Genomic DNA, 57,671 nt, shown 5'->3' on the forward strand with positions numbered 1-57,671 from the left:
AGGAGTCTATTCGAAACCAATTACAATAGGGGATCGGGTATGGCTGGGGGGAGACGTTAAAGTTACTCAAGGTGTGACTATAGGCGAAAACAGCATTGTTGGTGCTGGAAGCGTAGTGACCAAAGATATTCCTCCTAATGTCATTGCTGCAGGAAATCCGTGCAAGGTTATTAGACCGATTAAATTTTCTGATCGTCCTTGGAGAAGATAAGTATATTGAATGGTTTTTCCAGACGATCTTGAAGACAAGGTTATTGATCAACTCATGTAAATGGGTTGATTTTTTTTGTCCGAAATAGAGGGGATCGGCTAAAAAAACCTGTTCTTGTCCTATTGCCACGAAGCCTGACGTTATCCATTCATCCTTCATTCCAGAAAAATCAATCCTCAAAATAAATGCAACAATTGAGATGCTGGAAACGAACAGTTATTCATCTTTAACGATCGAGGCCATTGCTTCACAAGCAGGTAGAATCAGAGTTTGATTTTGACAGCAATAGGTCCATTCAGGATAACTTCAAACAACAGCTTGAAGCTTTAGTTCGTATTCTCAGCAGCAAAATTGGGATAACGAAAACCTGTCCTTTACCTACACAGAATTTCAAACAGATGTACTTGCCATAATTCAGTTGTCAGATGAGTAGCTCTGCGTAGCAAATAAATCTGGATAAATAGTTAATTTCACCCTTATAGTCACTAAAATCGATTATAATTAAATTTATGTTCAAGTCGATTACCTATCCTAAGTTAATAGGATAATCATACGCAAAAAGGCATAGTGATGAATCGCCTATGCTATAAGGGTTATAGAGTTTTCGAATACACACTTATGTATAAGAGGAGGCGAATGATATGACGATAATGCCTGTTATAGTAATGATCTTTGTATTTGTACCTACCATTGTACTCATGGTAAGCATGCCTTATTTAACAAGAGAGACGATTAGTTTTGGGGTCACCGTCAGCGCTGTACAATTCCACAGTGAGCCTCTGCGCCAGATGCGGAAGTCATATGCTAGGATTAGTGCTACCTTGCATACCATCCTATTCATTGTTTGTATCATCTGCCTAATATACGGTGATGAACATTCCAAGCAACAAAGTTGGATCATTGTCACTTATTCACTCGCCATGGTCGTAATCTCCCTAGTCATAAACATTAGCTATCATTTCAAAATGAAAAGTTTACTACCTATGCTGCCTATTGCTCCGGAACCATCGATCATGGCAGTGGACACTGGATTTCGGAAAAGAAACATTGGCTTGTCTAGTAATTGGTTCCTCATTCATGTTTTAATTATTGTTGTTAGTATTGTAACTGTGCTACGCAACTACGATCTGATTCCTGATCAGATTCCGATCCATTTCAACAGTAGTTGGAACGTAGACCGCTATGCAGCTAAATCTTATAGTCTTGTGCTTATTCCTACGATAATACAAGTGTTCATAACACTTTTGTTCATATTTGAGAATTGGAGTATTCGCAGAGTGAAGCAGCAGGTTCAACCCACTGATCCGAACCGTTCCATTAGACAAGACGTAACTTTCCGCCGTACTTGGTCATGTTTTATGATTACAGCAAGCTTCTTATTAGTTATCCTGTTTTCCGTCGTGCAACTAAACATGATATCTCTGCTTAACATCAATTTCGCTATCCCCATTATCCTAATCATAATAGCCTTTATCATGCTATACGGCTTCGCCTTATCGTTCTGGGCTGGTCAGGGCGGAAGCCGCTTGGAGCGATCTGCCGATTACTCCAATGTCAGACCTGTTCATGATGATGATAAATGGCTGTTAGGTATGATTTATTTCAATCGTAAGGATCCAAACCTAATCGTCGAGAAAAGATTCGGAGTCGGCTGGGGATTAAATTTCGGTCACCCAGTAAGCTGGCTGATTTGGCTCGGAATTATTGTACTGTTAGTTGTGGTGTGGTAACAAGGCTTGGAGGTTAATACTCACCGGAGTATTCTATAATAGTAGGAGCGTATAACATGAATTTAAAAGAAAAGTTGATATTAATAAAAGAAAATGGCTACCAAGCACCTCCCGATATATTCCAGTTGATACAAGAAATGATGAATAACATCGGTTCTTTGGATGCTGAGCTACGTGATGAGCTAATTTATACAATCTTATCACATTGGATTCCCGGTAATTTTCTAACTGCAAACGAACTAGAACAACTTGTGCCAGTTGTTTTGGATAACAACCATTTACTTTTTAAGCTTGGTGAAACAAATACAGACTCTGTCTTCACTCGATCTTTCTCAATGCTAGTCATACCGCTCCTCTTGATGAGGCATAGAGAATCATCATTTCTCTCAAGAGAGCAAATTCATCAGATCAAAGAGAAAGTATTTTTACATGTACAAGAAGAGCGTGATTACCGTGGGTATGACGAAGAAAAAGGCTGGGCTCATGCTATAGCCCATGCAGCAGATGCTTTAGACGACTTGGCTCAATGTTCCGAACTAGATAAAAATGACCTCTTAACCATCCTCGATTTGGTTTACAAAAAGTTGACCATAACAGATCGGATTTACTCCGATGGGGAAGATGAGAGAATGGTAAATTCCATAATTAGTGTTTTAAATAGAAAAATACTTAGTCAGACTTATGTAGAGCAATGGATTCAAAGTTTTGGTGATGTGGAAAAAAATTCAGAATTTCTACCTGCCTTTAAGCAAAAAAATAATATAAAGAACTTTTTGAAAAGTTTATACTTTCGAGTTAAATTTTACAAAGTGGATGCCGAACTCTGCTCAATTATCGAGCATACTTTATATAAAGTAGAAAAAGTGTACTATCCCTAACTAAGAAAAAAGTAACAGATACGAACACCAAACTTCGATGTTCAGCGAATTCTTGCTGAATATATTGACAGGTAGTTCTAATCGCTATTCCAATTATCCGCCCTTCCATTAGGCGGCTTTCTTTTTGCCGAAAATCAACACTGGTGGCAGCCATTCTTAATTTAGGCCATAAAATCATTCTTTACCGATCGTTCTAAATATGTTATATTGTTGGCATGGGAGGAATACACAGATAAAAAGCCACGTTTCATTGAAAATGAATATGGCCGTCTAGACATACTTTTTTTTTACCTAAATAAGAACGATCGTTCTAAATTGTACTTAAAACTCATTTACACTAATCTGCATGTTATGGAGGAGAGAATATTATGAAGTATACAGTTATTACAGGAGCAAGTTCAGGGATTGGATATGAGACGGCATTGGCGTTTGCTGCACGTGGCAAAAACTTAATTTTGGTAGCTAGAAGATTGGACAAATTAGAAGAACTCAAATCAGCAATTCAGGATATTGATCCTACTGTAAATGTTATTGTTCGTACTAGTGACCTGTCTGTTACGGATCAGGCCTACACACTGTATAGCAATCTAAAGGAATACCAAATTGAGACCTGGATTAACAATGCGGGGCTCGGTGAAGCTTCTTTTGTAGTAGAGCAGAATTTAGATAAAGTTGAAACTATGCTACGTGTTAACATCGAATCCTTGACGATCCTTTCTACACTATATGTGCGAGATTATGCTGATGTAGAAGGAACTCAGTTAATTAACGTCTCATCCGCACTCGGATATGCCATTGCTGTTGGGAGTGTTGCTTATTCTGCATCTAAATATTACGTTAGTGCCTTCACAGAAGGGCTTGCAAAGGAACTAGAAATGAAAGGCGCAAAACTAAAAGCAAAAGTTTTAGCACCAGCAATAACGGAAACAGAATTCGTGAAGAAATCATTAGATGCTGAAGAATTTGATTACAAATCAAACATGCCTAAGTACCACACTGCCAAACAAATGGCGGGCTTCATGTTGGATCTTTATGATAACAACGAAGGGGTAGGGATTGTAGATCAGAACTATGATTTCAATCTGAGGGGCCGAATCTATCCAATAATTTCAGAATTTTAAAGTTCAGTGAACCGAATAAAGGTGAAACATGGCGTACAACTGAAGATTGTGCGCCATGTTTTTAGTCTAAAGCTGTTCGATGCTATCCCCAAATTAGCAAAGGAAGATGATGAATATGAGAGCAGCACAAATACAGAAATATTCAAAAATAATACAAGTGGAAATAAATGATGTTAATATGCCACAGATCAATAGCCATGAGGTACTTGTCAAAGTAAAAGCTGCAGGTGTAAATCCACTGGACATCCTTAATCTAAATGGAAGTGTTCGGATGATTGCCGACTATAAGTTACCATTAACTTTAGGGAATGAACTATCTGGAATTATTGAAGCCGTTGGTGATGATGTTTTGAATTTTAAGGTTGGTGACCCTGTTTATACGAGGTTGCCGCTTAATAAAATCGGTGCTTTTGCTGAATATGCAGCCGTGAATGAAGATGCATTATCCATCATGCCTGAAAATCTATCTTTTATTGAAGCTGCTGCGGTACCCCTTACTGCCTTGACTGCTTATCAAGCATTGCATGATGTACTCCTTGCCCAGCCGAATAAAAAGCTTTTCATTCCTGGAGGAACCGGAGGATTTGGAGCTATGGCAATCCCCATTGCCAAATCAATGGGATTATATGTTATTACAAGTGGCAGTGAAAGAGGCAAATTACGTACACTGTCGATCGGGGCTGATCAATTTATAAATTACAAGACAGAGAATTATGCTAACATACTATCAGATATCGATTATGTGATCGACACCTTAGGTACCAAAGAGATCAAAGCTGAACTGGGCATTTTAAAACCACAAGGGAAACTGGTATCATTGAAAGCAGGACCTAATTATCGCTTTGCAGTTGACAATCATTTTCCAATGTGGAAAAAAGCATTGTTTGGTCTAGTGGGTGCTCGTTTAGATTCTTTAGCGCGTAAGAAACAAAATGAATATCGTTTTTTATTTGTGCAAGACAACGGAAGCCAATTACAAGAAATCACCAAACTTGTTGAAAAAGAAAATATCAAGCCCTCTATAGATTCAACTTATACGTTTGATGACATTAACAAGGCGTTACTTAAAGTGTCGACGGGCCATTCCCAGGGCAAAGTGATTGTGACCTTCTAAACAACAAGCAACTTAAACGACGTTGCTCGCGTATACTGAGTTAAAAACAAATTATATCCAACGCCCAGAAGCAAAGAAAAGGGGAAATAAATATGAGAATAGAGTTACATAAGCAAAGTGATATTGATACTTTAACTGATATTTGGTATAGAGGCTCAATTCAAGCACATGATTTTATCGATCAAGAATATTGGCTTTCTCAAAAAACGGAGATGAGAGATAAATACATTCCAATGTCGGACACCTATGTAATTTACAATCAATCAGAAATTGTTGGGTTCGTTTCTATGGTTGAGGACTATTTAGCGGCACTTTTTATTGATACGTCTTATCAAAAAAATGGTTATGGAAAAGAACTAATTAATTTCATGAAAATTCAAAAATCAAAAATTACATTAAAAGTATATAAAGAAAATACTTCAGCAACACGCTTCTATGAGAAGAACGGCTTTACTATTAAAGAAACTCTTTTAGATGAAAACACCAATCAGGAGGAATACCTAATGGAATGGAAGGAGTCATAAAGGATACAAGTTCTTGTCCTTTGCGCAGGACAAGAACTAGGTCCCATTGGCGGATAGATCAATGTCTAGTACCATGGATTGCATTCATCCAGAATTTGGACTCATTCTTGGCGTATCAAGTCAAACAAGCAGCTTCTCCATAATCATCACATCAGTCGGCTTTCCATCTAAAATCCCTTGGTTCTCAAATACACCGACTTCACGATAGTTCATTTTTCGATACAGCCCTTGCCCATTTTTATTAAAAGGGAAGGTAAACAAGACGATTTTGTAAAACTCATTTTTTCGGGCTTCTTCTTCTAAAGCTTCCAAAAGTATGGATCCGATGCCTTGACCTCGATATTCCCTATGAATATAGATGGACAAATCGGCCACGCCACGATACGCACAGCGAAGGGAATAATGATTTAAAGATGACCAGCCAATCATGCCCTGTCCATTTTCAGCGACCAGAATCGCAAATCTTCCTTGATGTTCATCAAACCAGTTGTTTATGAAGAGACGATCTTTCGTTTCTTCTTCAAGAGTAGCAATTCGATCTTCAATGCCTTGATTATAAATGTGAAGAATATCCACTATATCTGCATACGTTGCTCTCCGAACAGTAATGCTCCTCATATCCCATAACCTCCAAATCGATTTAAGATTTTGCTGCCTTAATAACGGCTGAAACAATGTATTGATCAACATTGGCACCGGGAACCCAGTCTTTAATGAATGTTCTGGACTCGTCTTTAGGCTCAATCCGGATATCAGCAAAGCCGCTTTCGCGAAGCATTGCTTCAACATCTGAAATGGAAGAAGCACCGGAGATGCAACCGGAGTAGAGTTCATCAAGATCATTTTTAATTTCAGGTGGAAGCTCCGCCGTAGTTACGATGTCCGCGATGGCCAGACGACCACCCGGCTGAAGGACCCGGTAGGCTTCACGGAACACCTGTTGTTTATCTGGCGAAAGATTAATAACGCAATTGGAGATAATCACATTTACCGAATTGTCGGCGACGGGAAGATGCTCAATCTCGCCCAAACGAAACTCAGTGTTCATAAATCTCCCTTTTATAGAATTCTCCCTTGCGCGGCTGATCATCTCAGGTATCATATCCACACCGATTACATGGCCTTGGTCACCTACCTGCCGGGAGGCCAGGAAACAATCGAATCCGCCACCGCTCCCGAGGTCCAGAACATGTTCACCAGCCTGCAGTTCAGCAATAGCTTGAGGATTGCCGCATCCAAGGCCTAAATTGGCACCTTCGGGAGCTGCAGCCAGTTCTTCACTGGAGTAGCCCATTTTAGCGGATATGGCATCAAAATCAGAAGGGGAGTCACAACAGCTTTCGGCTGGGGTACAGCAGGAAGAGGCAGCTTCGACCTTTTTTACGGCGATTTTTTGGTAGCGGCCCCGTACATTCTGGCGGATCTGGTCGTTTGTCATTTGGGTCATGATTGAACACTCCTTTAAAGGTATGGATTAGTTTTCACGTTATATGTTGAATTAACTTGCAAATTGCAAGTATAAGTCAAGAGATATCACCCTTTTACTGGTGCACAGCAATTGCTGGATTTCCCCATAGCTTCGTTGAACAGCTTAATCGAACGCAGTAAAGTTTCTACTTCAAACTCACTCATATTCGAAAAAGCTTCATCCAGGTAGGCGTTCATTTGATGATCAATCGTTGTTGCCACCATTTTCCCTTCGGGAGTAAGCGCCAGGGTATAGACTCTTCGATCTGCCTTGTCAGCCATTTTTGTAACCAGTTTCATTTTCACCAAAGATTGGACTTGTCTGCTAAAGGTTGTAATATCGGTCCCGAGTGTTTCAGCAACCTGTTGCATGGAAGGACTATGGCTCCGATCAATTTCATACAGCAGATGGCTTTGGGCTGCGGAGAGATTACATCCGCCTACGCTGCAGCAATCTTTATTCAGTAATCCTAAACGCCGGGTCATGATTTGGAATAATTCTCGTGGGGTTTCCATTGTTTTCACCTCTTGACTTAAGTTATATCGTGATTACTTGTAAAATGCAAGTGTGTGAATTCGTGGGTATACTATTTACTCCTAATTCCAAACAGTCCTATCTAATATGAAAAAGGTGCCAACTGCTGTTTGCTGCGAGTGACATTTAGGTTATTGATTATATAAGCTCATAATTATATAATGATGTTCGAGATCCGATCTAATTTGCTTAATTTAAATTTGTCCATTGGTTGGTCTGCCTGGTGGAGCGATACTCGCTTAGCTGCAGGGGGATTCGGCTTTAACTATGTTCTTGATGCTGTACCGACCATGGAAGTGGTAAAGGGTGCACTTTGGGCGATCGTATTCTTTTCCATCGGGGTGTATGTCGTTGTGTATGGGCTGCTAAATGCGGGCCTTCCGTTATTTTAAAACTAAAGGAGATTATTAATCATGAATAAGAAAACCATTTATTTTTTGTGTACAGGAAATTCCTGCCGGAGCCAGATGGCCGAAGGTTGGGCAAAAAAATACCTGAGTGACGACTGGAATGTATACAGTGCTGGTATTGAAGCTCATGGTTTAAATCCGAAGGCTGTACAAGCCATGAACGAAGTGGGTATTGATATTTCAAGTCAAACCTCGGATATTATTGATCCGCAACTGCTGAACAACTCCGATCTCGTGATTACTTTGTGTGGAGATGCCGCAGATAAATGTCCAATTACCCCTCCTAAAGTGAAACGTGAGCACTGGGGATTTGATGATCCAGCGAAAGCGCAAGGAACAGATGAAGAAAAATGGGCTGTCTTCCAGCGGGTGCGTGACCAAGTGGGCGAGCGCATCAAACAATTTGCTGAAACTGGTAAATAACGATCCGGCGATGTGCTCATGATGAACAAGGCGTAAGACTAACTATAAGTGGCGGAAGCAGTTGCTGCTAAACACATAGGGAGAGAAATGTAATGACAAATTATCACGAACTGATCGAAGGAAAAGTATATATCGGCGGAGAGAATGCACTGCTTGAAGCTCTTCAGGAGCAAGAGATTACCGATGTGTTTGATTTAAGAGATACCGGTACTAAAGCAGAAGGCTTTCCTGCCAAGGTAACCCGTCATCATTTTCCGATTGTGGAAGATGAGAGCGGCCAGGAAGGTTCAATTCAAGCTGCGATCCAGGCGGTAACAGCAGCAGTGAATAGCGGGAAGACCGTGTATTTCCATTGCGCCGGCGGACGAAATCGTACGGGAACGGTAGCCACAGGCGTACTGCTCGAACTTGGTCATGCTGCGACGGTTGACGAGGCTGAAGCCTTGGCCAAAGAAAAGCGTCCAGACATCAACATTAAGCAGGATATGCGTAATGTGCTGAAGAGCTTTTATCCATCCAAGAAATAAAAATTATAGGATCTATGCCGATAGTACATATTCCTTTAAAAACCCGCGCCAGGCGCGGGTGTACAGAAAAGGGGATAACTGGATACTAATTATGGGCAGAATAAGTATAATCTCTCTTGCAAACCTTGTAAGACTTCTTCCGGCATTTCCCTAACCTTTATATCCCCACCGAGGAAAAGTAGCCAATTTGTTATTTCGGTCAATTCTTCGGGCTTGTTAACATTGATAAAAGTCTTTAGAACGGCTGTGGTCTGGTAAGGATTCGTATAGGAGATTGAAACCTTTAAAGGATGGTATTTTTTGAACTGGGCAATCGCATTTGGACCAAGCTCAAGGACCAGGTTGATTACTTCTTCCTGCTTACTTAGCTTTTCTAAAATCTTTTTCTTACTTAATCTTTTTTTCGTCGGGTAGGGTATAACACTAGTGAGATGGTCGACAGGAAAAATCTGCTTCTTTTCTTCTTTCAAGTCAAAACCTTCGATCAGCCAAAGGCTTTTTTCACGATAAAGGTGCAAGAGATAAATTGGATAAGACTTTATTACCTTCTCTTCTTTGATGGTAATCAATAAATAACTATCTGAAAGAAGGATTTGGATCAGTTTTTCTAACATGGGATGGGGGAGGTCTGAAAGATCAAGCAGGTCGGGATTGTTGGGGTTGGTCCCTTCAAAAAGCAAGCTTTGATTTAGAAGAAAAAGCTCTTCTTGCTGGTTTTCTGAGATGAGGCCCAGTAATTTTTCAGATAAAGACTGACGACTCTTTAGATAGGGAAGTTGTTGATTTCTAGTGGCCATAAAGGCAATAAAAAGGGCTTTGACCTCATTATTGGTAAAGCGAACGACGGGAAGTACTGAGTTTCGCATGACAAAATAACCCCCATCCCGTCCAGCTTCAGCGACAAGCGGCATCCCTAAGGCCTCAATTTCTCTGATGTCTCTAATAGCTGTCGAACGGGAGATGTTAAATTCCTGCATGATTTCTGAAATTGTAAAGTGGGCACGATTGTTGATATACCGCATGATGATATTAATCCGTTCAACTTTTTTCATCGGACTCCTAAACAGTATCATTTTTTGACATGATTTAAGGCTATCATATACTTATCAAGTGAAGAAGACAAATCATTTGATTAATTTAACAAGAAGGAAGGTTCTGAATATGGCAGAATATACCTTAGAAGAAAAAGACAGCTTTACCGTTATAGGTTTAGGAACGGAGCTTACAAGTGATTACACAGACTATGCTGGCATAAACAAGGAAAAGTCTGATTTTTGGCAGGCCGTCAGCCAAGATGGAAGGCTTGATTATTTAAAAGGCATAGCCATAAATGACTACATTTTTGCTGTGAACGAAGCGGTGAATAGCAAGATGATGCATTATGCTGGCGTCATGACAGAGGCCGCTGCACCAGAAGAAGCCAGAGTTATTCAATTCCCTAAGGGGGAGTACCTGGTTGTTAAAGGGGAAGCGAAGACGGCTGCTGAACTGAATAATAACCTTGCCGGCCTTGCCTTTGGTCAAGCCTTGCCGGAAGCAAAGAATGTAGCCTATGTTGGCGGGCCAAATACAACGGTTGAGATGGGGCAGCGAAACGGATTAGTTTTTGGTGAAATGTGGATTCCTGTTATAAGGAAATAAAGAGTATAGAAGGAGGCATAGGCATGTCCTATATCGTTGATTTTAAAAATGTGTCTACGATTGGTTTAGAATCTTCACCTGTAGTAGAAACGCTTGCCGGTTTACGTGCGAATGAAGCCCGTTACTTTATGAATAAGTACAAGCATGAATTTACGGTTGTCCCAGCCAGCGAAAGCCAGGAAACCCTTGCTTATGTGAACCGGATTTTGAAAGAAGAACGTGATATTGAGTTTGCGGCCAAACCTTTAGAAACATCGCGTTTTCAAGTGGAAAACATCCAATTTGCCTACGTCTTTTATGAGGATGGTCTTGCGGTCAATGTCATGTATACGGTGGATGACCCTAAGAAACGGGCAGTTGGTTTTAAGCTTTCTGAGGGGATGGAGATCCCAAAGGAGTTAGAAGCAAAGTTTAAGTTTGCCAGGCAGAAGTCTAAACTAGCTGGAACAATTCGGGGTTCGTTTTTTGTAATTAAAGGAGAATATTAAAGTAATTAATAACCCGCGCCCCGCGCGGGTTTTGTATTTTAAAAAAAGTTGTTTTATCGGCCTACTACGGAAGAAGGATATTTCAATTATAATTGTTTTTCACCATCCTGTTATCGGCAGGAACTGGTAAACTGTACATATATTGAAGGAGTTTGGACAAAAGTTATTATAAATACGTTATAGCCAAAGGAGAGATATTATCACTTATAACGAGGTTGTTAAAAGCGTTGATGCATATTTACTACCATTAATATCAGAGTTATACGGGTTGGAAGGCTATGAAACCGGTCTGGTTAAGGCACATGACGGAGGGCGGAATGTCGTATACACCTGTGAGAAAGAGGGCGCCGACGCAAAAATACTCAGAATCGCTTTCTTACCGGACAGGAGCAAGGAAGATTTTCTGGGAGAACTTGAGTATATCAGGTATTTATTCGAGCATGGAGGAAGTGTCTCGGATGTAGTCAGCTCCAGGAAGGGTAATCTGCTGGAAGAGATCAGCCACAGTCATCATATCTTTTTTATCAGCCTGTTTAAAAAGGCCAAGGGGAAAATGCTTGTAGAAAATAATTACCAGTACCGGGAAGGCGCTCCAATTACCGAATATTATTATAATTGCGGTAAAGTCCTGGGGAAACTGCACCAAATATCGAAAGAGTATACTCCTATCCATCGCCGGTATAGTTTTTTTGACAAATACAATGCCGAATATATTGATAAACTGATACCGGATTCCTTATCTCCGCTTAAGGAGAAGTTGGTAGAGCTCCTTAATACCTTAGAAGGGGTAGACCGGAACAAAGAGACTTTTGGGTTGAACCATTTTGATTACAACGATGGGAATTATTCGATAGATTTTGATACCGGGCAAATAACCGTTTATGATTTCGATAATTCTTGTTACTGTTGGTATATGTTTGACTTGGCCAGTATCTGGGGAAACGGAATGGGCTGGATACAATCTGAACCAGACGCCGGTAAACGTAAAAAGTTTATGGAGGATTATTTTGAAACAGTCCTCGCAGGATACAGATCTGAGACCAAGATCGAAAATTCGATGTTGGATACATTGCCCCTGTTTATTCAAGCAAACTTCTTGGAGAATATTATAGATGCGTTCGAGGTAATGCGAAACAACGGCGAAGAGCCGGAGTGTGATGAGGAACTGTCGTATCGTATAAAATGCATGGAAGACGATATCCCGTATTTCGGATTTTTCCATGAGATTTATTCGTATGAAGAACCTTTTCAGTATGAGGAGCGAGATATTTAGTCATTTTGTGCATCAGAAGCCGCCATATTGACGGCTTTTTTTTGTTTTTATGTTATAAGTTCTTTTCCAAAATATCTATAGTTCAGAACCAAGATAAATGCAAAAAAGTCGAATGTAGGTCTAAAATGCGCTTTATTGCGAAGAACATCATTCCATTATTTGATACACTTTGTGCATATTTGGATGCGGGGTTTGATCCGCTCAATATGAAAGACATGACCGGAGATGCAGTGTCAGGATGAAGTCAAAGTTGCACAATTCAGATACGGTCAAGAAAGGGGGATCATCACAAGACTGAGCAAAGAGAACATTTTGAAGATATGAAGAAGATTGAAGATTCGCTGTTAAGGCGGTTTCATGTTCGGATTTTCCCCTGATTTCTAAAATGAATTTTAGATAAATAGGAGGAGTTAAGTACATGAGTATAAAAGCTATTTCCATCAAGAAACCGGTGCTTGCATTTTTCATGTCATTTCTAATGGTAATTTCGCTAGCGATTCCCCCTTCTCCAGGATATGCAGAGTCAGCGGGCAGTCAGACCGCCCGTCAGGCGGAGTATCTTGACCGCGGTCTGGTTGCGCTTCTGGCCGACAACGGCGTGTTCTTGAGCTGGCGGTATTTAAATACGGATCCAAATGCAATCGCTTTCAATGTGTATAAAAACGGATATAAAGTCAATACGGCGCCCATCAGCGATGCCACGAATTATGTGGACACAACAGGCGCAGACAGCTCACAGTATCAGATTTCCGCCGTCATTGCCGGCAAGGAAGAAATGCAGCCGGAGACGGTATCGGTGTGGCATAATGATTATTTACCCATTCCGCTGGATAAACCGGCCGACGGCCGAACCAAAGACGGGGGCACGTATTCCTATTATGCCGGTGATGCTTCCGTGGCGGATTTGGATGGCGACGGCGAATTTGAAATCGTTTTCCTGTGGAGTCCAAGCAACTCGAAGGACAATTCCCAGGCAGGCTATACCGGCAATGTCTATATTGATGCCGTTAAACTTGATGGCACCAAGCTCTGGCGGATCGACCTGGGTGTCAATATCCGTGCCGGAGCTCATTATACCCAACTGATGGTGTATGATCTGGACGGCAACGGCAAAGCCGAGGTCGTCGTCAAAACAGCGGATGGAACGAAGGACGGTCAAGGCACCGTGATCGGAGACGGAACGAAGGATTACCGTAACGACGGCGGGTATATCCTGACGGGCCCGGAATATCTTACGCTGTTCGACGGACAGACCGGAGCAGCCGTGTCCACCGTAGAATATGAGCCTCCAAGAGGCGATGTAAGCGCATGGGGCGACGGATACGGCAACCGTGTAGACCGGTTCCTGGCCGGTATTGCCTACTTGGACGGCGTGAAGCCAAGCGTAGTCATGGCCCGCGGCTACTATACGCGCACCGTGCTCGCGGCTTATGACTATGATGGCGGCAAATTGGTGCAGCGTTGGACCTTTGACACCAACGAGGCCGGGGCTCAATATCAGGGACAAGGCAACCACAATTTAAGTGTGCTGGATGCCGACGCTGACGGCAAAGATGAAATCATGTACGGCGCGCTTGCGATTGACGACGATGGAAGCTTGCTGTACAGCACCGGACTCGGCCATGGCGACGCGATGCATGCCGGCAAGCTCGATCCGAACCGGGACGGCTACCAGATCGTCAGCGTGCATGAACATACGAATGCCGAATACGGGCTGGAGATGCGCGATGCCGCTACAGGAGAAATTATCTGGGGCCAGTATACAGGGAAAGATACCGGCCGCGGAATGTCGGCGGATATTGATCCGAATTACCCTGGTTACGAATCCTGGGCATCCACGATTGTCAACGGACAGATGGACCCTTTATCCCGCGGATATGCGGCGAACGGAGAAGTCATTTATGAACAGAATGAAGTGCCGCGAAGTGCAAACTTTGCGATCTGGTGGGATGGCGATCTCCAGCGGGAGCTGTTCGACCACGAATGGAACAACAGTACAGCGAAAGGTATTCCGCTCATTTACAAGTGGGATTACGGGAATAAACAGCTGAAGGAAATCTTCCGGGCAGCAGGGAGCTTGACCAATAACCACACCAAAGGAAATCCGGCGCTTCAGGCGGATATATTGGGCGATTGGCGTGAGGAGCTTCTGTTGCGCAGTGAAGACAGCACGGAATATAGACTTTATACGACGACAATTCCGACGGGCTACCGGATTCCCGCGCTGATGCAAGATCCGGTATACCGGCTGGGTGTAGCCTGGCAGAATGTAAGTTACAACCAGCCGCCTCACACGGGATTTTATCTCGGGGCGGAAGCGACGGAATTTCCTAAAGCGAATTTGGCTCTTACCGGCGGAAAAGAAGTGCCGGAGCAGGTCTATCACTTTGATTTCGGTACAGCCCCGGCGGCTGGTACAACCGCCGTGCAGGATACACTCTATGCACAAGCAACGGGTTACGGATTCGAGAAGACAAGCGGAATTACGGTGGATGCAAACCATGTTTCTCTGCCGGAAAACGCCAAATTCGCCGTAGACCTGCCCAATGCCAATTACAAGGTAACGTTCAAACTGGGCGATGATGCACGCGACTCGAACGTAGGCGTCAAATCCGAATTTGTTCAGAAGCTGGCCGTGACCAGCGTGAATGCGGGTGAACCCCGGATCTATTCTTATGACGTTGCGCTGGTAGACGGCCAGCTGGAGTTCATCTTCTCCGGCACGGCCATTGACGTGCAGGAAATCATCATCGAGAAATACCCGGAGCAATCACCGGGAGCCGCGACGACGATCTATTTGGCCGGCGATTCGACGATGCAATCTTATAGTAGCATGCAGGCTCCGCAGGAGGGCTGGGGTCAGCAATTCGGACGCTATTTTGCAAATGGCGTAGTGGTCCAGAATGATGCGATCGGCGGCAGAAGCAGCAAATCGTTTATGGTTGACGGCCGTCTGGATACGATATTAGAGCGGATCAAGCCGGGAGATTTCTTCTTTATTTCCTTCGGCCATAACGACGCCAGTGCAGGCATTCCGGACCGGTATGCATCTCCGGCGGATTACAAAACATATTTGGCCCGTTATGTGAACGGCGCCAGACAGCGCGGTGCAACACCGGTGCTGCTTACTCCGGTAGGGCGCAGAGATTTTAATACAGTTACTCAAGAATTTAACGTAAGCTTCCCGGAATACGTGAAGGCTGCCAAAGAAGTAGCGGAAGAATTGGGCGCGCCGCTAATTGATTTGAGCCAGTTAAGCGTTACGTATTACGATAAGATCGGCCTGAATGCTACGGAGAAAATCTTCCTGTACGCCAATCCGGGCGAATATCCGAAGTATCCGAACGGCGTGGGTGATAATACGCATTTCAGCAGCTACGGTGCGCAGGTCATTGCCGCATTGGTTGCGGGAGCGGTGAAAGACATGGATTTAAGCATTTCGCCGTATGTCATTGACCCGGACATTTTGGAACCCGAGCCGGAACCGGAGATCCAGGTCTATAAGGAAAACTTTGAGGGCGATCCTGCCGCCTCCAAATATGCGCTGGTCAATGCCACAGGTATCGGAGGGCAGATGACGGGAACGGTCGCAGAGCAGAACGGGAACAAGCTGCTGTCCCTTAGCGGTTCCGGCTCCGGACACCGGGCGAAAGTGTTCCGCCTGTTCGATGCAGTGAATGGCGACATCGTCAATGTCAATTTTGACTGGCATTCCGGCAATGTGGGCGCTTCCCCGTCGGAAGGACATCTGTCACTCCAGGATGCGAACGATAATATTATTTTTACTCTGTTAACAAAGACCGGATCCACAAGTCCAGATACGAAAATCCATTATTTTGCAGGCCCATATACAGCAGACTATGGTACCGGCACCTCAGCTGTACCGGAAGGCGGCACAGCCACAAACATCCTGAAAAACCAGTGGGTCAATGTGGATGTCAATATAAATTTTGCCAAGAAGACGATAGATTTGACGTTGACTAGCCTGGCGGACCCCAGTGTCACACAGACGATCGAGGATATTCCGATTAATCCTGGCGTCTACGCCAATAACGCAAGGGCACTCCGCTTCCTGGGAACGAGAAAGGGCGGGGGAGGCACACTGAACTGGACCACTCAGATCGATAACGTGAAGATTGAAGGGACGAAGCTGCCGCCGGTTGCCGGCGATCAGAAGGCATTGATTGCGCTTCATGACAAGGTGAAAGCATTGGATCTGTCGGCTTATACAGAAGCATCCAAAGCGGTGCTGAATAAAGCTTTGGCGGCTGTGGAAGCGATCATCGGTACGGAAGCGACGCAGGCCCAGGTCGACCATGCAATGAACATGCTGACGGTCGCGAGTGATTCGTTGACAAGTGAACTGGCAGGCGAGATAAGCGAGTACAAGTTTGATTTTGGCTCTGGAATCGCTGCTGAAGGATACACGAAGGTAGACGCCAAAAGAGCTTACCTGGAAGGAAACGGTTATGGCTTTGCCAATACCGCGCTAGTCCAGGACGAGAACCGGGAAACCGGGGATGACCTGAAGGAGGATTTCACCCGCGTGAACGGCACCTCTTTCCTGGTAGAAATGGAACCGGCCAATTACCGGGTAACAATGACTATTGGCGATTCGCAAGAATCCACCAACGCAGGGGTTATTGTAGAACAAATGCCAAAATTGCCGGTTACAACTGTACCGAAGGGTGAATTCAAGGAAATTTCATATGACATCGCCCTGATTGACGGCGTCTTTAACTTTGAGTTCTCAGGCAGCACACCAAAGATCAACGCGCTGAAGATTGAACGTCTGCCGGGCAACGGTGCGGGCGATCAGCCGGTTATTTATCTGGCAAGTGATTCCACGGTGGCCAATTATGCGGAAAGCTATCGTCCGCAGGCCGGATGGGGCGAAACGCTTAAAGGGTACTTCGATCTGGATCAGATCAGTATCGATAACCGGGCTGTAAGCGGCCTAAGCAGTAAAACCTTCCTCGTAGGCGGATATCTCAACAACATTCTGCTGGGCATTCACGAAGGGGATTATCTGTTCATGCAGTGGTCCCATAATGATTCCACACCATCCCGCCCTGAGCGTTACCTTACACCTGAGCAGTTCAAGGTGTATCTGAAAGATTACATTAACGGCACTGTACAGAGAGGCGGAATTCCGGTTCTGGTTACGCCGGTCAACCGACGCGATTTTACCGGAGAAGTATTGAACAAGAGCTTCCCGGAATATGTGCAGGCAATGAAAGAGACGGCGCAAGAAACCGGTGCTTTACTGATCGATCTGAATCAGGCCAGCTGGAAATATTTCCAGGAGCTTGGTCCTGAGGGCACCAAATCTATTTTCATGTGGGTAGGTACAACTGAGGACAATACCCATCTTCAGATGAACGGTGCGGTCAAGGTATCCGAGATGGTGGCACGGCTTGTACAAGAGCTGGATATTCCACTGTCCGACCTTGTCACACTGGAAGAGGAACCATCGGATACGACAGCACCGCATACGACCGCGGCAGTAGAAGGAGAGTCGCAGAACGGGTGGTATACTTCAGCGGTAAAAGTAACTTTTACCGCGACGGATGAAGACCCGGGAGTTGACACGACCTATTACCAAGTCGATGGCGGCGAAATTGAGAGCGGCACGCATCTAATTCTGAGCGATGAGGGCAATCACACTGTGACTTACTGGAGCGTTGATCTGGACGGCAACAAGGAGACCAAACAGTCGCTTTCAGTGCCGATTGATCTCGCACCTCCGGCCATCGCTATTCAGGGTCAAACGGAATACACTATTGATCAACACATAGACATCACTTACACGGCCGCCGATACGGCCTCCGGCGTGGCCGAGCCGAATGGCGTAATGTTGAATGCCCCGGCTTATACGCTGGAGCCAGGCTTGAATTCAGTAACTGCAGCGGTCTATGACCGTGCGGGCCGGGAGAGCAGCGTTGACTTCAGCTTCGGAGTTACTGCTACCTTCGTAAGCCTGGCAGAGCTGACACGCACCTTTGCAGCCGAATCGGAAGACCCGGGTGCAGGAGCGGTTGCTGAACAGCTTGCCGGTAAGCTGCAGCAGGCTGAACAATCGGCGAATGCGCGTGATGGTGCGATGGCGCGCCAGCTGCTCGCGGCATACGCCAATGAGGTTGATGCCAGCAGAGATACGGTATTTACGGCTGAACAGGCAGACGCGCTGCGTAAGTGGGCCGCATGGCTCAGCCAGGTGACGCCGCTGGCGAGCAGCGCTCCAGGCACTCCAGTGTTGTCCGATAATAACGGGCACGATACGGGTCTGAGAGACGGAGATTACACTATTACGATGGGGGCAACAACGGGACTCTTTTCAAGCTGTACGAGGATGGCAAGCTCATCAAAGAAGTGCCTCTGGCTGACCATTCTCCATCCGCCCAGTCCGTGCAGATTGATATTACCGGCAAGCAGAACGCTACGTATGTCTATACCGGTGAACTGATCAATTCACTGGGTACGACGAAAGGTTCGCCGCTGACTGTGACCGTCACCGATGCTTCCCCGGGCCAAGCGGTATTATCGAACGACAACTGGGATGGAGACGGTAGTTTTAGCGTCAGTATGAATCTGTGGTGGGGGACAAATGCTACCGAATATGAGCTCTATGAGAATGGAGTTCTGGTAGACACGCAACCTCTGCAGGCTCATACGCCCGGCGCCCAATCGGCAGTAACAGCACTCTCCGGAAAGGTTCCGGGAACCTATGAATACGAGGCTGTGTTACGCAACCCGGCGGGTGAGACCAGAACGGCAAAGATGATCGTAACGGTCCAAAAGTAACTGGATCAGGCTCGACAAATGCACACAAAAAACGGCTGCTAAATGATCGGCAGCCGTTTTTTGTGTTGTTATAAGTGAAAAAGTGATCACTTAATGATGATACTAAGGGAAGAGGGAAATCAAAAAAGAACCTGAGTAATTTATCAGGTTCTTCTATATTGCATATAAACAGACACGATGATATAATCAGTCTGCGTCTTTTATAATATGTATAGACATAAATGTTTCATCTTACAATTTAAATTTACCATGCCGCTGAACTCTTGTCAAATGTTTTTTTCTCAATTTAATGGTTAGGAGAGATGTTAAATGAGTTCTTTGGTTCTCGGATTTCAGGAAGTGGACAATACGCAGCTTTTGCTCGTTGGCGGAAAAGGGCTCCATTTAGGGGAATTATCAAAAATAGAAGGAATAAAAGTACCCGAAGGATTTTGTGTTACAACAACGGGATATCAAAAAACCATCGCACAAAACGAAACGTATTCTGCTTTGCTCAATCGGTTAACTATGTTAAAAGTAGAAGATCGGGATCAAATTGGTGAAATCAGCCGGAAGATTCGACAACTCATTATGGAAGCAGAAATTCCTTCCGATGTTGTGAAAGCAGTAACTCAATATCTCTCCCAGCTTGGTGATGAGCTTGGCTATGCAGTGCGTTCTAGCGCGACTGCCGAAGATTTGCCGCATGCCTCTTTTGCGGGTCAACAAGACACCTATTTAAATATCATCGGCAAAAAAGCCATCCTGCAGCATATCAGCAAATGTTGGGCTTCGCTGTTTACTGAACGCGCGGTAATCTACCGTATGCAGAATGGATTTGATCACAGTCAAGTTTATTTATCCGTGATCGTTCAAAAGATGGTATTCCCGCAGGCTTCAGGGATATTGTTCACCGCTGATCCGATTGGCAATAACAGGAAGCTGCTATCTATCGATGCCAGTTTTGGACTCGGAGAAGCACTGGTTTCTGGTCTGGTCTCTCCCGATTGTTATAAAGTACAGGAAGAGGAAATCGTCGATAAGATCATATCAACCAAACAATTGGCTATCTATGGACTACCAGAAGGCGGCACTGAAACCCGGCAGCTCGATCCCGATCAGCAAAAGGCTCAAACACTTACTGAACAACAAATTTTACAGCTGGCACGGATCGGAAGACAGATCGAAGCTTATTTTGGCTGTCCACAAGATATCGAATGGTGTCTGGACCATGATACCTTTTATATCGTCCAGAGCCGGCCAATCACTACTTTATTCCCGATTCCTGAAGCAAGTGATCAAGAGAATCACGTTTACGTATCTGTCGGCCATCAACAAATGATGACTGATCCCATGAAACCATTGGGACTGTCTTTTCATCTGTTAATTACTCCTGCACCTATGCGAAAAGCTGGTGGAAGGTTGTTTGTTGATATCACACCTAATCTGGCTTCACCGGATAGCAGAGAAAATTTATTAAATGCCATGGGACAACACGATCCGCTCATAAAAGACGCAGTTATGACTATTGTAGAGCGAGGAGATTTTATAAAATCATTACCAAATGATAAAAAAGAACAGAGTATTGGTAAAAGCAATAAAGGGATGTCGTCTGCGGGGTTTCAAGCACCAATCGAAAACGACCCGACCATCGTTTCAGATTTGATTAAGCGTAATCAAACATCGATAGAAGAGTTGAAACAAAACATCCGAACGAAATCAGGATCGGATTTGTTTGATTTTATCCTGGAAGATATCCCGCAATTAAAGAAGATCTTATTTGATCCACAAAGTACGGCGGTGTTTATGACTGCTATGGATGCTTCAGCATGGATCAATGAAAAAATGTACGAGTGGTTAGGTGAAAAAAACGCAGCAGATACGCTTTCTCAATCTGTACCAAACAACATTACTTCAGAAATGGGTCTAGCGCTATTGGATGTCGCAGATGTGATTCGTCCTTATCCGGAAGTCATTGATTATTTACAAGATATAACAGATGATAATTTTTTGGATGAACTGGTTAAGTTTGATGGTGGACAGGAAACTCAAAACGCTATCTATACTTATCTGGGCAAATACGGAATGCGATGTGCCGGTGAAATCGATATTTCAAGAACTCGTTGGAGTGAAAAACCAATTACACTTGTCCCCATGATTCTTGGTAATATCAAAAACTTTGAGCCTAATGCCAGCCATCGAAAATTTGAGCAAGGGCGACAGGAAGCTATGGCTAAAGAACAAGAGTTATTAGAGCGATTGAAGCAATTACCGGATGGTGAACAAAAAGCCAACGAAACCAAACGAATGATCGACCTCATCCGTAATTTCATCGGATACCGGGAATATCCAAAATATGGCATGGTTAACCGCTACTTTGTTTATAAGCAGGCTTTACTGAAAGAAGCGGGACAACTCGTACAAGCGGGCGTCATTCATGAAAAGGAAGATATATTCTATCTCACTTTTGAAGAACTTCGCGAAGTCGTACGCACAAACAAACTGGAATACCAGATCATTAGCAAACGAAAAGACGAATACAAATTTTATGAAAAACTAACTCCACCACGTGTGATCACGTCGGACGGGGAAATCATTTCGGGTGAGTACAAACGAGAAAATCTGCCAGCCGAAGCTATTGTAGGTCTAGCTGTTTCTTCCGGAGTTATAGAGGGGCGGGCACGTGTCATCTTAAACATGGAAGAAGCTGATCTGGAAGATGGAGATATATTAGTCACCTCATTTACTGACCCTAGCTGGACACCATTATTTGTATCCATAAAAGGTCTAGTTACTGAAGTAGGTGGACTGATGACCCATGGAGCAGTTATTGCACGTGAATATGGCTTGCCGGCAGTTGTCGGAGTGGAGAAGGCTACCAAACTGATAAAAGATGGGCAACAAATTCGCGTGCATGGAACAGAAGGGTATATCGAAATATTGTAATGGCTTGGATGTATATGGCGACAGAGAGAGGATCAACCCAGAACCTCGAAATCGAAATCATCGTGCAATCTGCGCAGGCGGTAAGCGTTCATGGCGAATTCACGCAGCTCCTCAAGAATGGTGTAATTCGCCCATGCGCCTGCGACAGCACCGATTCCAGGCACCATCTGCAGCATTTTCCGGAAGTCAATGGCGTCACGATACTCGATCTGAAATGTCTCCCAGTCCATATTCCGGGAGTATTCGGCGTCGGAGACCCACTGTTCCTTTTCAATATGCCAATGCGTGATGGAATAGAGCAACCTGGCGCGGTTTTCCGGCCCCGAAAAGGTCATTTGAAATACCTTGAGAATGAATACCCGCTCGGAGAAGTGCTTGGTGTCATAACCATAAACATGCGCTAGCTCGAACAAAAATTTCATTTTGATCGCAATTAAAGCTGGAAAGTCTACCATACTAAGCATAATGCCGCCAGCTCCCGTTCCAGCACCTTCGGCAACCGCTATTTTTTGGTATAAGGCAAACAATTCTTTCGCTTCCTTATCGGCAGACTCCAGACCCAGAGTGCTCTGCACCGGACGGCGAGGCGTATATTCCGCACCGAACAATGCCGTACGCACGATTGATCGTATGGTGGTCGTAATGATGTTATGCACCTTCGGGGGAATTAAATGATTTATTCGATTGCCGATTGTTTTCGATGTTTTTTCCAGCCATCCCGGGGGTTTGAACATTTTTTGTTCCCAGTTGGCAACTTCCCTTTGTACTTTATGCTCGTAATTCATGATCAATCGCTCCTCCAAAAGACATAGCCATATTGTAACGAATATCTCCGTAATTCGGAACAGACCGCGGTAGGTAGCGGACCTCGACTAAAGTCCAGCATCACATACAGGATAGATAAGAAGGAACTGTTTCAACTCAAAAGCCATTAAAGGTTTCTTTGGCCATAGTATCGAACATTTTCATAATCACAAATACAGCAGGGTTGAAAAATCCGAACTTCAATGCTTACAAAGTTGTCAGGGGGATTACAATAAATGAAACCATCAATACAAAGAATTCGAGATTTAACTTTAGTGCGAAGAGCGGGAAGCCGCTTATTGGTCATAGGCTGTGACTCCAGCGCAAGTATCGGGAACAAGCCAATGGATGCTCTGCAGACTCCGCCGGATATAGTCGGCTATTATACAGCCAGAGTTGCGGTTATGGAAGTTCTGTCCGTGGGCGCGGATATTCTTACAGTAGTGGATACCCTAGCTGTGGAAAAGTATCCGACAGGGAGCGAAATTATCCGCGGGGTACAAAGGCTGCTGGACGAAGCTGGACTCACGGAGGCTCATTTGAACGGTAGCACAGAAGAAAATTTCAAATCGTGCCAGACCGGCGTAGGGATTACCGTAATCGGGGAAACCGATGAGGAACGGCTGAAGCTGATGAGGTCGGTTGCCGGAGACTGTGTGGTTATGCTGGGAGAACCGCTGATCGGGAGCGCAGTATTGGAACAAGAGGCAAGAGTATGCAGTATCCGGCAGCTGCAGTCACTTGTAGCCTCGCCTGAGGTGCATGAGATTCATCCGGTCGGCTCTAAGGGGGCCGGGTATGAAGCAGGACTTCTGGCAGAGCTGAACGGCTGCATTTTTCAGGCAGTTCCAGGGATCACAGAAAAGCTGAATGCCTCAGGAGGCCCGTCGACGGCGGTGATTTTTTCAGCGGCAGAGGAAAAGCTTGAACGCCTCCAATCCGAAATTGGCGGCGAGATGGATATTATCGGTTGTTTGCTCGATAAAGCAATGTAGATTTTTCTTTAGGACAAGCACATTATAAATAGCCCAATTGGAGGAGTCTGTATGCCATATTGTAAAGTCAAGAATGCCAATATATATTACGAGGAAATTGGTACTGGTAAACCGATTATAATGATCCATGGTTTTACACCAGACCATCGGTTAATGAGTGGGTGTATGGAACCGATATTTGAAGACATCCCCGGTTGGCGTCGTATCTATCTTGACCTGCCTGGAATGGGACAAACAAAGGATTACGATCAAATATGTAATTCAGATGATATGCTGGAAGCAGTTATAAATTTTATTGAAACTCTTGTCCCAAACCAAGATTATCTCATAGCAGGCGAATCATACGGTGGATATATTACAAGAGGAATAATTAATAGCCATAAAGATCGTATTGGTGGAGCTGCACTGATTTGTCCATTAATTATTCCTGAACACAAAAGAAGAATACTTCCCGAGCATTTTGTTGTTCATTCTGATCGCGAGTTTATGGACACCTTAAGTGAAGAGCAAATAAGTGATTTTAGCGCCAATCAAGTCGTTCTCAATGAATATAATTGGAAAAGGTATTCTGAAGAGATAGTGGCAGGTTGTAGAATCGCTGACTACGATTTTCTTAGCAAGATTCAAAGAAACTATGGATTTTCCACCAATATCGATGAATTAGTTTTCGATAAACCAACAGTATTTACTCTTGGGCGGCAAGATGCAGTCGTTGGTTACAAAGATGCTTTTAGTATTTTAGACAATTATCCTAGAGCAACCTTTGCCGTCCTAGACCGAGCAGGCCATAATCTTCAGATTGAACAGGCTCTATTATTTGAGTCGCTTATGCGTGAATGGCTTGAAAGAGTAACAGAGTTTGGATTTTAGTTGTGTATTAATCCGTTGAACTAACATTAGCTTGTCAATGGAAGAAACAAATATCCTTTCCCCTGCGGTTACTCCCCATCTAAATTAGAGCGACTTATTGAAAATAGAAAGCACCTTTGTTACTGTTACTGATATACAAGCTGGGAAGGAAGGTACATTATGTCATCAACAACTCAAGTGTTTAAAGCAACAGAGCCTCATGTGAAGATCATCGGGCGGACCCACTACTATAACGAAGTACTGTGGCTGGCTCTCTCAGGCGGCGGTGTGGAATTTTCATTCCATGGCAGAAAAGCGGAGATTACTTTAAAAGGTGATGCTGTCGCCTCAACCGGTAATAACTTGGCTCGAATTGGCATTAGCGTAAACGGGAAACGGGTAATTGACGATCAACTGGACACACCGATTAAAACGTATACTGTATTTGAAAGCGATACTGTGCAGGATATAACGGTAACGGTTATTAAACTATCAGAGGCTGCGATGTCAACAGTTGGGATTCAAGAGATCGCTGTCGATGCTGCGGATGGCATTAAGCCAACCCCGCCAAAATTACATACAATTGAATTCATCGGCGATTCCATTACCTGCGGCTATGGCGTTGATGATGAATACGAGCTGCATTCTTTTTCCACGGCTACGGAAGATGTCACAAAAACCTATGCCTACCTGACTGCTCAGCAGCTTAAGGCTGACTATAGCATGGTTTCATACAGCGGATACGGCATCATCACAGGCTATACGGAAAACGATCAAAAGCTTACCACTCATCTTATCCCGGATTACTATGAAAAAGTGGGCAAGTCTGAGGGGGAATTTGAGGGTACACTGTTGCCCCAAGAAGTATACTGGGATTTCAATAAGTTTGTGCCTGATCTGATTATCATTAACCTCGGAACGAACGATGATTCCTATACCAAAGAGGAAGCCAGTAAGCAAGCAGAATATGCCCGGAAGTATATTGAATTTCTAAAAATGGTCAGACGCAACAATCCTCATGCCTCAATTCTGTGTACGCTGGGGATTATGGGGGATAGACTGTACCCTTATGTCGAACAAGCTGTTAGCGGGTATAGCCGGGAAACAGCCGACAGCAATATTACCACAATGAAGTTTGACGAGCAGCTGGCAGCTGACGGCTACGCCGCCGACTTCCACCCGTCTCAAGCTACTCACAGTAAAGCGGCGAATAAACTGACTGCTCAAATCAAAGAACTTATGAAGTGGTGAAATATGTAAAACATTAGTCCCCTAAGAAAACGATACTTTTAGCGGGGTCGTATAATTCCTTTAATTGTTTAACGTCGGATCTCGGAGGTGAACCAAACATACGGGAATATTCACGGCTGAATTGGGAAGAACTCTCATAACCGACCCGGAAAGCAACTTCAGCAGCTTCTGCAGATTCAGAGAGCAATACTCGCCGCGCCTCCTGTAATCTTAATTGCTTCTGAAATTGAATGGGACTCATACCTGTCACTTCCTTAAAGTTACGATGGAAAGAAGAGAGGCTCATACTCGCCGTTTCGGCAAACTCTTCAACACGCATAGATTGATTGAAATTTGTAGTGATGTGATCAATTACTTCTCTGATTCGATAGGTATTGCTGCCTTCCATTGCTATTTGACCTAGTGTAACACCGTAAGGCCCCTTCAGAAGGGTATAAAGAATTTCCTTTGTAAATAGTGGAGCTAGGTACGGGATGTCCTCTGGCCGGTTCAGCAATTCAATGAGTCTTAGCGTCGCATCCATTAAGGAATGCTCCATCTGACCTACAAACAGGGCACGCTTTGCATTGTCATTCGGCACTGTGCGAACGTTAGCCTCGTTGATAACCTCTAAAATCTGGTCATGTGTAAATTCTAATTTAATGCTCAGATAAGGTGTTTCGGAGGAAGCTCTAATGATCTGGCCGACTACAGGCAAACTCATGGAAGCAATCAAATAATCTGCTGATCCGTATTCAAATCGTTCTTGAGCCAAGAGCACCTCTTTTAACCCTTGAGCAATAACGCAATAAGAAGGTTTATACACCCTGTATGCAGGTTCAGATACTCCGGAGTATCGGATTATAGACAGATTGGGTATAGCTGTCTCAAACACTCCATCTTTCGGTGAAAATTGCTCGATGAGCTTTGCCAGTTTTTTTTGTTGATTTAGGATTTCCTCCGACATGATGATTCCTCCAATTTTCTTTTCTCGATTATAAACCAAACGAAACAAGAGCAGATGCATTTATGCAATCTGCTCTTGTTTTTAGTATCTTAAGATTGTCAGATATCTAATTTACGGTTACCAATCCATTTGACCATTTCAGGATCGCGGTGGGAGAAGAACAAGCTCTCTTTCGTGTCTAACGCCATAATCGCATTCATATCTTCTTCGCTTAATTGGAAGTCAAAGATACTGAAATTTTCGACCATTCTTTCTTTGCGAACCGATTTCGGAATGACTACAACCTCTCTTTGGGTTAACCAGCGTAAAACGACCTGAGCAACAGATTTATTATACTTTTCAGCGATGGATACCAATAGCTCATTCTGGAAAAGGTTATTCTTTCCTTCAGCAAAAGGCGCCCATGACTCGATTTGTACCTTGTTCTCCTTCATAAATTCTTCACTTTCGATTTGCTGATTGAAAGGATGCGTTTCAACCTGATTTACGGCAGGAACGACTTCATTATGAATAATTAGATCGATTAGGCGGTCCATATGAAAGTTACTTACGCCAATTGCACGGACCTTTCCTTCACGGTACAATTCCTCCATCGCGCGCCAGGAGCCATACACATCACCAAACGGCTGATGAATCAAATACAAATCCAAATAATCCAGTTGCAATCTATTCAGTGAATTCTCAAACGCTTTCTTCGTGCGCTCATAACCAGTATCCTGGACCCAAAGCTTCGTTGTGATAAATAACTCATCTCTTGCAATGCCGCTCCGTTTGAGCGCTCTGCCAACGGCTTCTTCATTCAGATAGGAGGCAGCGGTATCAATCAACCGGTAACCACTTGTGATAGCGTCATAAACACTTTGTTCACACTGACTTTGATCAGCAATCTGATACACACCGAAACCGAGCACTGGCATTTCTACCCCATTGTTCAAAATTACTTTTTGCATAAAATATCCTCCAGAAGTTTAGAAGTATTGTTTCTCAATCGTTTAACGCTTATCCATTACATACTTATTATGCTCCAGATGATAAAGGAATCGTTATATCATTCATGCCATATCATTGCCTAATCCTCTTACTCATCTCATTTAATAGCTCGCTTTTATTGTTGGGAGTCATAGACTTCTTTCTAATAAAGCCCCCACTTGTTTGGCCATTTCCTGCGGCGTCAATCTCACTTTGAAATCCTTTATACAGTGAACAAGAAGCCGGGTTCTAAAATAGGACGGACCTGCCCCATTGCTACTGAGTGTGGTAGCTATTTCACTAAGAAATTTTGCGGTTGCTCCTACTAAACAATTTACAGATAAGGAACATTATCCAGCTTAGATACCATTAAAATAATTATTATTACAGGAGGTACTATAATGTTAACTGTTAATGCACGCGCTACATTTAGTCCGGAAGGTCCGTTCAAACTGACTACTATAGAGCGGAGAGAACTTCAACCGCATGATGTCCTCATTGAGATTAAGTACGCTGGGATTTGCCACTCTGGGTTGTAACTCTGACAAGTGATGCCATCTTTGCGATGCAAATAAACAGGCTTTCCAGAAACAATGGAGCTGAAAAAATATCCAAGGATTTTTGCAGTGAGTTAATTGATGAGGTTATGGCTTTTATACAAGAATAAAAAGCTAATGGTTATTTTATTTTTGACTCCAGATCAATAAGGGATTAAAATTGATCGAAATGGAGTGATGAGGTTATGGCAAAACGCGCGATGTCCCCGGAGGCTAAAGCTATAAAAGCTCAGGCCATCCTAGATAAAGCAGCAGAAATGTTTATTTCAACTGAATATGGAAAAATTAAAATGTCCGATATCGCTAAACAGATGGGTATGTCAAACGGTATTTTATTTGTTTACTTTAAAACCAAAGAGGCGTTGTTTTTCAGCCTGTTGTGCCGAGAATACGAGAAAAGGCTTGCTCGTCTGACAGAAATGGTGAAAGAAATGCAAATCCGGAATTTCGATGACTTCAAGAGTCTCGTCTTAATTGAGCTTACTGAACTGGTCGATCATAATCCCTTGTATATCTTGCTGGAATCTATGCGCACGGCAGTATTTGAAAAAAATGTTGACGCGGAAACGATGCTGAATCAGAAGCTAAATCTGTACCAGTTAATGGCAGATCTTGTGTCTATAATTTGCGCTCATAACGCGTTAACACAAGAGGATATCATGGATATCCTCCAGGCGGAAGCATCAATTATAACCGGCTGTAAATTATCTGCCACCTTACCCGCAGAGGTCATCGATATTATCGATAAGAATGGACTGGACGGTTTCAAACGTAATTTTAAGAATGATGTGCTCAAGACAATGAATTGTTATCTGGATGGTTACCAGAAGAACCACATAGAAGTTCGTACTAACAAGCAATAGTATTAGTATGTTCAAGGTATACACAAGAAGTGGCGAAGCATTAAAAAATTTTATGGAAGGCAGGCGGAGAAGCGCGGACGCAGTGGAAGATTGCAAGGGTTTGAGTAAAGTAAAGGTTAATCAAAACCACCCGTTTGACGGGTGGTTTTGATTTCATTAACTATAAATTTTCCGTTTGTAGGATCTATAGAGCGGGCCTAAAAAGGTACATTTTATTTCACCGATAGCTTGGCGCCGTTGCTGGCAATGATGTCTTTGTACCAGTGGAATGACTTCTTGCGGTAGCGTTCCAGCGTTCCACTACCGTCATCGTGGCGATCAACAAAGATATAGCCGTACCGTTTCTTCAACTGCGCGCTCGAAGCGCTGACGAGATCGATACAGCCCCACGACGTATAACCCATTACTTCCACACCATCGGCAACAGCTTCTGCAACTTGAACCAAGTGATCGTTTAAGTATTGGATACGATAGTCGTCTTCGACTGTTTTTTCACCGGCTTCGTTTATGATAAGCTCGTCTGCCGCGCCTAACCCGTTTTCCACGATGAATAGTGGTTTCTGGTAACGTTCATAAAATGTATTCAGTGTGAAGCGCAGGCCCTGCGGGTCAATTTGCCAGCCCCATTCGCTTGCAGGGAGATAGGGGTTCGCCACGCCGCCCATGATGTTTCCTTCACCATGTATATTTTTCTCAGGATCGGCAGTTTGGCAGACACTCATGTAATAACTGAAGGACACAAAATCGACTGTATGAAGTAACTGCTCTTCATCTCCCGGTTCCATATGAATATTGATGCCCTGCTCGCGGAAGTAACGCTTCATGTAGCCTGGGTAGCGTCCGCGGACGTGTACATCGCCGAAGAAATAGTTGCTGTGGTTATATTTCATAACAGCAATTATGTCATCCGGATGCGGTGTCAGCGGATAAGTAGGAACGCTCAGCACCATACAGCCGATTTGTGCCTTTGGATCGATTTCATGGCAGAGCTTAACTGCGGTCGCGCTCGCAACCAATTCATGGTGAATGGCCTGGTACAAATCCTGCTTACTGAGCTTTTCTTTTGGTGTGTAAATACCTCCGCTCATAAACGGTACTTCCAGAATCGAGTTAATTTCGTTGAAGGTCAGCCAGTACTTGACTTTGCCTTTATAGCGTTTGAATACCGTGCTTGCATATTGAGCGTAGAAATCCACTAATTTCCGGTTCACCCAACCGTCGTACTGCTTGGACAGATGTAGCGGTGTTTCGTAATGCGAGAGGGTAACCAGAGGCTCAATGCCATATTTCAAACATTCGTCAAACAGAGAGTCGTAGAAGCGTAAGCCCTCTTCATTTGGCTCTGTTTCGTCTCCATATGGGAAAATACGCGACCATGCGATGGAGGTCCGGAACACTTTGAAACCCATCTCTGCAAACAACTTAATATCTTCTTTGTAACGATGGTAAAAGTCGATGCCGATCAGCTTCATGTTATCTTCTGTAGGCTCTTCGGTAATCGCTCCCATAGCACCTTGAGGCGAGACGTCCTGAGTGGATAGCCCTTTGCCTCCTTCATTATAGGCACCTTCAAGCTGGTTGGCGGCGACGGCGCCGCCCCATAAGAATCCTTCAGGGAATGACAGGCCAGTTTGACTTAGATTTTTCATACTGAAATCTCTCCGTTTCTTTTATGTGATACACTAGAAAGCAACTTCTACTATCAGCCTAGTTGGTGTAACCCGTTACATGTCAAGCACCGCAATTTAAAAGGAGAGGAATCAATGTCAAAATTTAAAAAAATCATGGAAATGACCGGTTACTCCCGGGCTACAGTCTCCCGGGTAATCAACCAGTCGCCTAAAGTTAGTCCTGAAGCGCGCAACAAAATTTTACGGATCATGCGCGAGCTCGATTATGTGCCTAACAGCAACGCCATTTCGCTATCCACGGGACGGACGAAGCAAATCGGCCTTGTTGTCGCTTCGCTGAATGAAATGATAATGCCTTTTGTGAACGGCTTTGTGGATAGGGCGATGGAGGACGGATACCAGACGATTATTTATCCGACGCGGGGCGATGCAGCTACGGAGCTACAGGCATTTGAAGATTTGCGCAGCAAAAGAGTGGATGCAATTGTCATTGTCACTTGCGTTAACGATCCGCACAAGCTGAAGGCTTACTGCAAATACGGCCCTATTGTATCATGGCAGCGGATGGAGGAAGGCGGCATCCCTTCCATTGCAATGGATCAGTCAGTGGGTTATACGCTGGCACTAGAGCATTTGATTGGTAAGGGGCACCGGGCAATCGCCAATCTTTTTGCCAGGCCGAACAGTTTAAATACGCACAGCAGGCGTGAGGCTTACGAACGGACGATGCAGACATACGGAATGCCTGTACTGAGAGAGTGGTATCGGGAGAAGATATATACCCTTCGAAAGGGAGAAACGGAGCTGGAGCATTTGCTATCCGCCTCCGGACCTAATGCGCCGACTGCTGTACTATGCCCGAACGATTACGTAGCAGTCGGTCTGCTGACGGAGGCGCGCAAGCGGAGCATCGACGTTCCCGGTCGCCTGGCCATCGTCGGATTCGATAACATCGATCTAGCGCGTGTCTTTGGTCTGACAACCGTCGACAACCCGATTGCGGAGCAGGCCCGCAACGCATATACAGTGCTTGCGTCGCAGCTCACTGGCAGCGGCGCGCAACCAGACAAGTTGGAGTACCGGTTGGTGGTGCGGGCGTCAACCTAGGAAAATGTTGTTGAGGAAAAATTACATTGGAGACAGAAATATGTGAGGAGGTGAGAAAAGTAAAACCATGGTTTGTGATCACCCTAGCTCCAGTGGCTTCATAAAAGTTTAAACGGCAATCTTCCCCTTAGCTTTTATTTATCCGTTCAGTACGGATCAAGCGCAGTTGTCATCCCCTCTGCTGTATATCCTTGGAGATGGAATATGAATTCAAGGTAATCTGTAAACAAAACCTTCCAGCTCATCAATATCGGCGATGTCCGCCTACTTCAAACGCTTTGCCCGAATCGCTCCTTTAGCTTGCTCTTATAGTTCGTCGTGCGTCCGCTCGAATGAGTGGCGCTCTCGATATTGCTGCGGGGTAAGCTTGAAGCGATTATTAAATTTTTTATAAAAAAAGGTGAGGTTATTAAATCCAGTAGTTTCTGCAATATCGTAGATTGGACGATTTGTGTTTGCTAATAGAAACGAAGCGTAGTTAAATTTTTCACTTTGAATGAGATTTTTAAATGTTTGCCCTGTTGTTTTTTTAATCAAGGAGGACAAATAATTGGGGTTGAAGTTAAAATGTTCCGCCGTTGAGGTCAGTGTACATTCCATAAAATGCTGCTCGATGTATTTTAAAATGTCGATAGTGCTAACTCTTGGGCTTGTTAACGCCTCTGGACGGTTCGTATCGTATTCGAACACGCGCAATAGTTCGTAGAAAATGAGTTGCATATAAGAATTTATCATTTCAAAGGAGCCGATGGCGCGATCGTAAAATTCGCAGAGCAACTGCTTAATCAAGATAAGCACGCTAGCATTGTTTTCTGAGTGGAAAATGATATAACGATTATGATTTTGATGTTCGGAGATCGCATTGGCCAAAAAGTGGGAGAGAATACCACCGTTCGCTATTTTGCTTAGAAAGGAAGAACTGAAGTAAGATTTGCGGATAAGAATATTCACGATAACATCCTGTGATGTCGTTGCCAGAATGGCATGAGGAACGCGAGTATCAAGAATGCAAACCTCTCCCTGTTTCAGGGTAACCTGCTTGTCATTGATAATTTGCGTACATTGTCCGGAATATACGAAGTTAAGTTCTATGTCACTGTGAATATGAAGAGGAACTTCAGCGAAGCGGGTGTGTTTGTATATCATAATGTTGTCCTTCTCACCTATAACATCGACAAAGACAAATACCTCTTGTCCGTTTTCCAACACGGTTTTGGGCATAAATTCATAAACGGATGAACGGAAGCGGGGATTCAGTTCATAAAACTTTTCCCTTTCGGTCAAACTATGCAGATAGTTGTCAAGTTGGTCATGATTCAAACTGAATTCCTCCATCTGTAGATGTTGGAGGTAACTATAACATCTGAAAAAATGATAGTCAATAACAATGCTTTTGATATTACAAACTTAATTTGAAAGCGCTATATTTAGATTGAAATAAAGAAAATCAATTTTATTATCGTTGTTTTTTCTTTGATTGTGTTGGTTTGGTACCTTTCTTGAGTCTGATTACAATTAGATTAGAATCAAATCCGATTAACTTGTATGAGAAGATATGATACTCAAACCTAGTCATATTAAAGAGCAGGTTCACCTTAGATTCAACTATAGAAAGGAAGCGTTTTGGATGAAGAAAATTTCTGAGCTATTACAAAACAGAGAAGGGAACTACATCCTTCCGTTTTTTTGGCTACACGGCGAGGAAGAAGGTACACTCCGTGAGCACATGCAGGTAGTTCATGAAAGCGGTATCGGCGCGGTATGTGTAGAATCACGGCCTCACCCTGATTTTGTTGGTCCTCGTTGGTGGAACGATCTTGACATTATTATGGATGAAGCCCGCAGCAGGGGGATGAAAGTATGGATTCTGGACGACGCGCATTTCCCTACAGGCTATGCTGCAGGCCGGATCAAATCGGATTATCCACAGTATGAGAAGTTGTATCTCAAAGCACATCAACAGGATTTTGTGGGTCCCCAGATTCAAGGCGGGATCATGGTGAAGTATGCATTGCTTCGACCCGGTGATCGAGGACTAGCAGTGGATATGACAACAGACTCTACATCAGGAAAACCGGAAACGGTAGATAGAGATCGGATTATCGGCGTTGTTGCAGCGCGCAAGACAGGACCTGATGAAATAGATGCGGAATCGCTAATTGACTTGACAGAATATTTGCATGAAGGAACGGTGTATTGGGACATTCCGGAAGGACGTTGGCGCATTTATACACTAGTTGTAACGAAGTCTGGTGGCGAGAAGGAGACAGAAGGATACCTTAATCCAATCGTGCCGGAGGCAACACAGGTACTGATCGATACAGTTTATGAAGCTCACTACTCCCGCTATAAGGACGACTTTGGAGACACACTGGCAGGATTTTTCTCGGATGAACCGCGGTTCGGCAATGTAAAAGGGCCCCTTGCCTCGATCGGGCGGTTTGATATGGTCCTTCCTTGGCGAGATGACCTGCCTGAAATGCTAAGTTCTTATTTTACTGGGGAGAAAGAAGTCATTCGCCATCTCCCTTTACTATGGGCAAATGCTGGGGTAGAAGGACATCGTATGCGTTACCGTTATATGGACCTTATTACCTCCTTGTATGCTGAACATTTTACGAAACGTCTCGGAGATTGGTGCCGGGGTCATAATGTGGAATATATTGGACATGTCATTGAAGATAACAACGCTCATGCCAGATTAGGATACGGGGCTGGACATTTCTACCGTAGCTTGTGGGGACAGGATATGTCCGGTATCGATGTAGTGCTTCATCAGATTTTGCCCGGATTAGATGACGGCTATTACAAGTCGATTACAGCAACTGGCTGGGACGGAGAATTTTTTCATTACGGTTTGGCCAAAATGGGCGCTTCGCTCGGTCATCTAGACCCGAAAAAGCATGGACGCACCATGTGTGAAGTTTACGGTGCTTACGGCTTTGGGGAAGGACTGAAGCTGATGAAATGGATTACGGATCACATGCTGGTTCGCGGGGTGAACCATTTCGTGCCACATGCTTTTTCATTGAAGAAATACCCGGATCCTGATTGTCCACCGCATATGTATGCAAATGGTAATGACCCTCAGTATCGTTATCTGGGTGTATTGACGCATTATATGAATCGGATCAGCCACTTGCTCTCGGATGGCCGGCATATTGCCCCGGTAGCCATTCTATATCATGGCGAAGCCGAATGGTCCGGAGATTACATGCTCTTCCAGAAGCCTGCGCGCGAACTGATGCAACATCAAATTGATTTCGATGTCGTCCCTGCTGAATTGGTAGCCCATGCCCACGTTGAAGATAGTAGGCTCCATATTCATGACGAGCGGTTTGAAGCATTAGTTATTCCTTACGCCGAAGCATTGCCGGCCCAGTTGCTTATGCAAGTGCAGACATTTACGGAAGCTGGCGTAAAGATATATTTCGTAGACGGACTTCCGGTTCGCACCAGTGAAGGTGAAACGTTAAGGAAGGATCAGTTACAGAAATTAGGGGGACTTGATGGAGAGAACATCGTAGCCCTTAATCAGCTTTCTGTTCGGCTGAAACAGGAGGACGTGCATGATATCTCCGTATCTGAACATCAGCCCTATTTAAGATACTATCATTACATTCATCCAGATGGGGAAGCGTACATGTTCTTCAATGAAGATCCCGCCCAAACGATTAGCACCACAATTGAGATCCCTGCTATAGAAGACACTCAGCAGTTGTTCATCTATGATGCATTCTTGAATCAACTATCTCCATTAAAGGTTCATACCCGGGAGGGAAAACATTCATTTCATCTTAAACTTGATAAATATCAATCTATGATCGTTGTCCAAAGTGAAACTATAGCAACAGAAATGGTTCTTTTTGCGGAGGCGAACGACATGTTGCCAAATATTAGAGCGATAAAAGGGGAGTGGCAAATATCACTTGCTACTGCTGCGCAGTATCCTAATTTCACCGACTATGGAGAGACCACCGATCTTCGGTCACTGGCTCTTCCGGGGGTTCTGCCTTCTTTTTCAGGTACGGTCCGTTATGAATTGACATTCGATATGCAAAAAATACCTGATGCTGCAAGACTAATCATCCATGAGCCTTATGAGGTTGCGCAAGTTTGGTTGAACGGTCAGGATCTCGGAACCCGTATTTGTCCACCTTATACTTACGATGTCAACGGATGCCTTCAAGCAGGCGACAACCGGTTAATCATTGAGGTGACGAATACCCTAGTGAAAGAACAGCAGGATTATCTGTCGCAGTTTCTAATTCAGGAACCAACAGGTATTGTCGGCGGAGTGTTCTTACAATACTAGATTAAGAAATGGAATGCCCTTCATTTCATAAGAACTCATGAGGAGTGACTATTCATGGATCAACGTCAGTTGGCAGCAGAGGTGCTACGCAGTGTTGGTGGCAAGGAGAATATTAACAACGTAACTCATTGTGTAACACGTCTTAGATTTGAATTGAAAGACAACAACTTACCAGATACTGAGGAGATAAAAAAGCTGGAAGGCGTCATTTCAGTTATTCAGCAAGGTGGACAATATCAAGTTGTTATCGGCAATAAGGTTGCCTTGGTTTTTAACGAGTTGAGCTCGCTCTTAGGCGGTAATACTGAAAGTACGGAAGCTTCAGAGACTGAGACAAAGGGGAAAAAGAAGCTGTTTGACCGCTTTACCTCAATGATATCCGGTGTATTTATGCCTGCTATGGGTGCGTTCTCGGCAGGCGGTATTATCAAAGGGATCCTTGCGGTGCTTTCATCATTTGGCGTGTTATCGGCAACTGACGGGACATATATCGTGCTTAATGCGATGGGGGATGCACTCTTTTATTTCTTCCCAATCTTTCTCGGCAGCTCGGCAGCCAAGTATTTTGGCTTGAACCAATATCTAGGGATGTTAATTGGTGCCTCCATGGTTTATCCTACTCTGGTAGCGTCTGTCGGCGCTGAGGAACAACTAACGTTCTTAACAATGCCGATCAAAATGATGAATTACACATCCTCTGTATTTCCGGTCATCGTTGCTGTATGGTTCGCATCGTTGCTGTACAAGCTTATTGATAAAAGAGTTCCTCAGAGCTTGAAATATTTCTTGTCCCCTTTGATCGTTGTATTGATTACAGTTCCATTGACCTTGTTTGCTATCGGTCCAGTTATTATGTATTTGAGTGATGGACTGGCCAGCATTACAACAGTTGCCTATAATTTCAGCCCAGCTCTTGCAGGTCTGGTTCTTGGGGGGGGATGGATTCTCATCGTTATGTTTGGTCTTCACTGGGCGTTTGTTCCGATCTTTGTTAACAATGTGATTACTGCAGGCTCCGACTCCTTAATGGGATTACTGGCAGCTAACCAGTTTGCTATAGCCGGCGCGGCGCTTGCTTTTGGATTGCGTGCTATCGATAAGCAACAAAAATCACTGGCTATCTCCACTGGCGGAACGACATTGCTTGGGGTGAGCGAGCCTGCTCTGTACGGAGTGTTGCTGCCGAACAAAAAGCCATTGATCATGGCAATTATCGGCGGTAGCGTCGGAGGCTTATTCGGCGGATTGATGCATTCAAAAGTATATACGTTTGTACCTGCTGGAGTGTTTGCAATTCCAGGTGCGATTAACCCGGAAGGAATTGATTTGGGATTTTACGGATATGTTATACAAATGGCAGTAGGTCTGATTGTTGCTTTCGTTCTCACTTACTTTTGGGGATATCAAAAATCCGGCAACAATAAATCCGGCGCAGAAACTGCTTTAGTGACCAGTGGTCCTGCGAATGGTTCGGTACAAAATTCACAGGTTGCGACGAACAAAGCAGAGCAGATCACGGTATATAGCCCTCTTTCAGGTGAAACGGTGGAATTGAAGGATGTAAGCGACGAAGCTTTTTCAAGCGGGGCTATGGGGAAAGGTATCGCAATTATTCCGAGTAACGGGAAACTGGTCTCTCCGGTAACGGGAGTTGTTACGACTGTTACCAAATCGAAGCATGCCATTGCGATTACAGGTGATCTGGGAGAAGAAGTCCTTATTCATGTGGGTTTGGACACCGTTAAACTAAAGGGTGAGGGTTTTGATCTTAAAGTGACAGAAGGCGATCGGCTTCAAGTGGGGGATATATTAATGGAAGTCGATCTCAATTTGATCAAGGACCGCGGGTTTGATGTCGTCACGCCTGTAATTATAACTAATACTTTCGATTATTCAGAAGTTGAAAGTAGGAATTTAAATCGGGTAATTGCAGGAGAGTCATTACTTACTCTTGTGAGATAACAAGCGTCAACAACAAGCTTGAAGAAATGAACTGTGAGTTCATATATCCATACAAGGAAGCCGTCGGTAAGCTTGTTCCTGTTAGCTTTCTTGAGTACCCTTAATTTATACAAATTCTCCGGTAAGGGTGGGGGAGCAGTTCACCCGGAGGGGCGGACTACAGGGTCCCTAGGCTATCTATACGTGGAATCAAAAACGGCTGCGCTGTCCAGTAATGGGCGGTGTAGCCGTTTTGTTCTTGGTTTCTGAAACGTTGACAATTGACTCTCAGTCACTTATAATTGACTCGGAGTCAAATACAAAAAAATACGGAGGTTTTATTCATGAGTCAAAAAGTTGTATTAATTACAGGGGCATCTTCGGGTATCGGTAAAGAGGCGGCCATGGAGCTGAAAAATAAAGGTTTTACGGTTTATGCGGCTGCGCGGCGCATCGACAAAATGCAGGATCTTGCTGCAAAAGGCATTCGTCCTATTTCCTTGGATGTCACCAATGACGAATCCATGATTCAGGCTGTCAATGAGATTCTTAAAAAGGAAGGAAGAATTGACATCCTGGTTAATAACGCAGGCTATGGCTCATATGGAGCGGTCGAGGATATTCCTATGGAAGAGGCTCGGCGACAGATGGAGGTGAATGTCTTCGGACTGGCGAGACTGATACAGCTTGTGGTGCCGAGCATGCGCAAAAATAAATTCGGCAAAATTGTTAATGTTTCCTCTATGGGAGGGAAGATTTGGACCAATTTTGGCGGCTGGTATCATGCAACCAAATTTGCAGTAGAAGGTCTTTCGGATTGCCTTCGACTGGAATTGGAACCGTTTGGCATTGATGTCATTGTTGTGGAGCCAGGCGGAATTAAAACGGACTGGGGAATCATTGCCGCCGAAAATCTGAAAAAGGTATCTGCAAAAGGACCGTATGCTCAGGCTGCCAGCAAATCGGCCGATGGAATGATTAAAAATTATACAGGCAATCAATTATCGAAACCAGAGTTAATTGCACGCACCATCGGCAAGGCTGTAACCGTGAAAAGACCGAAAACGCGCTACCTGGTCGGTTATATGGCGAAACCGATGGTATTTATGAAAACTGTCTTTGGAGATCGTGCCTACGACAGAATTATCAAAATGTTCAGTTAATCATACAAATACAACTAATATGAAAAGGGTGGATATCATGACTAAGTTTGATCCTCTTTTGCCGAAAACAACAACGTATTGGAAAAGGGACGGTATTTTCTTTATCAAGCATACGAATTTTTTTGTAACCATGGAGGAAGCTTACGCCATCGGAGAATTGCTTAAGGAAGCTCATCGCGACATAGAAACGAATGCCATCGTCATTGACAATCGTGAGGCAAAAGGAGCATGGACACAGGAGGTAAATAAAGTCTGGATAGAGGTATCGATGGAAGTCAGCAATGAAATCCCAAAAAAGGTCGCTACGTTAACAAGCGATGTTGTCGCTGCCATGCAAATTAACCGGCTTTCCCGGAGCAATGGAATGGAACAAATGTCCAAAGGGTTTTGCAGCGATTTCGATGAATCGGTTAGGACCTTCTTGAAAGAATAAAGACAAAAAAGGCGGTTTTATCTTTGACTCCAGATCGATGAGCCCTTTAAATAAATCGTATGGAGTGATGAACCTAATGTCAAAGCGTGCAATGACTCCCGAGGCAAAGGCCATAAAAGCAAAGGCTATTATGGATAAAGCGGCTGAAATGTTTCTGTCATCGCAGTACGAAAAAATCAAGATGTCCGATATAGCCAAGCAGATGGGCATGTCAAACGGGATTCTGTTTGTGTACTTTAAAACAAAAGAAGCATTGTTTTTTAGCCTGCTGTGCAGGGAGTATGAGAAGCGACTCACTTGTCTGACGGAGATGGCGAAGGAGTTACCTGTGCGGAGCTTCGATGACTTCAAAAATCTCGTTATGAATGAGCTCATGGAACTGGTCAACCAGAATCCCCTTTACGTTAAGCTGGAATCCATGCGCACAGCGGTTTTCGAGAAGAATGTGGACCCGGAAACCATGCTGAACCAGAAAATCAATCTGTACAAATTGATGTCAGAGCTAGTTGCCACTATTTGCGCTTCGCACGCATTAACCCAAGAAGATGTGATGGAGATCCTCCAGGCTGAGGCCTCTATCATAACCGGCTGCAAATTATCAGCCACCTTGCCCGAGGAGGTTGTGGATATCATCAAAAATAACGGCCTGGATGGACTCCAACGTGATTTTCAGGGCGATATTCGGAAAACGATGATTTGTTATCTGGATGGATATTATAAGAATTATATAGTCATTCGTACTACCGGACAGTATTTAAAGTTCTAATGTGGAAAAACGGAGGGTCAGAATGACAAAAAGAAAACAGACTGACACGGCTGTTGTAGCTGGCGCTACAGGAATGATGGGGAAACAGCTAGTGCGGCTCTTGCTTGAGGACCCGGCATATCAAAGAATCATCGTACTTGTACGTCGGAGTATGGGCATATCCCACCCGAAACTGGTGGAAAAACAAGTCTCTTTTGACAGACTGGAAAGCGAATTGGATGCTTCTGTACTTAAAGACGCTGATGTCTTCTGCACGTTAGGCACGACAATGAAACAAGCGGGCTCAAAAGAAGCCTTTTCCAAAGTTGATCATGAGTATCCGTTGGCTCTGGCTAAAGCTGCTCTTCAGCATGGTGCCGCCAGCTACGTCATTGTTACCGCGATGTGGGCGTCCGAACAGTCCAAGATGTTCTACACACGTGTTAAAGGGCAATTGGAGCGGGATTTATTGTCTCTTGGGCTACCACGTCTTGTCATCCTGCGTCCCTCTCTCTTGATGGGGGATCGTGAGGATGAAAGCTTTGGGGATCGGGCAACGGATATGATTTTTCGCTTGATTGGTCCATTATTGATTGGGCCGCTAGCCAGAATGAAAGCAATCCAGTGCAAGGATGTGGCTCAAGCTATGCTTATGATGGCGCATGAATCAGGTCCAACAGTTGAAGTGCTGGAGTCTGAAGTTATCTCATTAAGAACCGGCAAGAGAAACAGTCGTAACAAGGTTTAACACAACTATAATATGGGAGCTGGTCTTTAATGAAAACTTGGTTTATAACTGGAACTTCAAGTGGATTTGGTCGGAGTCTGACTGAGCTTTTATTAGAACGTGGTGATCGGGTTGCAGCTACGTTTCGAAAAGATAATGCATTGAATGATCTAAAAGATCGCTATGGTGAACAATTGTGGGTTGCTACATTGGATGTAACTGATAATCAGGCGATTCGAACCGTTGTTGATCAGGCATTTAAGGATTTAGGGAATATTGATGTTGTTGTTAACAATGCAGGCTATGGATTGTTCGGAGCAGCTGAGGAAGTGAGTGATGAACAAATTACGCATCAATTCAATACGAACGTCATCGGGTCCATTCAAGTCATTCGAGCTGCGCTTCCTTATCTGCGTGCCCAAGGCGGCGGGCGCATCATACAGCTTTCCAGTATGGGCGGGCAAGTAGCATTTCCAGCTCTGAGCCTTTATCATGCAACGAAGTGGGCTATGGAAGGCTTTATCGAAGCTCTCGTTCAGGAAGTGGCTCCCTTCAATATTCAGGCTACGCTCGTTGAGCCTGGAAGTGCACGAACAAAATTCAATGGCAGCATGATTACAGGCGAGCCTATGAGCGAATATGAGAATACCCCTGTAGGCTATATTCGGCAAATGTCGCAGCAAGCCGCGACGGAAAACTTCCCTGGTGATCCGGAAAAGATGGCTCAGACCATAATTGTAGCTGCAGATTCTGATAAAGCTCCGCTGCGGCTAACACTGGGAAGTGATGCTTATGAACTCGTTCATAAAAACTTGGTTTTACGCATAATTGAGTTAGAGGAACAAAAAGAGGTAGCTTATTCTACAGCCTATAATATTAAAGCCTTTTGAAAAGGATTTTCACGAACATTAAAAAAAAGCCCTATATAAATAGAACTTAAAAACTTGAGATATGGGAAGGAGTTAATGTAAATCGGGATGGAATTTCATCATCCCGATTTTTGCAGTTATTATAGAGGAATTTGTCGCCATAATAAATCAACAAATGTGGTATATCCCGCTATAAACCATTCGGCGGAATAAGTGTACCCATAATCATTTCCGTGAGATTTTAAAATAAATCGTGCATCACCCTCATATGAACTTCCATTCATAATTGTTACTATAACGGTGTAGCAAGACAATACAGATTAAATTAGGAGGGTTAAAGATGTTGAAATGGAAGCGTTCTCTTACAGTCTTGGCCATGGCAGCCTTGCTGGGAACGATGGCGGCATGCGGCGGCGGGGCAAAAAACAATGCAGAAACTTCTGCAGAGCCTGCTAGCACAAATACTGCCGAAAAGGGTGCACCAAGCAATGAACCTGTTAAGCTACGAATTATGTGGTGGGGATCCCAGCCGCGACATGAGGCGACCTTGGCTGCGCTGGACTTGTACACAAAGAACAACCCCAATGTTACGTTTGAGCCGGAGTATTCCGGTATGGATGGATACTTGGACAAATTATCGACTCAAGCTGCGGCTAGTAACGCACCAGATATCATTCAGCTTGATCCGGGCTGGACGCCGGACTGGATGTCACGTAATCAATTAGCTGAGCTGGCTCCTGAGGTCGATGTAAGTAAATTCGACTCAAAATTACTGGCCGGAGGTCAACTTGACGGCAAGCAATATGCTGTTCCTCTGGGTTCGGTAGCGTTCGGTATGGTTTATGACAAAGCCGCTATAGATAAGCTCGGGATTGCGAATCCGACTAATGGCTGGACTTGGGATGATTTCTTCGCTTTAGCCAAGGAATCTAAATCCAAACTGCCAAGCGGACAATATTTTACCTTGGACTATGCCGGTAACTACTTTATGTATTCGGCCTACCAATACGCCAAAGGTAAAGGTCAGGTTATCACTGATGATGGTCACTTCAACGTAGATCAAGCTGCCTACTTGGAATGGACCAAGAAATTTGAAGAGCTGCGCAAAGAAGGATTGGTTCCTCCGGCGGATGTAAACGCATCCGACAAGGAAAATGATCCGCAAATGGACTTGATGGCAGCTGGCAAAGTTTTATTCCGGTATAGCTTTTCTAATAACCTGGGGACTTGGGACAGCATCAAACCAGGTGCTTACGCACTTGTAACCATGCCGCGTGCAGAAGAAGCAGGCGGATGGCTGAAACCATCCATGTACCTGTCCGTCTCCAAAAACTCCAAGCATGCTGAAGAAGCTAAAAAATTCATCAATTGGTTTGTGAATGATCAGGAGGCAGGTAAGATTCTGCAAACATTCCGCGGTCTGCCCGCTAACAAGGATATTTCCACTTCCCTGGAAGCAAACATGAGCGATCTGGATAAGGTTGGATTAGAACTCCTCCGTGCTACTGAAAAGGATGGTCAGACCTGGTCGGCTGGAGCAGGAGGCTGGACGAATTTTATTGACAAAGACTGGGTGCTTGTCCGGGATCAGCTTAGTTTTGGAAAAGTCACACCGGAGAAAGCCTTTGAACAGTTGAAAGAAGCAGCACAATCTTACGAGAAATAATTCAAGGACGAAGCCCGGAACAAGCCTTGTTCCGGGCCTTGATTTTAATTTCGCTGCAGACGGCTACCCCGAACATTTACGACTATACTGGTGGTTGAACATACAAAAAGATCAAGTGGAGTTTGAGGCATAGGGAGGAGTATACATGAGTAATTCTGTGTTGTATCACCCCGGAGACGGGTATCTGGCCTGGCTGCAGTACCGCCGGATCACAGCGGGGACAAATGTTGATCAATATGCGGCATACAATCATCTTGTTGTGACTGAGCAGGATGATGTTGTTATTCGTTCTGCAGTGAACGAGCTGACTCAAGGCATGGAGGGAATCACAGGGAGAAAAGTTTCCATCTCCGGGAAAACAGAGACAACTCCCAGTATCATTATAGGAACCTTCGGAACTGGCTTAGCGATAGATAAATCATTCAGCACCGGTGTAAGCGATGCTGTTAAAGCGGAAGGTTATGCGCTTCAAACGGACAGCATTACCGGTAATATTGCCATCGGAGCAGCTACTCCCGCAGGTGTATTATATGGAGTGTTCCATCTGCTGCGAATCATGGGTACAGGGGGTTCTGTTCATAATTTGAATATTCTAGAGAACCCTGTCAATCAGCTGCGCATGATCAACCAGTGGGATAATATGGACGGGAGTGTGGAACGGGGGTATGCCGGGAAATCAATTTTTTATGAAGCTAACCGGGTAACAAGCAATCTTCAGCGTATCCAGGATTATGCCCGCCTGCTAGCCTCCAGCGGAATCAATGCGATCGCCATTAATAATGTGAATGTCCACCGGGTGGAGAGCCGTTTGTTAACGGAATTCCTGCCGGATGTGGCGAAGCTGGCAGCAATCTTCCGAGCCTATGCAATCAAGCTGTTCCTGAGCGTCAATTATGCCAGCACTATTGAGATCGGCGGTCTCTCATCGGCAGATCCGCTGGATTCAGACGTCCGAGAATGGTGGATGACCGCAGCGTCGGAAATATATGCAGAAATACCTGATTTCGGAGGATTTCTGGTAAAGGCCGATTCGGAGAACCGGCCGGGACCGTTCACCTATGGAAGAGATCACGCCGACGGGGCCAATATGCTGGCTGAAGCGCTGAAGCCGCATGGCGGAATTGTAATCTGGCGATGTTTTGTATATAACTGCAAGCAGGATTGGCGCGACCGTACCACGGATCGGGCGCGGGCAGCCTATGATCATTTCCAGCCGCTGGATGGACGCTTCATGGACAATGTCATTTTGCAGGTGAAGAATGGACCGATTGACTTTCAGGTGAGAGAACCAGTCTCGCCGCTGCTAGGTGCTATGCCGAAGACGAATCAGGTAATCGAATTTCAGATTGCCCAGGAGTATACCGGCCAGCAGCGTCATGTGTGCTACCTGATACCCCAGTGGAAAAAGATTATGAACTTTGATACGCAGCTCCAAGGAGAAGGAACTACTATCCAGCGCATTGTGGAAGGAGATGTTCACGGCAATCCTTACAGCGGCTTTGCAGCCGTCTCCAACATTGGTAATGACACCAATTGGACGGGCCATCTGCTGGCACAGGCGAATCTGTTCGGTTATGGCCGTCTTGCCTGGAATCCAGAGCTGTCTGCCGAGGAAATTGCTGTGGAATGGATTACGCTCACCTTTGGCACCAATGAGCTGCTGGTTCAGACTATACTAGACATCCTTATGAACTCCTGGGAGATTTATGAATCGTATACAGCCCCGCTGGGCGTTGGGTTTATGGTCAACCCTGACCATCACTACGGCCCTAATGTGGATGGATATGAATATTCAATGTGGGGTACTTATCACTTCGCAGACTGTTATGGTATGGGTGTGGACCGCACTACAGCAACAGGAACCGGGTATACCTCCCAATATGCCCGTATTAACATGGAACTGTACGAGTCGCTCGAGAGCTGCCCGGATGAACTGCTGCTTTTCTTCCACCATGTCCTATATACCCATGTGCTTCATTCTGGCAAAACTGTGATTCAGCATATTTATGACACACATTTTGAAGGCGCGGAGCGGGCAGCTGGATTGTTAGATGCCTGGAAGCTAGTGAAGGGACAAGTGGATGAAGAGGCGTACCAGCATGTAGCAGACCGACTTGCGGAGCAGACTGAGCACGCTAAGGAGTGGCGGGATAGAATCAATACGTACTTCCTCCGGAAGAGCGGCATTGCTGACCAATGGGGAAGAACCATATATTAATGATTCATGTAAATGGGGAGCGGTGAATACCGCTTCTTTTTTTTATCGTTATATTTTGAAAGAATTCGAGCATTCCCCTCCTTTAGCGGATGATAAGCGGATTATATACTTAAAGTATAAAAATTAACCACAAGAGGTGACCACAGATGAACCGTTCCACAGCCACTATAGCCCAATCTGCTGCGAAGACGAAAAAAAGCTCATACTTTCGAAGCAGATGGAACGCCCCGCTTGCAGGCTATTTGTTTATTTCGCCATGGCTTATTGGGTTTCTAACACTTACGGCGTATCCGTTATTTTTATCACTGTACTATTCGTTCACCGACTACACTTTGATGCAGCCGATGAAGTGGATCGGTACCCGCAATTATGAGCGTATCTTTACAGCGGATCCCAAATTCATTCAATCCGCTAAGGTAACCTTCACTTATGTGCTGGCTTCCGTACCTTTGAAGCTTATAGCGGCTCTCTTTGTCGCTATGATACTCAGCAAGGCGGTAAAAGGAATAAGCTTCTACCGCACGGCGATCTATTTCCCGTCACTTATCGGAGGGAGTATCGGGGTATCGCTGCTCTGGCGCAACATTTTTGGTGTAGACGGGGTCTTTAACAAACTGATTGGCGTCTTCGGTTTTGAAGGAAAGGGCTGGATTACAAGTCCCGATACGGCACTTGGCACGCTGATTCTGCTGACGGTCTGGCAATTCGGCTCCACCATGGTTATTTTTCTGGCCGGCCTGAAGCAAATTCCTAATGATCTGTACGAGGCGTCTTCTGTGGATGGGGCCAATAAAGTAACTCAATTCTTCAAAATCACACTGCCGATGCTTTCACCGATTCTTTACTTCAACCTGATTATGGCAGTTATTGGAGCCTTCCAAATGTTCACTTCCGCATTTGTGATTACGAACGGCGGGCCGATGAACTCCACTTATGTGTATGCGATGTACTTGTATGAAAGGGCATTCAGCCGTTACGAGCTGGGATATGCTTCAGCACTTGCCTGGATTATGCTGGTCGGAATTATTGCAGCCACTGTACTGATCTCTTACACCTCGAAGTATTGGGTATTCTATGAAACAGACACTGGAGGGAAAAAACGTAAATGACAACACTAAAATTGAAGCCTGCGTTTCGCCATCTGTTCATGATACTCTTCAGCTTCATTATGGTTTACCCGGTTCTCTGGTGGATCGGTGCTTCACTGAAGCACAGTACAGAGCTTGGCTCGCCGTCGATTTTCCCAGCTGTCCCGCAATGGAGCAACTTCACAAAAGGCTGGAGTTCGGTTCCCGGACACACGTTTACGGATTTCTATCTTAATACCTTCGGACTTGAATTTGCCGTAATCGTCGCAACGCTGCTATCCTGCACCCTGGTTGCCTTCGGTTTTGCGAGATTGGATTTTCCGTTGAAGAATTTCTGGTTCTCCATCCTGATGCTGACCTTAATGATGCCTGGACAAGTGCTGATCATCCCTCAATACGCATTGTTCTACCAGCTTGGCTGGGTGAATACGTATCTCCCGTTTATTGTCCCCCATTTGCTTGCCGGTGGGGCAGGCGGCAGTTTCTTCGTCTTCCTGCTGATCCAATTTATACGCGGTGTTCCCAGAGAACTTGACGAATCGGCCAAAATTGACGGGTGCTCCTGGTTCGGTATCTTTTGGAGAGTTGTTATGCCTCTTGCCTTTCCGGCGATCGTTACCGTGACAATCTTCTGCTTCCTGTGGAATTGGGACGATTTCCTAGGTCATCTCCTGTACATCAACAGCGTGGACAAGTATACTGTTGGACTCGCGCTGCGTATGATCAATGACTCGCAATCAGCGGCGGAGTGGGGTCAACTGCTTGCCATGTCACTAGTGTCAATTCTTCCTGCAACTATTGTCTTCATGTTCCTTCAGAAGTATTTCGTTGAAGGGATTGCAACAACAGGAATTAAAGGATAAGATGTTAAAAAAACATCCATACGTTAACGGTAAAGCTTCGAATACCCTTCGCAGCTTTACCGTTTATTGTGTCTGAACCGGAGTTGAAGGAAGGTAGAGCGTTTGAGCAATCCTTTTAAAAAATACAGAATTGACCGCCTGTTTTTTCATAGCTTTGCCATAGTACTTATTGCGGTTATCGGTGTTACAGCATGGACAAGCTACAGCAATTCATCCAAGGCGCTCGTAAAGACTACCTCCTATTACCAACAGCAGTTGCTGGATGAGTTGAATAATGAAATTACGACCCGGCTAGTCATGATCGAGCAGATTTCACTGTCCAGCTCGCGCGACAGCGAGCTGATAAATTTTCTCCTGAACAGGCAGGATGAATTTGAGAGATACCGCAGACGTTCAGGTGTAGAAAGTGCACTCGCGAATTTGACCTATGCGATCCCGCTGATTCAAGGGATTGACCTGTATATGGATAACCCTATCCTAAGTGAACGGCAAAGCTACATCCAATTCCGGAACCTTACGGATCTTAACAAGCAGGAGGGGGCCGGATGTCTGGCGAAGAGCGACTTTTGCTGGTCCAAAGAGTATAATTTTACCAGCGCGCAAGGTGAGGTTCCGGTGCTCAGCTTTTCCAGAAAAATAATAAATGAGAATGACTATTTAGGTGTCCTTGTCGTCCACATCAAGGCCAACGAGATCCGGAAACTGCTAACCGGCAATTCCGACGGATCTAACCGGATCATGGCAAGCAGCGAAGGACAGCAAATTATGAAAATAGGCGATGCCATTGACCAGAATGACTGGTCCCAGTGGATTGATCTCAAAAGCAATAAATCGGGCTATGTCCATATCCCGGCAACCAATGGATCCCGCGATACGCTACTCGTCTATTCAAGAATGGATAATTCCATCTGGACCCTAATCGAATTCACCTCTTGGAAACAGATCACGGCAAGCAGCCTGAAGCTGGCGGAGTGGATCGGTCTGATCGGTATTGCTGCAGTGCTGCTGGTACTACTTTTGACCCACTTTTTAAGCAAGCAGTTTACCAAGCCGATCAAAAAACTTGTAACTGCGATGCGACTGTATTCCGTAGGAGGCGACAATGTAGAACTTCCGGTGGATTATGAGAATGAATTCGGTTATTTATTTTCCGGTTACCGGAAGCAGAACGAACGGATTGAAGAACTGTATCTCTCTCTCGAGCGCCGTTATGATCAGCAACGGAAAGCTGAAATTGAGGCGCTTCAGGCTAATATCAATCCACATTTCCTATATAATATGCTGGATCAACTCAACTGGATGGCGATTGAGGCCGGACAAAACGAACTTAGCCGCATTTTGGAGCTAATGGGCCGTATGTTTCGGATCGGCCTGTCCAACGGCAACAGCTTTATCACAATAGAAGATGAACTGCTGCATATAAAGTGTTATCTGGAAATCCAGCAGCTGCGCTGGGGAGAAGGGCTTGAATACAGGATTGAGGCAGCGTCTGAGCTACAGGAGTTATACATTCCGAAGCTTACACTACAGCCGTTCGTGGAGAATTCTATCGTTCATGGATTCAACAAACAGAAAAGCGGCTATGTGTCTATCGTAATGGAGAAAATGGGAGATACTCTGCATATTGTAATCGAGGATAATGGTGCCGGACTCAAGCAGCCTGAAGACAGGTCCCATAACCGTCATACAGGAGGCTACGGTATACGCAATGTGAGAGAGAGAATTTCCGGTTACTTCGGGGAGAGTTATGGAATTGAACTTGGAGAACGTGAAGAAGGTGGAACAAGAGTGGAAATAACGCTCCCGCTGCTGACAGATCCTCTAACCAAAAAGGACTGATCCCTAATAGATAGCTCAATGGTCAATATACAAACGCACATATTATTTCGGTAAGCGCTTCCGTTGGTATGAGAAGCAGCCGTGCTTTCGTACTTAAGGAGTTAAGGAGGTAAACGTAATGTGGAAAATCGCAATCATTGATGATGAACGCCAAGTCCTAAAGGGGATGAAACGGGCGATTCCCTGGGATGAGCTGGGAGCTGAGTGGGTTGGAGAAGCTATGAACGGAGAGGACGGACTGGAGGTAATCCGCCGTACCCTACCGGACATTGTGATCACTGATCTTTATATGCCCGTGATGAGCGGTCTGGATATGATGGAGCAGCTTAGAAAGGAAGGATTCCAAGGTAAAATCATTATTCTGAGCGGATATTCAGATTTTGAGCATGCGAGACAGGCTCTAAGGTTTCATGTGACCGACTATGTCTCTAAGCCAATCAGTCTGCCGACGTTAAAATCGATTCTAAGCAATGTCGTACAGGAACTTGAGGAAGCGGAAGAGAAGCGAATCAGGCAGTGGGAGCTTGAGTTTAAAATGACGATGTATGAGCCTTTTGTTGAACTGGAGTGGGTTCGCTCCGCAGCTGTTGGTACCCTGGGCCATGCATACAGAGACAGCACACCTCTTCCCCCGTCATATCTTTTTTGGCAGGAGCGCAAGCATGTCACTGTCGGCATCGAGCTGATCCGTGATGAACGAGCCAGATGTCTATCCGTCTCCGATTGGAACCTTTTCAGGTTTGCGGTCAGCAATATTGCTTGTGAAGTAGCGCGTAAGCTGTTCCCGGATCTGGAATACACAGAGCTGCACAGTACCAGAACATTACTGATTATTCATCCGGATGCAGGACAGCTCGAACAGTTAGAAGACAAGCTGGAAGAGCTGGGAATCCGGCTGATTGACAGCATCGGCAGCTATCTCAAGCTGGTTACACGTATAGGAATCGGGGGAGTGAAGGATACATGGACCAAGCTTTCCGACTCGACAGAGGAAGCTTTCCGCGCGATGGATCAAAGAGCATTACGGGTCGCTTCCGCACATGAAGTGTATATGTACCGGGAGAACAGCAGCAGCGAACCGGGAAATGTCGCCCTTTTTCCGGTCAAGTTCTCGTATAAGCTGGCAACAGCAATGAAGGTATCTCAGGAAGCGGAAGCCCATCAGCTTGTGCTGGAATATATAACGGAAATGAAAAAGCAAGAGGGGATATCACAGGGATACGTACAAATGCTTGGAAGCGAGCTATGGGGAATTATAACCTATTCGTTGTATGAATCCGGCTTTGTACTGGATGAACTGTTCACTAATGACCAGATTGCCAAGGAGATCAGCAGCCTGATCGTACCGGACCAACTGGCAAGCTGGCTTATAGACAAAATCACCAAGATCTGCAGCAACAGGCAATGGAAAGGAAGCAGCAAGCATCGGCAGGTTGTCGATTTCATGACCAGTTACATTCATGAGCACTATGCGGAAGAGCTGACACTCGCCGAGCTTTCGGATAAGGTATTCATTTCGCGCAACCACTTGTCTATTATTTTTAAGAATATTACTGGAGAAACCTTCAATAACTACCTGACCCGGGTTCGGATCGAGAAAGCTCGGGAGTTGCTCATGGAGCGGAATATGCTGGTGTATGAAGTGGCAGAACGGGTCGGTTATAAGAACATTCCCTACTTCAGCACTTTGTTCAAAAAAATAACCGGTATGAACCCTACAGAACTTATAAAAAGCTAACGCTCCCGAAGGACAGCATCCTCTATACGAGGAATGGAACGGTGCTGGGCCGATGGAGACAGGGTGATTCCCATCTTTTATAACGCAAGCCTTCTACTCTGGAAGGCTTGCGTTTTTTTTGGCGAACCTGCCGGGTGATATTCCTACGATCTTGGTAAAACTGCGGATAAAGTTCGCGTAGTCGCTGAAACCGGATTGATAGCATGCTTCGGTAATGCTGAGCCCCTCATAGAGATAGGATTTGGCGAGTGCGATGCGGCGGTCTACGATATACGAACGGAGCGTTAACCCCGTATGTTTTTTGAACTGGCGGCTGATATAAGTGCTATTCAAATGAAAAATGCCGGCAAGCTGTTCAAGTGTGATGTCCTGCGCAAGATGTGCTTCAATATAATCCATAGTTTTACGAACCAGCTCCGGCATGATATCGGTAGGAATAAAGCTTGCATTGTGAAAAACAGTATTGGTCAGAACTAATAATTGAGCGATACAGCAATTGCCCTGAATATCTGTTCCATACGCATCAGAAGCTAGTGCTTCCTCCAGATCGCCTGTTAATTGCAAAAACCGCTTCAACTGCGCTTCCTCTAAATGCACAATATTTCCTTTCCCCTTAGGGCGGTAGTCGAAGCACCCGGATAAATGGGTTGCCGGAGTAGAGAGGCGATGCAAATAAGATTTCTGGAGGTTAATCGTAATCCGTTCATATTCAGATTCATCGAGGCTAAAGGAACGGTGCATTTCCTCCGGATTTATTACAAGCAAATCACCAGGTTCCAAACGGTAACAGCTGTTCTCAATGTAAAAGTTGACGTTGCCGCGCAGAAACAAGTACAGCTCGTAGGCTTCGTGTCGGTGATAGAAGGTCCCCAGGTTATAAGTAGTAATCCTGTGCAGGTAGAGGAAATCTTTCTGGATGGGATCATAACGAAGCTCAAAAGGCTCGTTCATCTGCTACCTCCTGATCTATTCGCGCAATAATTATAGCGGAATTTGCAATGATTATTCTCTGGAACTACATTAAAATGTCATTATCCTAGCACGTTAGGGTGAATATGACAAGCGTTTTTTTGCATACAACAGACTGGAGGGTATTATCATGGAACTTATTATAACTGCAAGAAGCAAATTTCAAGAAGATACCGAATATTCCGGATTAGACAGGCACGGACTAAGTTCATCTGTAGAGATAACAGGCGGTAGCGGTAGCGGTAGCGCCAAACAGCCATTTCAGGCAGTGGTACGGATAAGAAATCTAAGCAGTTCAACGTGGTCAGGAGTCATTCATATGGAGCTGCCGTTTGCAAAAGTAAATCCGCGGTTCTTCCTGCCGGCATTTATGTACGGCCGAAACCGCGGTGAAGCTCCGCAGAATGTTCCGAATGAGTTCCCCAGGTTGAGAGAAGGAAATCCTTCACGACCGTCTTCTCCTTGGTGGATGGTGCGAAGCGACCGATTGTCACATCCAGCGGCTCTTGTATATGACACGGGCAAAATATATGGACTTTGTGCCAGCCCTTATTTTATAAACAAGAATGGGGTCAAAACCCAGTGGAAACCGGACCTGCCGGGTGAGTTCTACCAGTATGGCGGCTATACATGCTCGCTTGCCAAAGGAACAGTCGGGTATACGCTTGGTTATGAGAATGCACCGCTTTTATTCATTAAATCTCGTCTGGTCAAGGAACGGGCTCCTCTTGATAAGAATTGCTTTGAACTGGCTGCTGCTGAGTCGGTGGAGTTCACAATGGATTTGTATGAGTACGAAACCGAGTCTGAGCTGGGCATCAATGCTGCGCTGGAAGACATCTATTACCGCTATCATCAGCATCCAAGACAGGGCAGTGATATCCGGACGGCTGCTGCTGACCTGTCAAAGGCTATTTATCAATATGCGTGGTTACCTGAGGACCGGAGTTATTCCACATTTGTTTATGAAGACAAGGAAACAGGCGGTTACCGCTACAATAAAATAATCTCGATCAGTTGGACAGACGGTTTGTCTGTAGCCACTCCGGTTCTGATGGCCGCGCTGAGGCTTGGGGATGAGTCCATGCGCGAGCAGGCGCTTTCCTGTATCGAGAATATCATCGAGAATTCCTTAAATCCTGCTTCCGGGCTACCTTATGAGGCATATCAGGATGGGAAATGGAGTATAAGCGGCTGGTGGTTTGACGGGATGCGTACTCCAGGGCATTCTGCCTATCTGTGCGCGCAGGCTATGTATTATATTATGAAGGCGTATGAATTTGAAAAAAGGATTAAAGATTGCCTTCATGAGGACTGGATGATCTTTGTAAGGGAGGTTCTCCTCGTATTGGAGAAAAGCAAAAATTCGGATGAAGAATACCCGACCATTCTATCCGAGAGAACCGGTGCCGGACTTGAATATGATTCCTTCAGCGGAACATGGTGCATGGCGGCTATGGCATACTACAGCTGGCTAACCGGGGACAGAACGCATCTGGACAGCCTGAAGCGCAGCGAAAAACATTATTATGAAACCTATGTGAAACGAATGGAATGTTATGGGGCTCCACTAGATGCTGATAAGGCGGTAGATTCCGAAGGAATTCTGGCATACATCAAAACTGTCAGATTCCTGCACGCCCTCACTGGTGATGAACTGTATCTCGATCATATGAGGGATGCAATTGATTACGAATTCACCTTTAAATTTGCTTACAACTCACCGGTTAAGGTACCTCCGCTAAGCAAGATCGGCTGGTCCAGCTGCGGGGGAAGCGTTACCTCTGTCGCCAATCCGCATATTCATCCGATGTCCAGTAATATTGTGGATGAGTTGTACTACTTCGTACAGCAGCGAGATGATTCATACGTCCGGCAGCGGATGCTGGATACGGTCGGCTGGGGGTGCCAGACCTACAACCGCTTTGATAAGGAATTCGACCATGGCAAAACGGGCTGGATGTCCGAGAGATTTTGTCATTCTGAAGGGCTGGTAACGGAGAGCTACAGCGACGGTTCTCCGGCAAGTACCTGGTTCTGTTTGATGCCTTGGGCCAGCGGAAGTGTTATAGAAGGCTTGGTCGGCGACTACTGGGAAGCGAACGTCAAGTAGCTGTTGGTGATTATAAGTGACACGGGCACAATGAGGATGGAAAGGACCCAAAAGCCATGAAAGCATGGTGGGAAGAAAACGAAGTTCAATTGGAAAAGCAACAACAATATGAAACTGAATTAATAGCCTTTTGCAAGACTCAAAAGGAGCAGGATGTCCTTAAAGTAGATTTTCTTCGACCATTAGACAATCTTTTGCGTAAAAAAAGTGAAAACCGGACCGGGCAGGGGATTATCCCTATCCGGTCCGGTTATTTTTTTCATCCACTATATGCTTTTCAGCAGATTGCGGGCAAGCGAAAGCTACCCCGCCTCCAGGCTTACTTTCGGAAGCCCTCGAAGTTATTGGTTTGAAACTAAACGATCAAGGAACTTATAAGCGTCGCTATTAAACTTCCAAACAACACCAAATTTATCAACTAACATTCCGAAGCAGGAAGACCAAGGCATTTCTGATAACGGCATAATAATATAACCTCCCACAGACAAATTGGAAAAGTAATTTTCCAGTGCCTGTTTATCATCAATAACGATACTAATCAGTATATTGTTGCCTTTAACAAACTCGCCTGTTACTTTCTTCATCGAAGGCAGAATATCCGACATCATTATTTGTCCACCAGCGAATTCTAACGATGACTCCATAATCATGTTCAATTCATTTTCTGGCATAGGGTAGTTTGGATCTTGTGGAAAATCCTTGTATTTCACTTTTTTTACTTTACTTGAATTCAGAGCTTCTGAATAAAACTCAATGACCTGCTCTGTATTCCCATCAAAATTTAAATATGCAATAACTGACATGAAAAAACCTCCTCCTTGTAATACATGAAGTATAAGCTATAATAGGTGACAGCTATTTTGTCACCTATTATAGCTTTGGGATAATTTTTTTCACCTTAAAAGGATTATCAGGGAGGGACAATATGAATAAAATTGAAAGACTAATATCTATTGTAATGATCTTGCTGCAAAAGAATGTTGTTTCCGCAACCGGATTTGCACAATTATTTAACGTGTCCAAAAGAACGATTCTACGTGATATGGAAACTCTCAGTTTGTCTAATATACCTATTTATTCTATAAATGGAGTTAAGGGCGGATACGGGATTATGGATGAATACAAATTAGACAAACGACTTTTAAGCAGTAAAGACTTAGAAAATATCCTAACCGCATTGGGCGGATTGGGACAAATTCTATTTAGTGACGAAGTTGAGCTAACTCTTAAAAAAATCGAATCAATGATAGGCTCAGCAACCTGGAAAGGTTCAATTCAACTGTCATTTTATGACTGGGACGGTCGTTCTGAAATTCTTCAAATACTAAAGACTTGTCAAGAAGCAATAGTACAAGGAAGATTACTTAGCTTCGACTATATAGATGGAAGTGGAGGGAAGACGAATAGAATGATCGAGCCATACCAGCTTCATTTTAGTGAAATGAGTTGGTATTTGAAGGGGTTTTGTTTAAATCGAATGGAGTATCGGACTTTTAAATTGTCCAGAACAGATAATCTTAATATCGATATCAAAACATTTGTTCCTAGAGATTTTTTGACTGAGCAAAAAACCGAACAACATTATCAACCGGAATTAATTACAATTAAAGCATTGATCTCGCATAGCATAAAAGATCACTTTATTGAAAGATACGGGCAGAAAAGGATTGAAGCCTATAATTCTGAATTTTTAAAAGCCACAATAGATGTGCCGCAAAACCATATCGGATTCCGGTTTTTGGCTAGTTTTGGATCTGAATTAGAAATCATAGAGCCTCAAACATATGTTGAAGATTTTCGAGAGTTTCTAAGTGCCATGATAAAGAAATATACCTAAAGAATCCCCATTGCATATCAGCTGGCCGAATGGCTTTTTAGAAAGGTACCGGCACTGGATAACATTCAGCCATATGAGCTGCTTCACACGGAGCGGGGAATGAGGATTTTAAAAGAGGCATTAATGCGCTTTCCTTGAAGTCTAATAAATAATACATACGGATTGACTCCCGGGGCTAACGCCTTTAAGCCTGTGAGAGTTCGTAAACGCAGGTACGATAGCTGAAATCAACGAAAACATAAAAAAACCATAGATCATATATGACCCATGGATTCGTATGTCATTTTTTTTCAAGACCTTATTCAACATCATAGCAAATCAGCAATTATAAGTCTATATTTTTTTTGAGAATTACTTTACCATCTTGTTATAAGATGATGAATGGAGATGGTAAAAATGCTTAAAGAAATATTTGTTAAGAGTTCAATGACTTATGAATATCCCCCGGATGGGGGGACAGTGCCGATTATAGACCCGTATGATGGATGTACAATTGGATGTCCTTATTGTTTCCAATTAGAAGATGAGACTTGGAATACTGACTTGAATGTTAAAGTTAATATTTCAGATGTTTTGCAAAAAGAACTTATTCAATGGAACAAAGAAGATACTGTGTACTTGGGTAGTAAGTGTGATCCTTATATGGAGATAGAACGGAAATACCAATTAACAAGAAAATGTTTACTTGAATTAAGTAAGTTAAACTTGAAATGTATGGTTACAACTAAAGCCGGATCAAAACTTATCTTTAGAGATATTGATGTAATAAAACCTATGGGGAACAAATTCACTTTACTTTTAGGATTATCTAACCTGCAACAGTTGAGTGAAATCGATGATTATACTCTTATGAGTAATATACAGACAGCAAATCAGTTACACCGAATGGGAATTACTGTATGGGTATTTATTACTCCGATTTTACCTGGTATTACAGATATAGATTCAATGATTAGCGCAATAGATCAAGACATTCCTGTATTTTTAGATAAGGTTAGATTAAAACGAAACACTAGACCAGCACTAAGGTTGGAACGTTTCATCGGCAATCATTACCCTCATTTAATTAAGACTTACAAAGACATAATCTATAATAATACGGAT

The 57,671-nt window shown here is 44.4% G+C and carries 47 protein-coding genes and 4 pseudogenes (2 of these 51 running past the window's edge); 40 read left to right on the forward strand and 11 right to left on the reverse strand.

Going from position 1 to position 57,671, the window contains the following annotated elements; all coding sequences use genetic code 11:
* The 6 genes from ACAN56_RS00720 to ACAN56_RS00745 form a co-directional block, all read left to right on the forward strand.
* Nucleotides 1-211: the 3' portion of a sugar O-acetyltransferase gene (locus ACAN56_RS00720; protein ID WP_038592278.1), read on the forward strand. It extends 377 nt beyond the left edge of the window; the window shows 211 of its 588 coding nt (coding positions 378-588); its start codon lies off the left edge, out of view; the stop codon is at nt 209-211.
* 641 nt (nt 212-852) lie between these two features.
* Nucleotides 853-1,941 (forward strand): DUF1648 domain-containing protein, encoded by a 1,089-nt coding sequence (locus ACAN56_RS00725; protein ID WP_379139739.1) that lies wholly within the window; start codon nt 853-855, stop codon nt 1,939-1,941.
* 56 nt (nt 1,942-1,997) lie between these two features.
* Nucleotides 1,998-2,819, forward strand: a complete 822-nt coding sequence (locus ACAN56_RS00730; protein ID WP_379139741.1) for a DUF2785 domain-containing protein — start codon at nt 1,998-2,000, stop codon at nt 2,817-2,819.
* 368 nt (nt 2,820-3,187) lie between these two features.
* Nucleotides 3,188-3,940: an SDR family NAD(P)-dependent oxidoreductase gene (locus ACAN56_RS00735; RefSeq protein WP_038592286.1), complete on the forward strand. Its 753-nt coding sequence runs from the start codon at nt 3,188-3,190 to the stop codon at nt 3,938-3,940.
* 115 nt (nt 3,941-4,055) lie between these two features.
* A complete protein-coding gene (locus ACAN56_RS00740; RefSeq protein WP_379139744.1) occupies nt 4,056-5,054 on the forward strand; it encodes an NADP-dependent oxidoreductase in 999 nt (332 codons plus the stop codon).
* 92 nt (nt 5,055-5,146) lie between these two features.
* Nucleotides 5,147-5,578, forward strand: coding sequence for a GNAT family N-acetyltransferase (locus tag ACAN56_RS00745; RefSeq protein ID WP_379139746.1), 432 nt, complete (start codon nt 5,147-5,149; stop codon nt 5,576-5,578).
* A 120-nt stretch (nt 5,579-5,698) separates the two neighbouring features.
* Here ACAN56_RS00745 and ACAN56_RS00750 read toward each other — a convergent pair whose 3' ends face one another.
* The 3 genes from ACAN56_RS00750 to ACAN56_RS00760 form a co-directional block, all read right to left on the reverse strand.
* Complete coding sequence (locus ACAN56_RS00750; RefSeq protein ID WP_379139748.1) at nt 5,699-6,196, reverse strand: arsinothricin resistance N-acetyltransferase ArsN1 family A; 498 nt, start codon at nt 6,194-6,196, stop codon at nt 5,699-5,701.
* A 22-nt stretch (nt 6,197-6,218) separates the two neighbouring features.
* Nucleotides 6,219-7,025, reverse strand: a complete 807-nt coding sequence (locus ACAN56_RS00755) for an arsenite methyltransferase (protein ID WP_379139750.1) — start codon at nt 7,023-7,025, stop codon at nt 6,219-6,221.
* Between the two features lie 86 nt (nt 7,026-7,111).
* Complete coding sequence (locus ACAN56_RS00760) at nt 7,112-7,561, reverse strand: MarR family winged helix-turn-helix transcriptional regulator (protein WP_379139752.1); 450 nt, start codon at nt 7,559-7,561, stop codon at nt 7,112-7,114.
* Between the two features lie 297 nt (nt 7,562-7,858).
* Between ACAN56_RS00760 and ACAN56_RS00765 the strand changes: the two are divergent.
* The 3 genes and pseudogenes from ACAN56_RS00765 to ACAN56_RS00775 form a co-directional block, all read left to right on the forward strand.
* A pseudogene (locus ACAN56_RS00765) lies at nt 7,859-7,960 on the forward strand (ArsB/NhaD family transporter); the annotation flags it as partial.
* 33 nt (nt 7,961-7,993) lie between these two features.
* On the forward strand, nt 7,994-8,413 hold the full coding sequence (gene arsC, locus ACAN56_RS00770; RefSeq protein ID WP_038592300.1) for an arsenate reductase (thioredoxin): 420 nt from the start codon (nt 7,994-7,996) through the stop codon (nt 8,411-8,413).
* 92 nt (nt 8,414-8,505) lie between these two features.
* On the forward strand, nt 8,506-8,940 hold the full coding sequence (locus tag ACAN56_RS00775; protein WP_379139755.1) for a protein-tyrosine phosphatase family protein: 435 nt from the start codon (nt 8,506-8,508) through the stop codon (nt 8,938-8,940).
* 89 nt (nt 8,941-9,029) lie between these two features.
* Here the strand turns inward: ACAN56_RS00775 and ACAN56_RS00780 are convergent, their stop codons facing one another.
* A complete protein-coding gene (locus ACAN56_RS00780) occupies nt 9,030-9,992 on the reverse strand; it encodes a helix-turn-helix transcriptional regulator (protein ID WP_379139757.1) in 963 nt (320 codons plus the stop codon).
* A gap of 109 nt (nt 9,993-10,101) precedes the next feature.
* On the opposite strand from ACAN56_RS00780, the gene ACAN56_RS00785 reads away from it, so the two are divergent.
* The 8 genes and pseudogenes from ACAN56_RS00785 (at nt 10,102) to ppsA (ending at nt 22,071) form a co-directional block, all read left to right on the forward strand.
* On the forward strand, nt 10,102-10,581 hold the full coding sequence (locus ACAN56_RS00785; RefSeq protein ID WP_379140399.1) for a GyrI-like domain-containing protein: 480 nt from the start codon (nt 10,102-10,104) through the stop codon (nt 10,579-10,581).
* A gap of 23 nt (nt 10,582-10,604) precedes the next feature.
* A complete protein-coding gene (locus ACAN56_RS00790) occupies nt 10,605-11,069 on the forward strand; it encodes a DUF8821 family protein (protein WP_379139759.1) in 465 nt (154 codons plus the stop codon).
* A 268-nt stretch (nt 11,070-11,337) separates the two neighbouring features.
* On the forward strand, nt 11,338-12,342 hold the full coding sequence (locus ACAN56_RS00795) for a phosphotransferase enzyme family protein (protein WP_379139761.1): 1,005 nt from the start codon (nt 11,338-11,340) through the stop codon (nt 12,340-12,342).
* 418 nt (nt 12,343-12,760) lie between these two features.
* A pseudogene (locus ACAN56_RS35465) lies at nt 12,761-14,695 on the forward strand (rhamnogalacturonan lyase); the annotation flags it as partial.
* A gap of 87 nt (nt 14,696-14,782) precedes the next feature.
* Nucleotides 14,783-16,918, forward strand: a pseudogene (locus ACAN56_RS35470) (GDSL-type esterase/lipase family protein); the annotation flags it as partial.
* Nucleotides 16,919-17,746: 828 nt separating this feature from the next.
* Nucleotides 17,747-18,808: an OmpL47-type beta-barrel domain-containing protein gene (locus tag ACAN56_RS35475; RefSeq protein ID WP_489685686.1), complete on the forward strand. Its 1,062-nt coding sequence runs from the start codon at nt 17,747-17,749 to the stop codon at nt 18,806-18,808.
* Nucleotides 18,751-19,146 (forward strand): early set domain-containing protein, encoded by a 396-nt coding sequence (locus ACAN56_RS00805; RefSeq protein ID WP_379139763.1) that lies wholly within the window; start codon nt 18,751-18,753, stop codon nt 19,144-19,146. The genes ACAN56_RS35475 and ACAN56_RS00805 overlap by 58 nt, the downstream gene beginning before the upstream one ends.
* A 309-nt stretch (nt 19,147-19,455) precedes the next feature.
* Nucleotides 19,456-22,071, forward strand: coding sequence for a phosphoenolpyruvate synthase (gene ppsA / locus ACAN56_RS00810; RefSeq protein WP_379139765.1), 2,616 nt, complete (start codon nt 19,456-19,458; stop codon nt 22,069-22,071).
* A 32-nt stretch (nt 22,072-22,103) separates the two neighbouring features.
* Here ppsA and ACAN56_RS00815 read toward each other — a convergent pair whose 3' ends face one another.
* Complete coding sequence (locus tag ACAN56_RS00815) at nt 22,104-22,856, reverse strand: EcsC family protein (protein ID WP_038592321.1); 753 nt, start codon at nt 22,854-22,856, stop codon at nt 22,104-22,106.
* 255 nt (nt 22,857-23,111) lie between these two features.
* On the opposite strand from ACAN56_RS00815, the gene ACAN56_RS00820 reads away from it, so the two are divergent.
* The 3 genes from ACAN56_RS00820 to ACAN56_RS00830 all read left to right on the forward strand — a co-directional run bounded on the left by ACAN56_RS00820 (nt 23,112) and on the right by ACAN56_RS00830 (nt 25,970).
* Entirely contained in the window at nt 23,112-23,870 is a 759-nt protein-coding gene (locus ACAN56_RS00820; protein WP_379139768.1) for an AIR synthase related protein, read from the forward strand.
* A 51-nt stretch (nt 23,871-23,921) separates the two neighbouring features.
* Nucleotides 23,922-24,740 (forward strand): alpha/beta fold hydrolase, encoded by an 819-nt coding sequence (locus ACAN56_RS00825; RefSeq protein WP_379139770.1) that lies wholly within the window; start codon nt 23,922-23,924, stop codon nt 24,738-24,740.
* A gap of 159 nt (nt 24,741-24,899) precedes the next feature.
* Complete coding sequence (locus ACAN56_RS00830) at nt 24,900-25,970, forward strand: SGNH/GDSL hydrolase family protein (RefSeq protein ID WP_379139772.1); 1,071 nt, start codon at nt 24,900-24,902, stop codon at nt 25,968-25,970.
* 13 nt (nt 25,971-25,983) lie between these two features.
* On the opposite strand, the gene ACAN56_RS00835 is transcribed toward ACAN56_RS00830, so the two are convergent.
* Together ACAN56_RS00835 and ACAN56_RS00840 are read right to left on the reverse strand one after the other, a co-directional pair.
* Nucleotides 25,984-26,916, reverse strand: a complete 933-nt coding sequence (locus ACAN56_RS00835; protein WP_379139774.1) for an AraC family transcriptional regulator — start codon at nt 26,914-26,916, stop codon at nt 25,984-25,986.
* Between the two features lie 98 nt (nt 26,917-27,014).
* Nucleotides 27,015-27,866 carry an aldo/keto reductase gene (locus ACAN56_RS00840; RefSeq protein WP_038592327.1) on the reverse strand — a complete coding sequence of 284 codons (852 nt, stop codon included), beginning with the start codon at nt 27,864-27,866 and terminating at the stop codon, nt 27,015-27,017.
* Nucleotides 27,867-28,286: 420 nt separating this feature from the next.
* Between ACAN56_RS00840 and ACAN56_RS00845 the strand changes: the two are divergent.
* Nucleotides 28,287-28,421, forward strand: a pseudogene (locus ACAN56_RS00845) (alcohol dehydrogenase); the annotation flags it as partial.
* Between the two features lie 206 nt (nt 28,422-28,627).
* A complete protein-coding gene (locus ACAN56_RS00850; protein WP_379139777.1) occupies nt 28,628-29,305 on the forward strand; it encodes a TetR/AcrR family transcriptional regulator in 678 nt (225 codons plus the stop codon).
* A 212-nt stretch (nt 29,306-29,517) separates the two neighbouring features.
* Here ACAN56_RS00850 and ACAN56_RS00855 read toward each other — a convergent pair whose 3' ends face one another.
* On the reverse strand, nt 29,518-30,954 hold the full coding sequence (locus tag ACAN56_RS00855; protein ID WP_379139779.1) for a glycoside hydrolase family 1 protein: 1,437 nt from the start codon (nt 30,952-30,954) through the stop codon (nt 29,518-29,520).
* 114 nt (nt 30,955-31,068) lie between these two features.
* Between ACAN56_RS00855 and ACAN56_RS00860 the strand changes: the two genes are divergently transcribed.
* Nucleotides 31,069-32,043, forward strand: a complete 975-nt coding sequence (locus tag ACAN56_RS00860; RefSeq protein WP_038592335.1) for a LacI family DNA-binding transcriptional regulator — start codon at nt 31,069-31,071, stop codon at nt 32,041-32,043.
* Between the two features lie 306 nt (nt 32,044-32,349).
* Here ACAN56_RS00860 and ACAN56_RS00865 read toward each other — a convergent pair whose 3' ends face one another.
* Nucleotides 32,350-33,363 (reverse strand): helix-turn-helix domain-containing protein, encoded by a 1,014-nt coding sequence (locus tag ACAN56_RS00865; RefSeq protein ID WP_379139782.1) that lies wholly within the window; start codon nt 33,361-33,363, stop codon nt 32,350-32,352.
* A gap of 307 nt (nt 33,364-33,670) precedes the next feature.
* Here ACAN56_RS00865 and ACAN56_RS00870 point away from each other — a divergent pair, with 307 nt between their 5' ends.
* The 13 genes from ACAN56_RS00870 (at nt 33,671) to ACAN56_RS00930 (ending at nt 51,648) form a co-directional block, all read left to right on the forward strand.
* Entirely contained in the window at nt 33,671-36,358 is a 2,688-nt protein-coding gene (locus ACAN56_RS00870) for a glycosyl hydrolase (RefSeq protein WP_379139784.1), read from the forward strand.
* Between the two features lie 54 nt (nt 36,359-36,412).
* Nucleotides 36,413-38,320: a beta-glucoside-specific PTS transporter subunit IIABC gene (locus tag ACAN56_RS00875; RefSeq protein ID WP_038592342.1), complete on the forward strand. Its 1,908-nt coding sequence runs from the start codon at nt 36,413-36,415 to the stop codon at nt 38,318-38,320.
* A gap of 323 nt (nt 38,321-38,643) precedes the next feature.
* Nucleotides 38,644-39,462 (forward strand): oxidoreductase, encoded by an 819-nt coding sequence (locus tag ACAN56_RS00880; RefSeq protein ID WP_038592344.1) that lies wholly within the window; start codon nt 38,644-38,646, stop codon nt 39,460-39,462.
* A gap of 37 nt (nt 39,463-39,499) precedes the next feature.
* Nucleotides 39,500-39,895 (forward strand): hypothetical protein, encoded by a 396-nt coding sequence (locus ACAN56_RS00885; RefSeq protein WP_038592346.1) that lies wholly within the window; start codon nt 39,500-39,502, stop codon nt 39,893-39,895.
* 76 nt (nt 39,896-39,971) lie between these two features.
* Nucleotides 39,972-40,661, forward strand: a complete 690-nt coding sequence (locus tag ACAN56_RS00890) for a TetR/AcrR family transcriptional regulator (protein ID WP_379139787.1) — start codon at nt 39,972-39,974, stop codon at nt 40,659-40,661.
* Nucleotides 40,662-40,683: 22 nt separating this feature from the next.
* The gene (locus ACAN56_RS00895; protein WP_379139789.1) at nt 40,684-41,388 is read left to right on the forward strand and encodes an NAD-dependent epimerase/dehydratase family protein; all 705 of its coding nucleotides are present in this window, start codon (nt 40,684-40,686) and stop codon (nt 41,386-41,388) included.
* 29 nt (nt 41,389-41,417) lie between these two features.
* Nucleotides 41,418-42,257 carry an SDR family oxidoreductase gene (locus tag ACAN56_RS00900; RefSeq protein ID WP_379139791.1) on the forward strand — a complete coding sequence of 280 codons (840 nt, stop codon included), beginning with the start codon at nt 41,418-41,420 and terminating at the stop codon, nt 42,255-42,257.
* Nucleotides 42,258-42,576: 319 nt separating this feature from the next.
* Nucleotides 42,577-43,902 (forward strand): ABC transporter substrate-binding protein, encoded by a 1,326-nt coding sequence (locus ACAN56_RS00905; RefSeq protein WP_379139793.1) that lies wholly within the window; start codon nt 42,577-42,579, stop codon nt 43,900-43,902.
* A 145-nt stretch (nt 43,903-44,047) separates the two neighbouring features.
* Nucleotides 44,048-46,120, forward strand: coding sequence for an alpha-glucuronidase family glycosyl hydrolase (locus tag ACAN56_RS00910; RefSeq protein ID WP_379139795.1), 2,073 nt, complete (start codon nt 44,048-44,050; stop codon nt 46,118-46,120).
* 146 nt (nt 46,121-46,266) lie between these two features.
* Nucleotides 46,267-47,229, forward strand: coding sequence for a carbohydrate ABC transporter permease (locus ACAN56_RS00915; protein WP_038592364.1), 963 nt, complete (start codon nt 46,267-46,269; stop codon nt 47,227-47,229).
* Nucleotides 47,226-48,071, forward strand: a complete 846-nt coding sequence (locus ACAN56_RS00920; RefSeq protein WP_379139797.1) for a carbohydrate ABC transporter permease — start codon at nt 47,226-47,228, stop codon at nt 48,069-48,071. The genes ACAN56_RS00915 and ACAN56_RS00920 overlap by 4 nt, the downstream gene beginning before the upstream one ends.
* A 102-nt stretch (nt 48,072-48,173) precedes the next feature.
* Nucleotides 48,174-49,910: a sensor histidine kinase gene (locus ACAN56_RS00925; RefSeq protein WP_379139799.1), complete on the forward strand. Its 1,737-nt coding sequence runs from the start codon at nt 48,174-48,176 to the stop codon at nt 49,908-49,910.
* 118 nt (nt 49,911-50,028) lie between these two features.
* Nucleotides 50,029-51,648 carry a response regulator transcription factor gene (locus ACAN56_RS00930; RefSeq protein WP_379139801.1) on the forward strand — a complete coding sequence of 540 codons (1,620 nt, stop codon included), beginning with the start codon at nt 50,029-50,031 and terminating at the stop codon, nt 51,646-51,648.
* Between the two features lie 93 nt (nt 51,649-51,741).
* On the opposite strand, the gene ACAN56_RS00935 is transcribed toward ACAN56_RS00930, so the two are convergent.
* On the reverse strand, nt 51,742-52,599 hold the full coding sequence (locus tag ACAN56_RS00935; RefSeq protein WP_379139803.1) for a helix-turn-helix domain-containing protein: 858 nt from the start codon (nt 52,597-52,599) through the stop codon (nt 51,742-51,744).
* 337 nt (nt 52,600-52,936) lie between these two features.
* On the opposite strand from ACAN56_RS00935, the gene ACAN56_RS00940 reads away from it, so the two are divergent.
* Both ACAN56_RS00940 and ACAN56_RS00945 read left to right on the forward strand, forming a co-directional pair.
* Nucleotides 52,937-54,730 carry a hypothetical protein gene (locus tag ACAN56_RS00940; protein ID WP_379139805.1) on the forward strand — a complete coding sequence of 598 codons (1,794 nt, stop codon included), beginning with the start codon at nt 52,937-52,939 and terminating at the stop codon, nt 54,728-54,730.
* Nucleotides 54,731-54,786: 56 nt separating this feature from the next.
* Nucleotides 54,787-55,083 (forward strand): hypothetical protein, encoded by a 297-nt coding sequence (locus ACAN56_RS00945; RefSeq protein ID WP_379139807.1) that lies wholly within the window; start codon nt 54,787-54,789, stop codon nt 55,081-55,083.
* Here ACAN56_RS00945 and ACAN56_RS00950 read toward each other — a convergent pair.
* A complete protein-coding gene (locus tag ACAN56_RS00950) occupies nt 55,072-55,533 on the reverse strand; it encodes a VOC family protein (RefSeq protein WP_379139809.1) in 462 nt (153 codons plus the stop codon). The genes ACAN56_RS00945 and ACAN56_RS00950 overlap by 12 nt on opposite strands.
* 122 nt (nt 55,534-55,655) lie before the next feature.
* Here ACAN56_RS00950 and ACAN56_RS00955 point away from each other — a divergent pair, with 122 nt between their 5' ends.
* A complete protein-coding gene (locus ACAN56_RS00955; RefSeq protein ID WP_379139811.1) occupies nt 55,656-56,567 on the forward strand; it encodes a helix-turn-helix transcriptional regulator in 912 nt (303 codons plus the stop codon).
* 396 nt (nt 56,568-56,963) lie between these two features.
* Nucleotides 56,964-57,671, forward strand: partial view of an SPL family radical SAM protein gene (locus ACAN56_RS00965; protein ID WP_379139813.1) — the 5' portion only. It continues 84 nt past the right edge of the window; only the first 708 of its 792 coding nucleotides appear in the window; its start codon is at nt 56,964-56,966; its stop codon lies off the right edge, out of view.

It is taken from the genome of Paenibacillus paludis, from assembly GCF_042610515.1.
In the GTDB taxonomy this organism is placed as follows: domain Bacteria; phylum Bacillota; class Bacilli; order Paenibacillales; family Paenibacillaceae; genus Paenibacillus_AQ.

Coding starts and splice junctions, on each gene's coding strand:
- ACAN56_RS00725 (WP_379139739.1), top strand. CDS start 853: ATGACGATAATGCCTGTTATAGTAATGATCTTTGTATTTGTACCTACC.
- ACAN56_RS00890 (WP_379139787.1), top strand. CDS start 39,972: ATGTCAAAGCGTGCAATGACTCCCGAGGCAAAGGCCATAAAAGCAAAG.
- ACAN56_RS35475 (WP_489685686.1), top strand. CDS start 17,747: ATGGTGGCACGGCTTGTACAAGAGCTGGATATTCCACTGTCCGACCTT.
- ACAN56_RS00930 (WP_379139801.1), top strand. CDS start 50,029: ATGTGGAAAATCGCAATCATTGATGATGAACGCCAAGTCCTAAAGGGG.
- ACAN56_RS00735 (WP_038592286.1), top strand. CDS start 3,188: ATGAAGTATACAGTTATTACAGGAGCAAGTTCAGGGATTGGATATGAG.
- ACAN56_RS00860 (WP_038592335.1), top strand. CDS start 31,069: ATGTCAAAATTTAAAAAAATCATGGAAATGACCGGTTACTCCCGGGCT.
- ACAN56_RS00955 (WP_379139811.1), top strand. CDS start 55,656: ATGAATAAAATTGAAAGACTAATATCTATTGTAATGATCTTGCTGCAA.
- ACAN56_RS00790 (WP_379139759.1), top strand. CDS start 10,605: ATGTCCTATATCGTTGATTTTAAAAATGTGTCTACGATTGGTTTAGAA.
- ACAN56_RS00915 (WP_038592364.1), top strand. CDS start 46,267: ATGAACCGTTCCACAGCCACTATAGCCCAATCTGCTGCGAAGACGAAA.
- ACAN56_RS00885 (WP_038592346.1), top strand. CDS start 39,500: ATGACTAAGTTTGATCCTCTTTTGCCGAAAACAACAACGTATTGGAAA.
- ACAN56_RS00760 (WP_379139752.1), bottom strand. CDS start 7,561: ATGGAAACCCCACGAGAATTATTCCAAATCATGACCCGGCGTTTAGGA.
- ACAN56_RS00895 (WP_379139789.1), top strand. CDS start 40,684: ATGACAAAAAGAAAACAGACTGACACGGCTGTTGTAGCTGGCGCTACA.
- ACAN56_RS00815 (WP_038592321.1), bottom strand. CDS start 22,856: ATGAATTACGAGCATAAAGTACAAAGGGAAGTTGCCAACTGGGAACAA.
- ACAN56_RS00755 (WP_379139750.1), bottom strand. CDS start 7,025: ATGACCCAAATGACAAACGACCAGATCCGCCAGAATGTACGGGGCCGC.
- ACAN56_RS00870 (WP_379139784.1), top strand. CDS start 33,671: ATGAAGAAAATTTCTGAGCTATTACAAAACAGAGAAGGGAACTACATC.
- ACAN56_RS00900 (WP_379139791.1), top strand. CDS start 41,418: ATGAAAACTTGGTTTATAACTGGAACTTCAAGTGGATTTGGTCGGAGT.
- ACAN56_RS00825 (WP_379139770.1), top strand. CDS start 23,922: ATGCCATATTGTAAAGTCAAGAATGCCAATATATATTACGAGGAAATT.
- ACAN56_RS00840 (WP_038592327.1), bottom strand. CDS start 27,866: ATGCAAAAAGTAATTTTGAACAATGGGGTAGAAATGCCAGTGCTCGGT.
- ACAN56_RS00935 (WP_379139803.1), bottom strand. CDS start 52,599: ATGAACGAGCCTTTTGAGCTTCGTTATGATCCCATCCAGAAAGATTTC.
- ACAN56_RS00880 (WP_038592344.1), top strand. CDS start 38,644: ATGAGTCAAAAAGTTGTATTAATTACAGGGGCATCTTCGGGTATCGGT.
- ACAN56_RS00740 (WP_379139744.1), top strand. CDS start 4,056: ATGAGAGCAGCACAAATACAGAAATATTCAAAAATAATACAAGTGGAA.
- ACAN56_RS00945 (WP_379139807.1), top strand. CDS start 54,787: ATGAAAGCATGGTGGGAAGAAAACGAAGTTCAATTGGAAAAGCAACAA.
- ACAN56_RS00780 (WP_379139757.1), bottom strand. CDS start 9,992: ATGAAAAAAGTTGAACGGATTAATATCATCATGCGGTATATCAACAAT.
- ACAN56_RS00950 (WP_379139809.1), bottom strand. CDS start 55,533: ATGTCAGTTATTGCATATTTAAATTTTGATGGGAATACAGAGCAGGTC.
- ACAN56_RS00785 (WP_379140399.1), top strand. CDS start 10,102: ATGGCAGAATATACCTTAGAAGAAAAAGACAGCTTTACCGTTATAGGT.
- ACAN56_RS00940 (WP_379139805.1), top strand. CDS start 52,937: ATGGAGCTGCCGTTTGCAAAAGTAAATCCGCGGTTCTTCCTGCCGGCA.
- ACAN56_RS00920 (WP_379139797.1), top strand. CDS start 47,226: ATGACAACACTAAAATTGAAGCCTGCGTTTCGCCATCTGTTCATGATA.
- ACAN56_RS00905 (WP_379139793.1), top strand. CDS start 42,577: ATGTTGAAATGGAAGCGTTCTCTTACAGTCTTGGCCATGGCAGCCTTG.
- ACAN56_RS00830 (WP_379139772.1), top strand. CDS start 24,900: ATGTCATCAACAACTCAAGTGTTTAAAGCAACAGAGCCTCATGTGAAG.
- ACAN56_RS00750 (WP_379139748.1), bottom strand. CDS start 6,196: ATGAGGAGCATTACTGTTCGGAGAGCAACGTATGCAGATATAGTGGAT.
- arsC (WP_038592300.1), top strand. CDS start 7,994: ATGAATAAGAAAACCATTTATTTTTTGTGTACAGGAAATTCCTGCCGG.
- ACAN56_RS00855 (WP_379139779.1), bottom strand. CDS start 30,954: ATGAAAAATCTAAGTCAAACTGGCCTGTCATTCCCTGAAGGATTCTTA.
- ACAN56_RS00820 (WP_379139768.1), top strand. CDS start 23,112: ATGAAACCATCAATACAAAGAATTCGAGATTTAACTTTAGTGCGAAGA.
- ACAN56_RS00775 (WP_379139755.1), top strand. CDS start 8,506: ATGACAAATTATCACGAACTGATCGAAGGAAAAGTATATATCGGCGGA.
- ACAN56_RS00745 (WP_379139746.1), top strand. CDS start 5,147: ATGAGAATAGAGTTACATAAGCAAAGTGATATTGATACTTTAACTGAT.
- ACAN56_RS00875 (WP_038592342.1), top strand. CDS start 36,413: ATGGATCAACGTCAGTTGGCAGCAGAGGTGCTACGCAGTGTTGGTGGC.
- ACAN56_RS00910 (WP_379139795.1), top strand. CDS start 44,048: ATGAGTAATTCTGTGTTGTATCACCCCGGAGACGGGTATCTGGCCTGG.
- ppsA (WP_379139765.1), top strand. CDS start 19,456: ATGAGTTCTTTGGTTCTCGGATTTCAGGAAGTGGACAATACGCAGCTT.
- ACAN56_RS00730 (WP_379139741.1), top strand. CDS start 1,998: ATGAATTTAAAAGAAAAGTTGATATTAATAAAAGAAAATGGCTACCAA.
- ACAN56_RS00850 (WP_379139777.1), top strand. CDS start 28,628: ATGGCAAAACGCGCGATGTCCCCGGAGGCTAAAGCTATAAAAGCTCAG.
- ACAN56_RS00835 (WP_379139774.1), bottom strand. CDS start 26,916: ATGTCGGAGGAAATCCTAAATCAACAAAAAAAACTGGCAAAGCTCATC.